Annotated in this window: 34 protein-coding genes; 12 read left to right on the top strand and 22 right to left on the bottom strand. The window is 43.8% G+C overall.

Going from position 1 to position 45291, the window contains the following annotated elements; all coding sequences use genetic code 11:
- Positions 1-379: 379 nt before the first annotated feature.
- A complete protein-coding gene (locus V7K67_RS17660; RefSeq protein ID WP_335167734.1) occupies positions 380-718 on the bottom strand; it encodes a winged helix-turn-helix transcriptional regulator in 339 nt (112 codons plus the stop codon).
- Between the two features lie 147 nt (positions 719-865).
- Between V7K67_RS17660 and V7K67_RS17655 the strand changes: the two genes are divergently transcribed.
- The gene (locus V7K67_RS17655; protein WP_334732143.1) at positions 866-1483 is read left to right on the top strand and encodes an FMN-dependent NADH-azoreductase; all 618 of its coding nucleotides are present in this window, start codon (positions 866-868) and stop codon (positions 1481-1483) included.
- 136 nt (positions 1484-1619) lie between these two features.
- Here the strand turns inward: V7K67_RS17655 and pdxH are convergent, their stop codons facing one another.
- Positions 1620-2264: a pyridoxamine 5'-phosphate oxidase gene (pdxH, locus tag V7K67_RS17650; protein WP_334732142.1), complete on the bottom strand. Its 645-nt coding sequence runs from the start codon at positions 2262-2264 to the stop codon at positions 1620-1622.
- A gap of 130 nt (positions 2265-2394) precedes the next feature.
- Between pdxH and V7K67_RS17645 the strand changes: the two genes are divergently transcribed.
- Positions 2395-3480, top strand: a complete 1086-nt coding sequence (locus tag V7K67_RS17645; RefSeq protein ID WP_334732141.1) for an AI-2E family transporter — start codon at positions 2395-2397, stop codon at positions 3478-3480.
- Positions 3481-3987: 507 nt separating this feature from the next.
- On the opposite strand, the gene V7K67_RS17640 is transcribed toward V7K67_RS17645, so the two are convergent.
- From V7K67_RS17640 to V7K67_RS17610, 7 genes are all read right to left on the bottom strand, one after another.
- Positions 3988-4653 carry an O-methyltransferase gene (locus V7K67_RS17640; protein WP_335167731.1) on the bottom strand — a complete coding sequence of 222 codons (666 nt, stop codon included), beginning with the start codon at positions 4651-4653 and terminating at the stop codon, positions 3988-3990.
- A gap of 39 nt (positions 4654-4692) precedes the next feature.
- On the bottom strand, positions 4693-5580 hold the full coding sequence (locus V7K67_RS17635) for an NAD(P)-dependent oxidoreductase (RefSeq protein ID WP_335167729.1): 888 nt from the start codon (positions 5578-5580) through the stop codon (positions 4693-4695).
- Positions 5581-5964: 384 nt separating this feature from the next.
- On the bottom strand, positions 5965-7185 hold the full coding sequence (locus V7K67_RS17630; protein ID WP_335167727.1) for an RNA-guided endonuclease InsQ/TnpB family protein: 1221 nt from the start codon (positions 7183-7185) through the stop codon (positions 5965-5967).
- Between the two features lie 268 nt (positions 7186-7453).
- On the bottom strand, positions 7454-8509 hold the full coding sequence (locus V7K67_RS17625) for an isopenicillin N synthase family dioxygenase (protein ID WP_334731031.1): 1056 nt from the start codon (positions 8507-8509) through the stop codon (positions 7454-7456).
- Between the two features lie 61 nt (positions 8510-8570).
- Complete coding sequence (locus V7K67_RS17620; RefSeq protein WP_334731030.1) at positions 8571-10064, bottom strand: BamA/TamA family outer membrane protein; 1494 nt, start codon at positions 10062-10064, stop codon at positions 8571-8573.
- 13 nt (positions 10065-10077) lie between these two features.
- On the bottom strand, positions 10078-10890 hold the full coding sequence (locus tag V7K67_RS17615) for a DUF3598 family protein (RefSeq protein ID WP_334731029.1): 813 nt from the start codon (positions 10888-10890) through the stop codon (positions 10078-10080).
- A gap of 166 nt (positions 10891-11056) precedes the next feature.
- Positions 11057-11959, bottom strand: coding sequence for a cell division protein FtsX (locus V7K67_RS17610; protein ID WP_334731028.1), 903 nt, complete (start codon positions 11957-11959; stop codon positions 11057-11059).
- A gap of 227 nt (positions 11960-12186) precedes the next feature.
- Here V7K67_RS17610 and def point away from each other — a divergent pair, with 227 nt between their 5' ends.
- Positions 12187-12750 (top strand): peptide deformylase, encoded by a 564-nt coding sequence (gene def, locus V7K67_RS17605; RefSeq protein WP_334707145.1) that lies wholly within the window; start codon positions 12187-12189, stop codon positions 12748-12750.
- Between the two features lie 11 nt (positions 12751-12761).
- The gene (locus tag V7K67_RS17600) at positions 12762-12965 is read left to right on the top strand and encodes a hypothetical protein (protein WP_179065267.1); all 204 of its coding nucleotides are present in this window, start codon (positions 12762-12764) and stop codon (positions 12963-12965) included.
- Positions 12966-13028: 63 nt separating this feature from the next.
- On the opposite strand, the gene V7K67_RS17595 is transcribed toward V7K67_RS17600, so the two are convergent.
- The 4 genes from V7K67_RS17595 to V7K67_RS17580 form a co-directional block, all read right to left on the bottom strand.
- Positions 13029-16556: an NB-ARC domain-containing protein gene (locus V7K67_RS17595; RefSeq protein WP_334731027.1), complete on the bottom strand. Its 3528-nt coding sequence runs from the start codon at positions 16554-16556 to the stop codon at positions 13029-13031.
- A gap of 348 nt (positions 16557-16904) precedes the next feature.
- Positions 16905-18269 (bottom strand): efflux RND transporter periplasmic adaptor subunit, encoded by a 1365-nt coding sequence (locus V7K67_RS17590; RefSeq protein ID WP_334731026.1) that lies wholly within the window; start codon positions 18267-18269, stop codon positions 16905-16907.
- Between the two features lie 326 nt (positions 18270-18595).
- Complete coding sequence (locus tag V7K67_RS17585; RefSeq protein ID WP_335167722.1) at positions 18596-21973, bottom strand: efflux RND transporter permease subunit; 3378 nt, start codon at positions 21971-21973, stop codon at positions 18596-18598.
- A gap of 43 nt (positions 21974-22016) precedes the next feature.
- Positions 22017-22565: a helix-turn-helix transcriptional regulator gene (locus V7K67_RS17580; RefSeq protein ID WP_334707148.1), complete on the bottom strand. Its 549-nt coding sequence runs from the start codon at positions 22563-22565 to the stop codon at positions 22017-22019.
- A gap of 741 nt (positions 22566-23306) precedes the next feature.
- Between V7K67_RS17580 and V7K67_RS17575 the strand changes: the two genes are divergently transcribed.
- From V7K67_RS17575 to V7K67_RS17555, 5 genes are all read left to right on the top strand, one after another.
- Positions 23307-23546, top strand: coding sequence for a hypothetical protein (locus tag V7K67_RS17575; RefSeq protein WP_334707149.1), 240 nt, complete (start codon positions 23307-23309; stop codon positions 23544-23546).
- 81 nt (positions 23547-23627) lie between these two features.
- Positions 23628-23852, top strand: a complete 225-nt coding sequence (locus V7K67_RS17570; RefSeq protein ID WP_334731024.1) for a hypothetical protein — start codon at positions 23628-23630, stop codon at positions 23850-23852.
- A gap of 184 nt (positions 23853-24036) precedes the next feature.
- Positions 24037-24849, top strand: coding sequence for a PD-(D/E)XK nuclease family protein (locus tag V7K67_RS17565; RefSeq protein WP_335167720.1), 813 nt, complete (start codon positions 24037-24039; stop codon positions 24847-24849).
- Between the two features lie 63 nt (positions 24850-24912).
- Positions 24913-25569, top strand: a complete 657-nt coding sequence (locus V7K67_RS17560) for a GNAT family N-acetyltransferase (RefSeq protein WP_335167718.1) — start codon at positions 24913-24915, stop codon at positions 25567-25569.
- A 153-nt stretch (positions 25570-25722) separates the two neighbouring features.
- Positions 25723-27708, top strand: a complete 1986-nt coding sequence (locus V7K67_RS17555; RefSeq protein WP_334731022.1) for an amylo-alpha-1,6-glucosidase — start codon at positions 25723-25725, stop codon at positions 27706-27708.
- Between the two features lie 335 nt (positions 27709-28043).
- Here V7K67_RS17555 and V7K67_RS17550 read toward each other — a convergent pair whose 3' ends face one another.
- The 5 genes from V7K67_RS17550 to V7K67_RS17530 form a co-directional block, all read right to left on the bottom strand.
- Positions 28044-29714, bottom strand: coding sequence for a fasciclin domain-containing protein (locus V7K67_RS17550; RefSeq protein ID WP_334731021.1), 1671 nt, complete (start codon positions 29712-29714; stop codon positions 28044-28046).
- Between the two features lie 867 nt (positions 29715-30581).
- The gene (locus tag V7K67_RS17545) at positions 30582-31043 is read right to left on the bottom strand and encodes a GNAT family N-acetyltransferase (RefSeq protein ID WP_334731020.1); all 462 of its coding nucleotides are present in this window, start codon (positions 31041-31043) and stop codon (positions 30582-30584) included.
- Between the two features lie 107 nt (positions 31044-31150).
- Positions 31151-31471, bottom strand: coding sequence for a hypothetical protein (locus tag V7K67_RS17540; protein ID WP_334731019.1), 321 nt, complete (start codon positions 31469-31471; stop codon positions 31151-31153).
- Positions 31472-31792: 321 nt separating this feature from the next.
- The gene (locus tag V7K67_RS17535; protein ID WP_334731018.1) at positions 31793-35650 is read right to left on the bottom strand and encodes a CHAT domain-containing protein; all 3858 of its coding nucleotides are present in this window, start codon (positions 35648-35650) and stop codon (positions 31793-31795) included.
- A 377-nt stretch (positions 35651-36027) separates the two neighbouring features.
- Positions 36028-36726 carry a hypothetical protein gene (locus V7K67_RS17530; protein WP_335167714.1) on the bottom strand — a complete coding sequence of 233 codons (699 nt, stop codon included), beginning with the start codon at positions 36724-36726 and terminating at the stop codon, positions 36028-36030.
- Between the two features lie 361 nt (positions 36727-37087).
- Here V7K67_RS17530 and dnaX point away from each other — a divergent pair, with 361 nt between their 5' ends.
- Entirely contained in the window at positions 37088-39913 is a 2826-nt protein-coding gene (dnaX, locus tag V7K67_RS17525) for a DNA polymerase III subunit gamma/tau (protein ID WP_335167712.1), read from the top strand.
- A gap of 36 nt (positions 39914-39949) precedes the next feature.
- Here the strand turns inward: dnaX and V7K67_RS17520 are convergent, their stop codons facing one another.
- Together V7K67_RS17520 and V7K67_RS17515 are read right to left on the bottom strand one after the other, a co-directional pair.
- Complete coding sequence (locus V7K67_RS17520) at positions 39950-41200, bottom strand: RNA-guided endonuclease InsQ/TnpB family protein (RefSeq protein ID WP_335167710.1); 1251 nt, start codon at positions 41198-41200, stop codon at positions 39950-39952.
- Between the two features lie 212 nt (positions 41201-41412).
- Positions 41413-42819 carry a glycosyltransferase gene (locus V7K67_RS17515; RefSeq protein WP_334732257.1) on the bottom strand — a complete coding sequence of 469 codons (1407 nt, stop codon included), beginning with the start codon at positions 42817-42819 and terminating at the stop codon, positions 41413-41415.
- Between the two features lie 470 nt (positions 42820-43289).
- On the opposite strand from V7K67_RS17515, the gene V7K67_RS17510 reads away from it, so the two are divergent.
- Together V7K67_RS17510 and ebsA are read left to right on the top strand one after the other, a co-directional pair.
- Complete coding sequence (locus V7K67_RS17510) at positions 43290-43424, top strand: hypothetical protein (protein WP_334732256.1); 135 nt, start codon at positions 43290-43292, stop codon at positions 43422-43424.
- Between the two features lie 48 nt (positions 43425-43472).
- Positions 43473-43847 (top strand): type IV pilus biogenesis protein EbsA, encoded by a 375-nt coding sequence (gene ebsA / locus V7K67_RS17505; protein WP_289797664.1) that lies wholly within the window; start codon positions 43473-43475, stop codon positions 43845-43847.
- Positions 43848-43893: 46 nt separating this feature from the next.
- Here ebsA and V7K67_RS17500 read toward each other — a convergent pair whose 3' ends face one another.
- Positions 43894-44040 carry a hypothetical protein gene (locus V7K67_RS17500; RefSeq protein ID WP_335167708.1) on the bottom strand — a complete coding sequence of 49 codons (147 nt, stop codon included), beginning with the start codon at positions 44038-44040 and terminating at the stop codon, positions 43894-43896.
- A gap of 125 nt (positions 44041-44165) precedes the next feature.
- Positions 44166-44969 (bottom strand): PEP-CTERM sorting domain-containing protein, encoded by an 804-nt coding sequence (locus V7K67_RS17495; RefSeq protein ID WP_335167706.1) that lies wholly within the window; start codon positions 44967-44969, stop codon positions 44166-44168.
- Between the last annotated feature and the right edge of the window lie 322 nt (positions 44970-45291).

The raw sequence follows: 45291 nt of genomic DNA, 5'->3' as shown, positions 1-45291 counted from the left end.
TATGGTTTTTAAAGACGTGACGGCGAATAAATTCGCCTGCCCCTTGCCCCCACGGATGAATCCGGGGGCTTCCACGGGGCGAGGTGTTTGGTGAGTGCGTCTCCAAGAGTTGCCCCTAAATTTATTTATGGAACGAAATAAAAACATTTATTTCGATAGCGCAGCGTAAAGCCTTCTCTTCGAGAGGCTTCGCCAACGGCATGGCTTCGCTTAGAGCGAGTCTTCTCCCTTGGCGTTAGCCTCTCCCAATGTGATTCGGGGAGACGCTAAGAGCGAACGAGCGTCGTGGAAAGTGCTGCGTTCGCATGATTGCGTCTCGTAGAGAGAAAGAATACATCCTTAATCATTTCCCCTCAATTTATTTATGGGAATTATCTTTTTACTTTTTACTTTTTTCGCCGCCATACCAGCGTTCGGCAAGTGCATTGAGTTGATTAAGAATTTCAATGAGTTCCTGACCACGTTCTGTCAGTCCGTAAGTGACTTGGGGCGGAACAGTTGGTTCATAATGGCGATAAATAATCTCTGCTGTCTCTAGCATCCTCAGTCTTTCTGTTAGAACTTTGGTAGAAATACCCTCGACTAAGTGCTTCAATGCACCAAAGCGATTAGGCCCACTATTACATAACACCCACAGTATATACATTGTCCAGGGGCCTGATAGTAAGGACATCAGAATACTAATTGGGCAAGCATCAGGATTTTTAGAGACAGACATCGATAAGTTAGCTAAAATTTTCTACAGTTACTTTATGGTAACTACTTTACTTTAGTAACTAGTTACTTTTAGTATCTGATGTAATGCTTTGAAATTTAGACTCAAAAACAGTCAAAGCAGAAATCCTAGCTAATCAGGAGATATTTGGTGGTAAACATTCTACATATTGATTCCAGCCCCCGTGCTGAACGATCGCACTCCAGAGAACTATCTAAGGAATTTATCAGTGCTTGGAAAGCCGCGCATCCTGAAGATGCGATCGCCTACCGAGATTTAGGGCATCATCCAGTTCCTCACGTTGATGAAGCTTGGATTGCAGCGTCGTTCTCCCCACCAGAAACCCATACCCCAGAATTAACAGAGGCCATCAGGATTTCTGATGAGTTAGTAGATGAGTTTTTGGCAGCCGATCGCTACGTCTTTGGAGTGCCAATGTATAACTTCAATATACCTTCCACCTTCAAGGCTTACATTGACCAAATTGTTCGCATTAACCGGACTGTTGCAATAGAAGCTCAAGGTTTTAAAGGGTTAGTCCAGGGTAAAAAGGCAGTTATCATCACAGCACGCGGCGGTGACTTTAGTCCGACATCTCCTGCCGCTCCCTATGACTTCCAAGAACCCTACCTGCGAACAATTTTTGGTTTTATTGGGATTACAGACATTCAATTTATTAACGCTAATAGTCTAAACGAAGGTGATGCCCGTACCAAATCTCTATCAGAAGCACGGGCAGCAATTCAAGATGCGATCGCTCAGTGGTAAGAAAAATGTGGGGAATGGGCAGGGGGAGATGAGGGAGCAGGGGGAGATGAGGGGGCAGGGGGAGATGAGGGAGCAGGGGGAGATGAGGAAGAAAATTTATCTTGTCCCCCTCATCCCCCTCATCCCCCTCATCCCCTCACGGTGACAACCGCTCAATTTTCCAAGTGCCATTATCTAAACGGCTATAAAGCAAGCGATCGTGGAGACGGCTAGGGCGTCCTTGCCAAAACTCGATTTCTGTGGGGATCACTCGTAAGCCTCCCCAATGAGGCGGTCGTGGAATCTCCTGATTTTCATATTTACTGTGGAACTTCTGTAAACGTCGCTCCAGGATTTCTCGGCTTGCTATCACCTCACTTTGATTCGATACCCACGCACCCAGGCGACTTTTGGCAGGGCGACTTTCAAAATACTGGTCAGACTCAGTTTCGGAAACTTTCTCCACATACCCCGAAATTCTGACTTGACGTTCCAGTTCTGCCCACCAAAAGACTAAAGCCGCCTGGGGATTTTCTGCTAGTTGTTGTCCTTTGTGACTGTTGTAGTTGGTAAAGAAGGCGAAGCCTCGTTCATCAAAATCCTTGAGTAACACCATTCTGGCTGAAGGCTTACCATCTGGTGTGACAGTAGCAATGGTCATGGCATTGGGTTCGGGGAGTTGTGCTGCTAGTGCCTGATCGAACCATTTTTTAAATTGGATCAAAGGATTGAGGTCTACTTCTAGTTCGCTCAAACCTTCCAAGGTGTAGTCTTTGCGAAGATCGGCTATGGTTTTGTCCATTGTGATTTGTTTCCTTGATATCAGATACGCTTATACATGTATTTGTTAAAAATATCTATGATGATGATAATCAGCGCCATCAAGAATTTTACAAATTCTCTCAAGAAATAACTAAAATAGGTTGCATAAGATGCGCCGTTCGGCCTCCCTTCAACGCCTGTTAATTTATGGTCTGAGCGGTCCGATTATCGCTCTCAATGTCTGGCTACTGTCCGTGCTTTTTCGCTATTTCCAGCATCCCATTACCGTCTTGAGTATTGCGGCGATTCTGGCTTTTCTTCTAAATTACCCGGTTAAGTTCTTTGAACGCGCTCGAATTACCCGCACTCAGGCGGTGATCATCGTTTTACTTGCAACCTTAACCCTGCTTGGGATTCTAGGCGTTACCCTAGTGCCGTTGATCATTGAGCAAACCATCCAACTGTTAAATAAGATTCCTGATTGGTTAACCGCTAGTCAAGCAAACCTAGAGCAGTTTGAAATGGTGGCCAAACAACGACGTTTGCCAATTGATTTGAGGATTGTGAGTAGTCAAATTAATGCCAATATTCAGAATTTGGTGCAACAGCTAGCTTCTGGTGCAGTAGGATTTGCTGGAACACTACTCTCAGGATTACTTGACGTAGTGTTAGTCATTGTGCTTGCATTTTATATGCTTTTGTATGGCGATCGTGTCTGGTATGGTCTAGTCAATCTTTTGCCCTCTAATATTGGAGATCCCCTGACTGCATCCTTGCGCCTAAATTTCCAGAACTTCTTTCTCAGCCAGTTGTTACTAGGACTATTCATGGTGCTAACCCTGACGCCAATTTTCTTAGTGATGAAGGTGCCTTTTGCTCTGTTATTTGCCATATTAATCGGTATTTCAGAACTTATTCCCTTCATTGGGGCGTCTCTAGGTATTGGTCTGGTGACGATTTTAGTACTGTTGCAAAATTGGTGGTTGGCAGTTCAGGTTGCGATCGCGGCGATTTTAATGCAGCAGCTTAAAGATAACCTGTTAGCTCCCAGGTTACTCGGCAACTTTATCGGGCTAAATCCTATCTGGATTTTTGTGGCTATTTTGATGGGATTTGAGATTGCTGGGTTGTTGGGGACGCTAGTTGCTGTTCCCATTGCTGGTACGATTAAAGGTACTTTTGATGCGATCAAGAGCGGCAAGCCGAGTGATTTTGTCTCAACTTTCACTATTACCCATGACCCACCGCCTGATTAAGACTTAAATTTGTTTTAGGAATAAGAATTAAATAACATACAATTTATGTCCCTGGTTTACCTCACCCTCAATCCCTCTCCTTTATAAAGCTACGGTGTACACACAAGTCTGAAATAGTGCATTAGACGTAGGTTGGGTGGAGCGGAGCGTAACCCAACATATATCAGGATGTTGGGTTACGCAAAGCCTCCACCCAACCTACAATTTTTTTGCAACATTTTAGCCTTGCCACGCTAGTAAGGTGCATTATGTACATGCCAAAATAACAAATGAGTTCGCCAAAATAACAAATGCGTAGGCGTAGCGCACCGTAGGCATCGCCATGATTGCAACAATTTAGCTTTGTCACACCAGCATAACGCACCGCAAATCTTTGGTGGATGAAGTTTTTCCGACTTGTGTGTACATCGTAGCCTTTATAAGGAGAGGGAAGCTAGAGACAGGATAAAGTTTTGCATCTTATTTAATCCACGTTCCTTAGCATATCGTTTTTCCGTATCGGCTCAATTAGATGACGATCGCGATCGCAAAACCATCGTATCCTTTGCTGCCCACAGTCTGGATTGCCGTAGCATTGACACGCGGCTCAGAGGCAAGCAGTTCATTGAAGCGGCGCACTCCCTGGACGCTAGGATCGCTGCTGGCAGCATCAATCACCGCTCCATTACGCACAACATTATCGGCGATGATCAGGCTGCCGCGACGAGAAAGTTTGAGTGCCCACGCGAAATATTCGGGATTGCTTGGCTTGTCAGCGTCAATGAAGATCAAGTCAAATGGGCCCTGATTCTCGGCGGCAATCTGTGGCAGTGTAGAGAGTGCCTGTCCGAGCCGGAGGTCAACCAGTTTGGACAAACCAGCGTGGGCGATATTGGCGCGGGCGACTTCGGCGTGTTTTGGGTCAGCTTCCAGCGTGATTAGGCGGCCGTCGCTGGGTAACGCCCGCGCCAGCCAGATTGTACTATAGCCGCCCAGCGTACCAATCTCCAGGATGCTTCGCACCCCTTGAATTTGTGCCAATAGTAGCAGCAGCTTGCCCTGGTTCGGTGAAACGTTGTGTGGCGGCAGTCCGGCGGCGGCGCTAGTCTGGAGGGCTGTATCTAGTGCGGGGTCTGACGGTACAAGCAAATCGGTAAAGTAACGATCTACCGCAGTCCATTGCTCTTGATTCATAGATTATCGCTTTTTACGCCATCTTTAAAATACTCAAGATTAGGAGTCAGAGCTTGCTTCATGGGAAAGGATGGTAATGATTTCATTCAACGGGCGATCGCGATTAGACTCCTCTGGTGTTTCCTTACCCAAGGAGGTTTCTTTTACCAAACGGTAAACGTCGGCTGCTCCATAAAAAATGCGCTCTGTTAAACCCAACTCTTTAAAGGTTTCTGCAATCTCTTCCATTTCTCCTATCCAACGATGGGCTTTCGGTGTCATCGATGGAATGGAACGGGTTAATATGCTAGCAAGTTCTGGTTGGCTACTAGATACTTCATCCCATAGTTCTTTATCCAAGCCTAAACGATGGGCTGCAATTAGTAATTCTGTGCCGATTGCTGTAAGTCCTTTTGTCAGGGCGGCGTAGGACATTTTCAACCCGGAAGCCTGACCAATTTCATCACCAATCACTCGCACATCTAAGCCATGATCCCGCAGTTGTAGGAGTTGATTTGCTTGTTTTCCTGAAGTGTAAATGCGGGTGCGGTTGGGAACTCGTGGTGGTGGGCCAATAATTGATCCATCTACGAATGTTCCCCCAACTGATTCAATGAGTTGGCCGATACTGATAACTTTCTGGGGTGCGATCGCATTACAGTCAACGTAGAGAATAGGTTTACCAACATTGCTAATCGCCTCAGCTACTTGCTGCGCTGCTTGGTTAGCCGCTGCGGGTACTAGAACTGACAGCACTACATCAGATTCAATTACCAGCTGTGTAAGGGAACCCACATCTTGAATGTTGGCTGCGGCTGCTAGTTGCCGAGTTCGTTCACTGCGATCGTCTAGGGCTGCAATAGTTTTCAATCCGTGTTGATTGAGAACAGCTGCGATCGCCTGTCCCATATCACCCGGACTTAAAATACCAATAGTTTGGATAGGCATGGAAAGTTTTATATTTACTTTGTGGCTGACAAGTTAATTCAGATAATCGAGTCATCAATAAACCACACTAAGCTGATTCAGATGCCGTATTTTAATCAAACCACGGATCAGCTTTACAAGCAAGCCATCTGCTGAGATATAGGTAGGAGGTATATCAATACGGTTCGGTTAAGGCAAGAGACGCGATAAATCGCCGTCTCTACAATAGACATCTCCGAAAAACAATGTAGAGACGTAGCACTGCTACGTCTCTACAAGGGTTATGGGTAAAGCATATTTAATTTCTGGAGATGTCTAATAATCAGGCTTGTCATCAAAAAATCTTATCCGAACCGTATTGGGAGGTATCTTTGACATCCACCCCAGCCATAAATGGCGGGGATTCTAAGAAGTTGCCTTCTGAGGTTTTCTGCTTCTACGAGTCGGCTTGCTTGGAGGATTTGCATCACCCAAGTAGAGGTCGTTCTCATCCACAGACGTTAACGTTCCCGTGTGCCCCACGGTACGGAGTCCGATCTCAAGTATGTTCAGTGCTGCATTCTGGTCACGGTCTAACACCGTTCCGCAATGGAGACATGAATGAGTTCTAGTGCTAAGAGATTTTTTGACAACCTGACCACAATTAGAACAATTTTGACTCGTGTTATGGGGTGGAACCGCAACAGTTGCCACGCCAAACACTTTGCCAAAATATTCAACCCATTGCCGGAATTGAGTCCACGCGGCATCACTAATTGACTTGGCTAAGTGATGATTTTTTACCAGATTTCGCACCTTCAAGTCTTCATAGGCCACAATGTCGTTAGACATCACTACGCACCTTGCTAATTTCACAGCAAAGTCTTTACGTTGGCGACTTACCAAGAGGTGCTTACGGGCTAATTTATTTCTCAACTTAGCCCGGTTCTGAGAACCTTTTTTGGTTTTAGAGAAACGACGTTGCAATCGTTTAAGCGATTTTTCCGACTTTCTCAAAGCCAGAGGATTCTCAACTTGGTTTCCATCACTATCGGTCAGAAAGTAGTTTAAACCAACATCTAACCCAACTGTTTTATTAGTTGGAAATCGATTTTCTATTCGGTCAGAATCAATGCAAAACTGGCAATAATAACCATCTGCACGACGCACAATGCGAATGCGCTTAAACTGCTTCAACTGATAAAAATGCAGGTCACGAGTTCCCCAAAGTTTAAAAGTTCCTGCTTGAAAACCATCCGAAAAAGTGATGTATCTACGGTCTTCAGAGAGCCGCCACCCACTGGTCTTGTACTCAACAGATCCATGTGTTTGTTCTTTCTTGAAGCGTGGAAATCCCTTTAATCCTTGTTTGTTTTTCTTGCAGTTATCAAAAAATTTGGAGATGGCAGACCAAGCTCGTTCTGCGCTGGCTTGACGAGCCATAGAGTTGAGATTGGCAACCCAAGGAAACTCTGTTGTTCGCGCAAGTACAGCGCAATAAGCGCTTAACTCATATCTACCAATACCTTTGTTATCCATCCAGTACCTGACGCAACTGTTACGAACAAAACGAGCAGTTCTAATCGCCTTATCCAGCGATTGGTACTGCTCCTTTGTTCCTTCAAGTTTTGCCTCAAATACCAGCATAATTACGTTGCATACACTAACGTAATTATATCACAAGAGACAGCATCACGGCGATTAAAATCGCCCACACCTAGCCCCCATAAATAGAATTTAGGGGCTTTCTCGGCGCGGATAGCTCGGTAAGTGTTTCAGACGTTGCGCGGATGATACTTGGGCTATTAATGGGGTGAAATGCTTGCTGGGGTTGAGATAGAAGCACTTTTTTCGGGCTGTGGAATTTGTACACCTACCCTTCCGCGCATTGGACGTACAGAAATGGCTTCAAACCCTATAATAGTGATCGCTGCAATTCTGGAAAAACTTTAGACACTTTACTCAACACGTAATCACCATAGGTTCCGCGAAAATCATGGACATTAGCTTGATCCCAGCGATCGCTATGATCATTTGCCACGATATGATCTAATTCAATGGGCTTGACTTCAACATCGAAATTGGGATCGAAAAAGAAGGGGAACGAAAGGCGATGATTTCCCGACTGGTTTTGCACGCGATGAGGCGTAGAACGATATAAACCTGCTGTCATCTTCTCTAGCATATCGCCGATGTTGCATACAAAGGAACCGGGAACGGGAGGCGCAGCAACCCAATGTGACTTGGATTTAACTTGTAATCCGCCTGAGTTGTCTTGCTTGAGAATAGTCAGAACGCCATAATCAGTATGTTCGCCAACGCCCCATATTGGCTCAACATCTGACGGTGACAAGTTTGGAGGATAATTAAAGATGCGAAACAACACTAAGGGATCTGAGGTGTAACGGTCAGCAAAGTAGGATGCTTCCAATCCCAAACTTAGGGCAATACCAGTCATGAGAGTGTGTCCCAAGTTTGTCATTGCTTCTATGTATTCAAGGACTGTTTCGCCAAATTGGGGGATGTTGGCGGGAAAGAGATTGGAACCATGCATCTGAGTACCAGCTTGCACTAGTGGGTGTTCCTTTCCTAGTTCAGCACCAAAGTAAATACCTTCCTTCAAGTCGGGTTTACCGGATGTCAGTTCGCCACCAACGGGGAAATAACCTCGCCATGCAATACCTGCTAAAGCCATGCGGATTTTCAGTTTCGTTTCTAAATCCTGGGCGAAAAACTGGCGGCTGAGTTCTTCGAGTCGCTGCTGCAAATTTTCGTCCACGCCATGCCCAATAATATAGAAAAACCCTGATTCTTGGCACGCTTGGTTGATTTGTGATGCTACGGAATGGCGTAGACGCAAAGCGGCTTCTCGACAGAGATCGCCTTTTCCAGAAACCAAGGCGCTAATATCAATAATCGGGAGGTGTGAAAACTCTTTATCAGCAACTTGTAAATTAGTAGTCTGTCCCATTAAATTTGCGGTTCGTTCTCTTATCCCTCAAATTTAATGCGATACACCACTAGTTACACTATTAAAACCGCTGACCTGTAGTAACTTCAAATCTAACTTCTCCTTGGTCGCTAATTCCTAAGTCGCCTCGAATCAGCCCAAAGGATGACTTCACCCGCAATCCTAAGCCGTAACCAAAGCCACTTCCAGGTTTGTTTCGCAGCACTCCTGGTTCGCCTAGTACAGTGTCGCTAGACCCGAAATCTGAGGCGAGGTCAGTAAACAGAACTCCTCCGATTGACTGAAAGATTGGGAAACGATATTCCACCGAAGCTAAACCATAACTCCGACCACTGGCGACTTTTCCATAACCGTAACCCCTGACAGAATCTAGTCCACCAATATTAAAAGCATCAGCTGGTGGAAAGTCTCCAATAATCGTGCCAATTTGGAAATTAATCGCCAACATTTCAGGATTGTCGGTTGGTTTGCCGTTACCAATCCAACTGACTGGTAAATATTGAATATAATTTCCCTTTAGGCGATTGCTGGAAATATTGCCCAGTCCAATGGGAATCGCTTGTTCTGTGCTGAGTGTCAGGATTGATCCTTGAGTCGGATTGTTTCGGCGATCGCGTTGATCTCTGGATACAGCAAATGATACGGTAAATAAGTCATCAATGCCAGTACCGCTCACAGATAAAGGACTCCCTAATCTATCAACCTGTGCAACGTTATATTCGCGATCGCGTAGGCTAATTCTGGTATAATTAAGACTTAAAGCTGTATCCCACTCATCAAAAGACTTTAAAACTCCTACAGAACCGCCAAACCTTCCCTCGCGCACTCTGTCACCGTTAGACAATCTGATATCTTCGTTGAAGGTTCCCGATATATTACGACTACGAAAACCTCTAATGGTGTAGCCTAAACGGTTTGGTTCTTCAGGACGATAAGGACTAGTGAACTGGCCATGAAATTGGACATCTTTACCGCTGATTTGCAAGGTTGTATCTAATTTATCGTTAAGACCGCTGATATTTGCATCTCTATAACCCACTTGACCGTAGAGACCCACATCGTCGTTATTACCGCCTCCGAAAATTAGAGAAGGGAATTCACGCTCTTTGATTTCATAGATGAGATTAACGCTTGTGGTATCTTCTTGTCGATAAACGTTGACTTCATTAAATGACTCTAATCTTCTCAATCGTTGCAAGTCTGCTTCTAGTAAATCTTCGCGGAATACCTGACCAGGTTTGAGTTTCAGCAGACCAATGATAAACTCTCTTTGAGTACGTCCTTTGATTGGCTGACCTTTGTCATCAAGTAACTGATCTTTGTTATTAACAAAACGAATCTGAATATCTTTGACAATTCTCTGGGAAAACTCCACAGACTGAGTATCTACTGGAATTGAACCGATATAATCACCATATTTTGCATATCCTCCCTCTATCTTTAACGTAGATTCTACGCTATCTTCAGTAGAAGATTGCGAGTCTGCAATGGCTTCGAGATTTTGCCCACCTACTAACATTACTGCGATCGCAAATACAGCTATTTGAATATGCATAAATTCAGCTTTGTCATTGCACCCTTTCTTCGGTAACTAACGTTAGACTAACCCATTCGCCTTTATTGTTGTAACTGCGAATCATTCGCTGGCGCAGATTTGGCTGGATTAACCAACCCACTTCCAGAAAAAATGGTTGGCGTAACTGCACCTTGAGAGGAGAAGTTGCAGAAGCGCCATCTGGTAAAAATAATACTTGCACCTGCCTTTCTGGGTCTTGGTCAAAGAGAACAATGGGGCCTTTGATGCTAGCAGTTGAGGTAATTGTGCGTTCTGCAAACGAGGTACTTTGAATTAATCGCCCAGTATCATCAAGTTGTAATTTGAAGGTTGTAGAGTAAGTATCAGACGAACGCCAATCTGGATATATTGTAATTGCTTCGCCTTGCCATTCTCCCAACAAATCACTTATCTGCAAGGGTGGGCGTTCTGCTGCTGGCGTTCCAGCGAGATGTTCTCGAATTAAGATGAGTTCCTTTAGCTGACCGGTATTATCAAACAGTTGCACCAGACGCAAGCGGCGATTTTCATGAACAAAGGCGAGTTCTCCACCAAATTCGGAAAATGGCCCTAGCTGAATTAAACCTTCAGAAAATGAGCCATTTTCAAAAAACAGCAGACCCCCTCCCACAGAACTAAAATCTCTGATTACATCTTGTCCTGAACGACTCAGAGTTAGACGCACTTTCTGGCTATTGTTTAAATGTTCTAGGGAAAGACAACTAGGAGTATCGTTCAAAAGTATTCCTTGGGGAGAAAAATTGGTAAATGAACCTTCCCAAACACCGAGATTTTGCAAAAAACATTCCCATTGTGATTTTGTCATTTGTCATTTGTCATTTGTCATTGATCATTGGTCATTGGTCATTGGTCATTGGTCTTTGGTCATTGGTCATTGGTCGTTTGGTCTTTGAAATTTTCGAGTTCAGAGGTCGAGTTTCAAGTTCAAAGGACTAACTAATGACAAAGGACAAAGGACTAATGACCAATGACTATCCTTTAGCAAAACGTCGGACAGCAAATAAGCTTCCCATTAATCCTACAGCTGCACCGAAACTCAAAAGAATCAGGGGCAATAATAAAATTTCTCCTGGAGTGAGTTGCACCCTGTTGGTGATGACTTGGATAAACTCAGGTTGATTGACTAGCAACTTACCGAGAAACTGTTGAATCACAGAAATGAAACTCCAAGCGATCGCACCACCAACTAAACCAAAGGCAATTCCTTGTAAAATAAATGGCAGGTAAATCCAAACAGAAGTTGCTCCCACTAGCTGCATAATTTCAATTTCCTGGCGACGCGCCATGACAATTAGCCGAATTGTGGTGGTAGTGACTGCGATCGCTGTTAAAGTCAGAATAATCGTAATTGTGAAAGTAATCCAGTTCAAACCTCGGTGTAACTGGGCAATGCGTTTGACTGCTTCATCAACATACTGTACCGTTTCAACTCCTGGTAATTTAGCCAACTGGGTTGCTAAGTTTGGCACAACTTGAGAATTCCGGGCTTTCACCTTCATCTCATCAACCAGAGGATTTTCACCTAGTTGCTGGGTAGCACCTTCAATATCAGAAATTCTCATTTCCTTAACTAACTTAGTCCAAGCTTCTTCTTTGCTAATGGTTTGTATCCCAACCACCTCTGGCATTTTAGCGATTAGTGGCTCGATATTTTCCATCCGCGTATCTGGTTCGAGAAAAACTGATACTTCTAGCTGGCTACCAAACTGATAGAGGAGTTTTTCGACTTGCCAAGAGGTTTGCAGACTCAAGCCGAATAAAAACAGTAACACCGTCACAGTACTTACGGCGGCCCAGTTCATCCAACCTCCCCGCAGTAAACCGAGGAAAGTTTCTTTCAGTAGATAGTCAAGTTTCGTGAGAGATTTAAACACAAATCACCCCAGTCAATAATTCTTAATTCGTAATTCATAGTTCCCAATTCCCAATAGACATCTCCGAAAAAGAATGTAGAGACGTAGCACTGCTACGTCTCTACACGGGTTCTGGGTAACGCATATTTAATTTCTGGAGATGCCCAATGCCCAATGCCCAATTCCCCACTCCTCAACTTGATAGAATTAAAATAGTAAGAATTTTCACCATCTAGCCGTCAAGACTCATGCCCTCTGAAATTGCTGTAGAGAAAAAAAAGTTAAAAAATCCACCTTTGGAGCTTCATTATTTAGGCGATCGCGTGTTGCGTCAAGCTGCAAAGCGGATTTCTAAAGTTGATGACGAACTTCGCCAAATAGTGCGCGAAATGCTGCAAACTATGTACAGCAAAGATGGCATTGGTTTGGCTGCGCCCCAAGTGGGAATTCATAAACAACTAATTGTCATCGACCTGGAACCAGAAAACGCAGCGAATCAGCCTTTGGTGTTGATTAACCCCACCATTAAACAAGTCAGCCGCGACCTCTGTGTTGCCGAAGAAGGATGCTTGAGCATTCCTAATGTATTCCTACCAGTGAAGCGCCCCGAAGTCGTGGAAATCGCCTATAAAGACGAATACGGTCGTCCTCGAACATTAAAGGCTAATGATCTCTTGGGACGCTGCATTCAGCACGAGATGGATCACCTCAACGGTGTGGTATTTGTAGACCGTGTGGAAAACTCCTTGACTTTAGCCCAGGAGCTATCTAAGAATGGCTTCTCGTATCAAGCGGTGAAACCAATAGCATAAGGGGGCTAGTAGTGTATTTAACTCCAAAAAGCAGTTTATTTCTGGGTGGTTCTTGTGTAAGTGCGATCGCCGCCGTCGGTTCGATTTTTGAACTCGGTTACGGACAACCAGATTTTGGTGTCACAGCCACGGCGATTATCCTGGTATTGAGCATTCCACTCACAGGATTATTTTTCTTTGCCGCAGTTAAGGAAGCAAGGGCTAACATGAAATAAGCATCAGGTACATAAAAAAGGTAAAGGGATGAAGGAAAAAGGCAAAATTCATTCTTTTACCTTTTATTTTTGCTCTTTATTTTCCACTGCCCCTAAAGCTTTTAGCGTTACTAGCTGCGCTGCGGTTAGCCCTGTAACCCCGGTGATATCCATTTTTTCGTAGGGTCGTGGCGATCGCAGTGTTCTTACGCACTCGCCCGTCGATACATCCCAAAGCTTAATTGTCTCATCTTGGCTGCCACAAATCAGGGTTTGACCATCGGGACTAAAGGCCACTGACTTTACCCAATTAGCCCCTGACAAAGTTTTCAGACACTTGCCATTATGGACATCCCATAATTTTACTGTTTGGTCTTCACTAGCACTAGCTAAAATTTGTCCATCGGGACTAAAGGCAACTGACCAGACTCGATTTGTATGTTCTTGCAAGGTTGTCAAGCACTTGCCCATATAAACATCCCATAACTTCACTGTTTGGTCATCACTGCCACTAGCTAAAGTCTGACCATCGGGGCTAAAAGTCACTGACCTGATGCGATTGCTATGTCCCTCCAAAATTTGGATACATTTTCCTGTATAAATATCCCATAACCTGACTCTTTGGTTTTCACTGCCACTAGCTAAAGTTTGACCATCAGGACTAAAGGCAACCGATCTTACCCAACTGGTATGCCCTTTCAAGGTTTGGAGACATTTGCCGGTGTGGACATCCCATAATTTCACTGTTTGGTCGTCACTGCCGCTAGCTAAAATTTGACCATCGGGACTAAAAGCAACTGATCTAATTCGATTGGTATGTTCCTGCAATTTTTTGAGGCATTGTCCCGTCTGAACATCCCATAATTTAATTGTTTGTTTTTCGCTACCGCTAGCTAAAATTTGACCATCAGGACTGAAGGCAATTGACCGTACCCAACTGTTATGCCCCTCCAGAATTTTGATGAACTTATCTTTACGGACATCCCATAATTTTACTGTTTGCTTTTCACTGCCGCTAGCTAAAGTTTGACCATCGGGACTAAAAGCTACTGACCTGACCCGATTGCTATGCCCCTGCAAGGTTGTCAAAGATTTACCATTCTGGACATTCCATAACTTCACTGTTTGGTTTTCACTGCCGCTAGCTAAAGTTTGCCCATCGGGACTAAAAGCAACTGACCGTACCCGATTGCTATGCCCCTGCAAGGTTTTCAGACAGTTACCATTACGAATATCCCATAACTTCACTGTCGGGTCGTCACCACCGCTAGCTAAAGTTTGCCCATCGGGACTGAAGGCAACTGACCAGACCCGATTAGTATGTCCCTGTAAAGTTTTCAGGCATTTACCATCATGAACATCCCATAATTTCACGGTTTGATCATCACTGCCAGTAGCTAAAATTTCTCCATTGGGACTAAAAGCAACTGACCTTACCCAACTGCTATGTCCCTGTAAGGTTTTCAGGCATTTACCATCATGAACATCCCATAACTTCACGGTTTGCTTTTCACTACAACTAGCCAAAGTTTGACCATCGGGACTAAAAGCTACTGACATAATTCGATTGGTATTTCCCTGCAAAGTTATCAGACATTTGCCTGTGTGGACATTCCATAACTTCACTGTTTGGTCTTCACTGCCACTAGCCAAAGTTTGACCATCGGGACTAAAGGCAACTGACCTGACCCAATTGCTATGTCCCTGCAAAGTTTTCAGGCATTTACCATCATGAACATCCCATAACTTCACTGTTTGGTCATCGCTGCCACTAGCTAAAGTTTGACCATCGGGACTAAAAGCTACTGATTTTACCCAACTGCTATGTCCAGTGCAGCTAAAAAGTAGCTTGCCATCGTCAACTTGCCACAAGTAAGTTTTGCCATCAGCATCACCTGTAGCCAAAAGCTTTCCATTGGGGCTAAATGCTACTGACGAAATACTAACTAATGTTTCTGCAAAAACGGACTTAGCTAAATCAGCATTGGTAAAATTCACTCGATGCAAATTCACACTTTGTAAATATGCTTGCCAAATAATCAAGTTAGAAAAGTCATAGCCGCTAAAATCAGTTTGTAATTGACAAAGGATATTTAGCAGATTTCCACCTGCATAAGCTGCTGTTTGGGGAACCTGTCGCAGATACAATAAAATTTGATATAGATGATGTTCAATATTTTTAGCATATCTAAAAATATTTAATAATCTATCTATTATTGGTTTAATAATCAGGGTAATTTGAGTATTTCTAATATAATCTTTGGCCGTGGCTTCCATTAAAGCATGGCTCATAAATAGTCTCAAATCGCGAGTGTTAATTTCGTGACAAACCTGTTCAACCAGTCGGTCGGTCATGTATTCCATCACCACAGACTGGAGGGTGAAAATTGCTGTTCTTTGTTCAATTAGCGATCGCCGCCGCAGTGATTCTAGCGCTTCCATCATTTCCCTTTTGGGCAAGGGACGCACAATATCATTGAGCAATTCGTCTAGAGAAACTAACTCGCGCTTGATTGCTAGCCAATAAATTATTTCTTTTTCAATCTCTGATAACCGCTCAAATTGCTGGTCTAGTAAATTTCGGGTGTCGCCAAAAATTATCTCGCCTTCAGCCAGAAAGGCAGCAATATCACCACCAAATAACTCCCGAATTGGTTGAGAAACTAGCTTTAACGCTAAAGGATTACCAGAATACTTCTCAACTAGTTTGGCCCATTCTTGTTGTGAGCCAAATAACCCTTTATCTTGGAGAATTTCTTGCCCTTCTGTTTTTTCTAAACCGACTAATGATAATGTTCTAACTGGTGATTCTTGTCCTTCTAAAGGAGCAAATTCTTTTGGTTTTTCGCGAGATGTCAGCACCAAACAGCTTTGATGTAGTTCTTCTCCTACCCGTTGCAGTAGTTGACCATAATCTTCGTATTCTTGTCTATAGTGTCCGGCGCGATCGCCTTCTTGTAAAATTGTCTCTGTATTATCAAATACCACAAGACAACGATGCTCTCGTAAATAATTAATCAGCAGTGTTACTCTAGCATCTATGCTTTCTGGCAAATCTGTTTCCCTCTCATCAGATAAAAATCCGATCAGGTTCGCTAACATTTCGGCTATGGGTGGCGCATTGCGGAGACTTCGCCAAATCAAATACTCAAAGTTTTCCTGAACTTCCTTCGCCAGTTTCACCGATAAAGCAGTTTTGCCAATTCCGCCCATTCCCAATATTGCCACTAGTCGGCAATTATCTTCAATTAGCCACTGCTGTAGCTGAGATAATTCTGCTATGCGTCCCCGAAAAAAGCAGACGCCAGGCGCTTCACCCCAATCTTGGCAATTTTGGGTAATGGATTTCTCATTCAATAAAGATGCTTGATACTCAGATTCAATAACTTGCTGTAACTTAGTGAGCTTACCTGGGCCACTACCAATAACATTAAATTTCTTGTAAACTTCGCTTAATCTTTTGCGTACTGCTTCGGCACTGATTGCCAATTTTTTCGCGATTGCATTTGGCGATTGTCCCTCAACAGCATATAAAAATACTTCTATCTCGCTGCTAGACAAGCACCGTTTTTCGGCGAAAGCCAAAAGAACGTTTTCGGGAATGAAACTCATACTCACACAAAGACACACTACAAACCAATGTTACCTCACTATGTGAGATAACATTACAGACATTTGTTGCTGTGGGAATGCTTTCTTGGGCTTTGTCGTTCTTTTTCTGATGAGGTGTGCGATCGCGCCAATGAGTTTATTGTACCTCACTTAAAGAGTGCTGAGTAACGAGTTCCAAGTGCTGAGTTTAGGAGTTAGGAATTAGAAGTTAGGAGTTAAGAGTTAGGAGTTAGGAGTTAAAAATTTATTTAATTGCGAATTGCGAATTGCGAATTGCGAATTGGTTTCATTATTCTCTCCCTGCCCCCTGCCCCCTGCCTTATCCCAACGATAATTATTTACGCCGATCTACTTTGTTTGTGCAACTGGCTGCACGCGCAAGCCCTCTGTCTCATCAACCGTAGGAGTAGCAATGAGCGATTCTTTTCCTGTCAGACCTGATGTAATTTCTACTTCAGTACCATAATCTCGCCCAACAGCAACTTTTTGATAATGCACTGTTTTATCTTTAGTTACAGTTGCAACCTGCGTACCTCCGGCGTTAACGACTAAGGCACTATCTGGCAAAATAAAGGGAGGATCAGTGCGCTTAATGTCTAATTTGACATTGGCATACATCCCAGGTCGCAACGTAGCGTCGGAATTGTGTACTTCTAATTGTGTGAGCAAAGTGCGAGTAGTTGGATCTATAGCATTGCTAGTACGCACTACTTTACCTGCAAACACTCGTTGTGGTAACTCCTTGACTGTAACTTGTGTTGTTTGACCAATCTTCAGTGACCCTGATAAACTTTGTGGAACATTGATATTTACATCTAGCTTGTTATAATCAGCAATAGTGTAAAGGCTAGTGTTGCTAGTATTGGTGCTGGTGGTGCTGATGCTACTACTAGTAGTAGTGTTGCTAGTACCTGATGAAATTAAAACACCTGTATTGACGTTCCGTGCGGTGATTATTCCCGCGAAGGGAGCAGTGACTTTAGTGTAAGACTGCAAGAGGATATTACGCTGGTAGTTTGCTTGACTGGCGTAGAAGCTAGCTTGTGCTGCATTGAGGTTAGCAGAGTCAGAGTTAATCGTGTTTTGTGCTGATTCAACGCTGGCAAGATTAGCTTGATATGTAGCATATTTTGTATCTGCATCTTGTTGAGCTACAGCACCTTTCTTGACAAGAACTTGCCAGCGCTCCCAACTCTGACGCGCTATCAAGAGATTAGCGCGGGCTTGCTTCAAATCAGAAATACCTTTAGCCAAATTAGCACGAGCTTGAGACACATTGGCTTGTGCTTGCACTAACTCTGCCTTCGCTTGCAGAACTTGCTGATTGGTGTCTGGTGAGTCAATCTCAGCCAACAACTGGCCAGCTCGGACGCGATCGCCAATATCTGCATACCACCGCCGTAAATACCCAGTACTGCGAGCGTAGATGGTCGTTTGATTCAGGGCTACAACATTGCCAGGTAGTTCCACTTTCGTAGCACCAGTAGCGCGGCGGGGAGTGATTACGTTGACTGAGGGGACTATGCTTGCTTCCTTGACTGCTGCTTGTAATTCTGACTTTTGACCCAACCGGGGTAGAATGCCTATGGCCAGTAGGCTACCAAAAAAAACAACACCAAGTACAGCCCAACCAATTCCACCGATGCCGCGTTTTTGTTTTTTAGAAGTCTTTTGTTCTTCAGAATCAGGAGATGGACGATGTTGAGAATCCATAGATAAACTGTCCTGTATTTTCTAATTTGCAGAAATTTAGCATGGGGACTGGGGATTGGGGACGCAGAGACGAATGGCACTAAGAAAAGCTATAAGCTTTGCCCTAACTGGTTCCCAGCCTGGAGGCTGGGAACCTATTCTCGGAGGGCTGCCGCCTCCAGTGGCTTGACCAAAGGCAGCAGCCCCTTGGAATACATTCCCAGTCTGAAGACTGGGAACGAGGTGACACAAGCCTTTTGCCTTTTCTTAATGCCATTCGACGCAAAGACCAATGCCCAAGTCTCGTAGAGAAGTGAGAAAATCCTGAGCGCGACCTTTTGAATTGCTCATGACTTGCCTTGAGATGATGATAACGAGTAGGCTGTCTTGGGATCTGAGAAATTTAAATCGTCATGCTCTTCATCAATAGGACGAGGTGGTTGACGCCGCATAATGCTGTACACAACAGGCACAAAGATCAGAGTCGCGACTGTTGCCGCAGACAAGCCACCAATTACAGCGCGACCCAAGGGTGCATTCTGTTCACCACCTTCACCAAGACCGAGAGACATTGGCACCATCCCGATTAGCATAGCTAAGGCAGTCATTAACACCGGACGTAACCTTGTATAACCCGCCGCTAGGGATGCTTTATAGGCATTTTCCCCTTCTACACGTTGCTCGTTAGCAAAAGTGATCATTAAAATACTGTTTGATGTCGCCACACCAATACTCATAATTGCACCCATTAACGAAGGGACGCTTAGGGTGGTGCGGGTGACAAACAGCATCCAAATGATCCCTGCTAAGGCACTTGGCAGCGCCATCATAATAATCAGGGGATCGAGCCAAGATTGGAAGTTCACTACCATTAAGCAGTAAACCAACACAATTGCAAACACAAGTCCTAAACCAAGTCCCAAAAACGAAGAGTTCATCGTTTGCACTTGCCCACGGACATTAATCTGACTTCCCTTGGGCAATTTTTTCTGATAATCAGCGATGATTCGATTTACATCGCTGGCAACTCCCCCCAGATCGCGACCAGAGGAGTTAGCGTAGATATCGAAAACTGGCTGAATGTTGTAGTGATTCACAACTTGCATCACTGTATCGCGTTTGACAGTAGCCAAATTACCCAAAAGTTGGGGTGCAGTTTGACCGTTGCTAACTGGTGTATTTTTCAGGCTGTCAATAGAGTCAAGTTTATACTGGGGAACTTGTACAGCCAGGGTGTAACTCACGCCTTTTTTGGGATCGAGCCATTGGTTGATTGCAGCTTGACCGCTTGAACTTAAGGAAGTGAGGACGCTATTGGCAACATCACGCTGGGTCATCCCCAGTTGTTGAGCCTCGGTGCGATCGACATCAAGACGTAATTTTGGGGCATCGACAACTTGCTGGAGATGTACATCTACAGCCCCAGGAATACGCGTCATCCGCGCGGCGATTTGTTGGGCAATTTCAAAGTTGGCTTTTGAGTTTTTCAGAGGGCCAGATATTTGCACGTCAACAGCAGCAGGCAAACCGAAATTGAGAATTTGAGTCACAATATCAGCCGGTTCAAAAAAGAAGGTGTAGCTGGGAAATGTCGCTTTCAATTTCTGGCGGAGTTCCTTGATGTAAGAAGAAGTTGCACCAGATTCTTTTAGGGACACGAGAATATCAGCATCAGCAGACCCAATTGTGGCACCGTTGTAGCCATAAGTAAGGTTAATGCCACTGGTGGGTAAGCCGATGTTATCCAGAATTAGAGCAAGATTTTCTTTCGGTACAGTTTGACGGATAACGTCTTCTACTTGGCTGACAATTCTTTCTGTCTCTTCCAAACGAGTACCAGCTAAGGCTCGAACATGAAGGCTAAACTGACCACCATCGACTTCAGGGAAAAAGTCTTGACCGACGAATGGTAACAAAACTCCTGCACTGACGATAAAAGCACCAAATAGCACAAAGACTATGCGACGGTGATTTAATGCTGAGGTCAGGATACCATAGTACCAACTGCGAAATTTCTCAAATTGTCGGTTAAATTTTTCGTGTAGTTGCCAGATCCAATCTTTTTTCACAGGTTCGGCAGTGTTCGTTGCTGCATCTTCTGTTTGGTGGTGGTTATCGCTACCATTATTGTTTTGGACTGGCGAATCTAGATGATGGCTGTTGTTACCATTATTGTTTTGGACTGGCGAATCTAGATGATGGCTGTTGTTACCATTATGATGCTCGTTTTCTCTATGCCAGTCTACTTCGGATGGTAAAAGATAGCTTGCCATTGTCGGGACTACAGTCCGAGATAGCACGTAGGAAGCAAGCATCCCAAATACTACCGCCATCGCTAGGGGGACAAATAGATACTTTGCCACTCCACTGAGAAACACGACCGGCACAAAGACAATACAAATACATAATGTTGCTACAAGTGCTGGAGTGGCGATTTGCTGCGCCCCATCTAAAATTGCTCGCTTGATGGGTTTACCTTGGCCGAGATTTCGGTGGATATTTTCAATTTCTACTGTGGCATCATCTACCAGAATACCAACAGCTAAGGACAAACCACCTAAGGTCATGATGTTGAAAGTTTGTCCCAAACGACTCATCACAATAATCGAAACCAGCATTGAGAGGGGAATTGATACGGCTACAATTACGGTGCTGCGCCAACTTCCCAGGAAAATTAAAATCATTAGCGCAGTCAGACAGGCTGCAATCAATCCTTCTTTGAGAACGCCTTGAATAGAAGCTTTCACAAATATAGATTGATCGAACAAAAACGCTAAATTCAGTTCTGGGGGCAAGGTGGACTGGATGCGAGGCAAAGTTTTTTTGACTCGCTCAATCACATCAATCGTTGAGGCATTGCCACTCTTCAGGATACTAAGTAAGCTCGATCGCCTGCCATTCTGACGTACAATGTTCGTTTGCACACCAAAGCCATCTCTTACCTGGGCGACATCACGAATGGAAATGACAGTACCATTAACTTGCTTAATTGGCAAGTCATTAAGGGCTGCTACCACGTCTGGACTATTGTTGATTTGTACGGCGAAGTCGCGATCGCCTATTTTTATATCCCCTGCTGGTAAAACCAGGTTTTGGGCACTGACAGCATTAGTCACATCTTGGGCAGAAATGCCATTAGCCAACATCGCTTGGGGATCGATATCAACCATAATTTGCCGGGGTTTACCACCATAGGGTAGAGGTACACTCGCTCCTTGCACTGTTGCTAATTGGGTACGGACGAAGTTGGTAGCGTAGTCGAAGAGTGCTTCTTCTGGCAAGGTTTTGCTACTGACACTCATCTGGATAATCGGCACTGAGGAAGCGTTGTATTGAATGATGAATGGCGGTGTAATCCCCGGTGGCAAAGGGCGGAGAATGGTTTGGCTGACAGAGGTAATTTGAGCGACTGCTGAGGCAATATTAGCGTTGGGTTGGAAAAAAACCTTGACGACACTAACACCACTTAAAGATTGAGACTCAATGTGTTCGATGTCACCAACGGTTGTTGTCATGGCGCGTTCGCTAATGGTGACGATTCGCTGTGCCATTTCCTCAGATGTAGTACCAGTGTAAGTCCAAACTACGCTGACAACGGGAATGTTGATTGCGGGAAAAATATCAACTGGTGTACTAAATATCGTGACTACACCCAGGATCACAATCATCAAAGCGGCGATCGCGAATGTATACGGAAGACGTAAGGCAATTTTGACGATCCACATAGTTAGTTAGGATACTTCAAAAGTTTTTGGTGTTAAAACTGTTTTACTCAGCACTCTTGATTGAGGTTGGCGTTTGAGCTAGTTGCAGTTGTTCTATTTGGAGTTGCTCAACTAGCCACTCAATCTCCGATTTGATGACTTCAATCGCCCGCCCTCGCACTTTCCCTTGATATAAATCATCAGTGACTTCCAGTGCTTTTTTCTCTGCAAGGCGTAACTGACATGACATCAATCGATGTTCAATTAACCGCACTCGTTCTTCGGGTAATAAATGACCAAAGAAAAAAAATTTGATTAGGAATCGCGATCGCGCATTCACCCAGCTTTCATGAGGATATGCCAACATCTCTCGATACCAAGTGTTTTTGCCAAGGGGTGTAATCTCATATACTTTTCCACAATGTCCACCTTCTTCTATTTGTTCTGCACATAAGCTCACTTCACCTTGTTCTTCCATGCGCTTCAGAAGAGGATAAATCGCACCATAGTTGACACAAATACTGCCACTCATAAACATCTCTAGTTGCTGTTTGAGCCGATAACCGTTTAATGGCTCTCGCTGTAATAGACCTAATACTGCCAACTTCAGCATTTTGATATATCAATCTGATATGTTGATTAACCATATCAAATTGAGCCTTTTTAGCCAAGTACTTAAGGTTCAGTTGTCAGAATTCCTTGTGATGCCGCAGGATGCTTGGTAAAGGTGAAGCCGCATAAGTTACCTGTGGACTGGCTATGAGCAAGTGAGACAATTTAGTATTTTTAGCAAGAAAGGCAGGAGTCCTCCTGCCTTCTTCACTATTTGGAAGTCCCAAAAGTGAGGATTAATTTGGAGACTTCAGCCGAGTTTGTAGTATCTTATGCTATTTAAATAATTTTCTTTATAGTTTACCTTGACCTAACTCACTTAGTTATCTTATAGTGAGTTTAACAGCTGAAACAACGGTGACTTAGTAAGCTTACGGGTAAATAAAAGAAACTTAGTGAGTGATAGATAAAGGCAAAGGCTGTAACTGCAAATTCTGAAAAAGGCAAGTATACAAATTGCCTGTAGGAATTTCGAGGGTTCAATGCGCGTAGTGCGCTTCTGTGCGATTACGCGCATTGAACATCTAACCAGATTGCCCTGGTAATTCATCAAAGAGCTTAATTTTTCACGACCTGCAAATATTACGACCACCTTCGTTGGCATTCCCGCTCTACTCAGGAGTAGGACTGTTGTGTATTTTGACTTGGTGGGAGCAAAACTGTGGATATTCGCTGTTTCCTTAGTGTGGTCAGGGGAGTGCTAACTGCTGCCTAGATTCAACTTTCAAAACAGGAAAAAACTATGAAACCCAGTCTCAAAGATAACGATAATCTGCTGTTCAAGTGGTTTTTTACAGGACTCAAATATTTTCTGCTAGCGCTGCTGGGGCTGGGAATAGCCTTGGTTGTGTCTCACACTTTCGGGGCTAATACGATAGTTGGGATGCTTTTATCCGCAAGTCTACGGTTATGGGTTGCGAGGATAGCAATTTTCCTAATCTGTCTATTTGCGATCGCAATGATATTTGAGTCTTGGGGTTAAGTCCCATCTTGGCAATAAATAGCCTTTGGTTAACTTCCACTTAGCCAAAGGCTTCGTAACTTTCCATTTGGAGATTATATCATGCCTAACAACAACAACGGCTCTGAGTTAGAACCAGTTTCGCCACTTTTAGTTATCTTAGTGGCAGGATCTATTTCTTTAGCGATCGTTAACAAAGCTAATCACCCGGCATATTTTGACATCGTTAAAATAGCTATGGCCTACAGCTTTGGTTCAATCAAGTCTCAAGGAAAAACTAAACATTCCAATCACCAGGATGAGGTAGATCAAGACGAGTTGAAATAGCAAATATACCAGGCGATTAGAAATCGCGGCTACACAAACTTTCGTCCGCCTACACGGACTTAAAGAATTTGAAACCCACGGATATGGGTTTTGTCTGTATAGCTGCGAATTCCATTCGCCAGGGCAGGTATGCCTTTACTGCCAAAGGTGAGTTGAGATTATAATTTACTTCTAAAATAGAAGAATGCTATCAACTTCAACTCAAATATTGCGACTGTCTCAAGGACAACTTAACTTACTAGAAACTTGTCCGCGTAAATTTCAACATACCTACTTAGAAAAACTCAATTCGCCCTCAAATCCAGAACAAGAAGAACGACTAGCTTTGGGTAGTCGCTTTCACTTGCTAATGCAGCAGCGAGAAATGGGTTTGCCTATTGATAGTTTCCTGCAAGCAGATGCTCAATTGCAAAGCTGGATGCTAGGTTTTGCCGATGCAGCCCCAGAAATCTTAACGACTGCATCTGATAATCAAACTTTCCGTGAAAGTGAACACTATCGCACTCTGCAACTTCAAGATTATTTGCTGACAGTTGTCTATGATTTATTGATTGCAGATAACCAACAAGCGCAAATTCTCGACTGGAAAACTTATCCAAAACCACCCAATAAACGCAAGTTAGAATCCAACTGGCAAACACGGCTTTATCTGTATGTATTGGCAGAAACTAGCGACTATTTGCCAGAAAATATTTCCATGACTTATTGGTTTGTCCAATCTGAAGGAAAACCCCAAAATATTAAATTTAATTACAGTACTGCTCAACATACACAAACAGGAAAGAAACTTAATCAACTGTTAAGCCAGTTAACTAATTGGCTAGAAAATTACCAAAATAACCAACAGTTTCCGCAAGTTGTGGCGGGTAGTAAAAACTGTGATTATTGTCAATTTGCCAAAAGGTGCGACCGCATCCAAGCTACTGAAGAAGCAGTGAAAGAATCATTGCCAAATTTTGACAGGATTCAAGAAGTCTCACTCAACCCTATAGATTAGAGGATGTTTGTAAAATCCAATCAGGGTATAAAGAAGTTATAACTTTTAAAATTATGTAAATTTATGTCAATCTTTGATGAAACTGAAGCAATTTATGTACGCGAATTAGGAATTGACGACATTGCTCCCGTTTACCACTTGGGAGAAGGCTTATTTACTAGCGATTTATATCCTTATTTATACCGCACCTGGGACGAGTGGGAGGTAATTGGACTTTACAACACCGATCCAGAATACTGTCTTGTGGCCGAAACAGATGGGGAATTAGCCGGATTTATTTTGGGAACCATCATCACCAAAGCATCCTGGACTTACGGATATATTTTATGGCTGGGAGTTAGCCCAAAGTATCAGCGTCGAGGAGTAGCAGACAAATTGGTTGATAAAGTCGTCGCTCGGATGATTGAAGATGGCGCGCGGTTTATGCTAGTAGACACTGACCCCACCAATACTTCAGCATTAAAGTTTTTTAACCGCAAAGGTTTTGGTAATACCCGCCAGCATATTTTCTTGTCGATGAATTTAAGCAAGCACGAATATTATGGCAGATTAATTGATTACGAACACCAAAAAGCTGAAAGAGCCGGTTACAGGCGGTCGCGTCCAGCAATTCGTGCCCGGAAAGCTGATAGTGTAGCTAATGAAGTCATCCTCAATCCTCTAGTGAATGAATCTCAAACAACTGAGGATCAATCCCCAACCTCACAAAAGTTAGAGTAGCCCTTTCGTGGGTAAAATTTTTAGACAATAATTTCTCTTTTCTCCGTGTTCTCTGCGCCGCTGTGGTTAAATAAATTACTTTTAAATCGCAGACGCATAGAAAACGCAGAGAGAAAAGCTTAATTTTAAATTTAGAGCAAAGCGACGTGACTTATGTGTATAGAATTTGGGCGGGAAATCTGCGGCAATCTTGACATTGCAGAATCGCGGGAGTGGTTAGTTACTAACGGTATTGGTGGTTACGCCTCTGGGACTGTGGCTGGTTTATTGACTCGCCGCTATCACGGACTACTAGTAGCAGCATTGAAACCACCTTTGGGTCGCACTTTAATGCTGACAAAACTAGATGAAACTGTATTGTATGATACCCGCTCTTATCCTCTAGACACGAATCGTTGGGCAAATGGTACTGTCAGTCCCCACGGTTATCAACATATTGAGCGTTTTTCTCTGGAAGGTACAATTCCTGTATGGCGTTTTGGTGTTGCCGATGCCTTGCTAGAAAAACGGGTGTGGATGCAACAAGGCGCGAATACAACTTATGTCCAATATATTCTGCGTCGTGCCACTCAACCCCTGAAGTTGACACTGAAAGCAATGGTCAACTACCGCGATTATCACAGCGACACTCAAAGCAATGGTTGGCAGATGTCTGTTGAGGAGGTGGAACAGGGAATTTGTGTAACTGCTTATCCGGGTGCTGTACCACTTTATCTAGTGAGCGATTCACGCGCTAGTGTATCTGTTGTCAACAATTGGTATTATGACTTTGACTTAGCAGTTGAACGCTATCGGGGATTGAGCGATAAAGAAGACCACCTCCACGCCGCCACCTTTGAAGTTACACTGAATCCTGGAGAAGCGATTGCCTTTGTAGCCAGCACAGAAAAACAACCAAATCTCAATGGTGAAGCTGCACTGAAGTTACGTCGCACTCAAGAGCAGAAATTAACAGGATTTTGGAAAACTAATCGACCCCTCAAGACTAAGGAATCACCTAGCTGGATCAACCATTTAGTATTAGCTGCTGACCAGTTTATTGTCGATCGCCCAGCGCCAGAAGACCCCTACGGCAAAACCATCATCGCTGGTTATCACTGGTTTAGCGACTGGGGACGCGACACCATGATTAGTCTACCTGGTTTGACAATTTCCACTGGTCGTCCAGAGATAGCGCGCTCAATTCTTCGCACCTTTGCCAGACACGTAGACCAGGGAATGCTACCTAATCGCTTTCCCGATGCGGGTGAGCAACCAGAATATAATACTGTCGATGCCACTCTCTGGTACTTTGAAGCAGTCCGCGCCTACTACAGCGCTACAGACGATGATATTTTACTTAGTGAACTCTTTCCCATACTTGCAGATATCATTGATTGGCACTGTCGTGGTACACGCTACAATATCCACCTTGATGCAGCCGATGGCTTACTTTATGCTGGCGTTGCTGGTGTACAACTGACCTGGATGGATGCCAAGGTTGATGATTGGGTAGTTACGCCCCGAATTGGCAAACCGATTGAAGTTAACGCTCTCTGGTATAATGCTTTACGGACAATGGCAAAGTTTGCCCGTCATCTTGGTAAACCACACCAAGAATATGAGGCAATGGCCGATCGGGTAAAGTATAGATTTTCTCGCTTCTGGAATGAAGGGACAGGTTATTGCTATGACGTTTTAGACAGTCCTGATGGTGATGATGCGTTGTTGCGTCCTAACCAAATATTTGCTGTGTCATTACCAGAAAGTCCGTTGACAGCGGCCCAGCAAAAGGGAGTGGTAGAAGCTTGTGGGCGAATGCTGCTGACTTCTCATGGATTGCGATCGCTAGCTCCCGACCATCTTCAGTACCAGGGAAAATACGGTGGAAATCGGTATCAACGTGATGGAGCTTACCACCAGGGAAGCGTCTGGGGTTGGTTGTTGGGGCCATTTGTCTTAGCACACCTGCGCGTCTACAAAAACCCTGAACAGGCTCGTCAATTTTTGGAACCAATGGCTAATCATCTCACTGCCCACGGTCTTGGTAGTCTCAGCGAAATTTTTGATGGTGATGCGCCAATGACTCCACGGGGATGTATTGCCCAAGCGTGGACAGTAGGTGAAGTTTTGCGTGCTTGGTTGGCGACGGAGATTTGATGCGGGGAATAAAGGAGGCAGGAGGTTTTTTTCAGAAGTGGATTCAAACCCCTCCTGAAAAAGAGCCACCAAATTGAAAATTTGGAGTTCTTATCTTAAACCCAAGACCCTAGCCAATACTGCTCGGATAAGCAGGGGAGGCAAAACTCAACGCCAGCCTCCATTTCTACCCCTGCTTCCCCTGCTTGCCTCAACCAAGAAATTCCAAAACCTACGCAGTCTTGAGACCCTAGCGATCGCGGCAGTTCTTGCTGAGGGCAGTTTTCCTCAAGCAAGAACTGCCTTCTTTTTACTTTTGCCTTCTTGTACTAGTGTATTGTTGTGATTCTATTTACTTAGAAGTTGTAGCCAACTCCTAATAGTATTCCTACATCAGTATTATCGACAAAAGCAGCATTTGCACTACCCGTTAGCGTAAATTTAGAACCGAGAGGAATATCTACACCACCAGTTAGCAGTAATCCAAAATCAGTATTATTATTAGCGGCAATAGCTACACCAGCACCCACATAAGGAGATATAGAGAACGTTTCCTTACCCACTGAACCTGCTGTGCTAGGAGACCAATCCAAAGTAACGGGAACCAGAAACAGTGTATTATCCCCAAATATTACCGATGGTCGCACTGATATATTACGTGTCAGACCAACTTTGCTAATCACTGCAAAGTTACCCTGGCCTAAAGCTGTACTGTCTCCGGTCAAACCAATATTACCAGCAACTCCGATATAGCTTCTGCCACCACGAGTAGCTCTACCTACTGTCACGTCAGGCGTACCATTATTTCCTGTTGGCGGTTGATTTAACTTACTGATGTTAACATCAGGCGGGATCAGGACTTGGTTAATTGCATGGATAATACCATTGCTAGCTTTAACGTCCGCCTGGAGAACTCTGGCATTATTCACCAAGACTTGATTGTTAGCGCGATCGATTTGAATATTTACAGGTTTTTCTTCAACTGTTTCCAGTTTCCCAGACGAGAGTTGACTAGCAGTTACCGCACCGGGAACCACATGATATCTCAAAATCTTAATCAATGCTTCTCTGTTCTCTGGTTGCTGTAACTCTTGTAAAGTAGCAGCAGGCAAAGCAGCAAATGCTTGATCGGTGGGAGCAAAAACTGTATAAGGTCCAGCCTGTTGAAGAACATCTGCTAAACCTGATGTCTTTAATAAAGAAGTCAGAGTTGTAAAAGAACTACTGGATGCAGCAAGAGAAACAATATCGGTACTGGTTGGAGTTCCAGCGACAACATACTGACTAGCTGGAAGATTGCTAGCAATGGGTTGCAGCTTTCCTTGCTTAACTAAAGCTTGATATAATAGTGCCGCAGCTTCAGCACGAGTTAAAGATTGTTGCGGATTGAGTTGTTTCACATCCGGGTAATTCACAACAAGATTACCTAGTGTCGCTGCTGCCACACTATTAACAGCATAGTTGGGGATAGCTGAAGCGTCGTTGTAGTAACTACTGAGAGTATTAGCATCGCCACCAGACAAACCCAAGCCACTACTTAAAGAAACAATCCCCTGCACTCTAGGAATTTCTTGATTTGGTTTAAACACGTTGCCAGGATAGCCTGCCAAAAATCCAGTTTCGTAGGCGTTTTGAATTGCAGAAGCAGCCCAGTAGTTAGCAGGAACATCACTAAACCCACCTGGACTTAATTGCCGAACTCGATTTTGGTTACTGAAAGCTTTTTGAATCAAGGCGGCAAATTCAGCACGAGTCACAGGTTGATTTGGTCTAAAAGTACCATCAGGAAAGCCAGCAATTACGTTATTGTCGGCTAGGGCTTGAATGAAGGGACGCGCCCAATAATCTGAGGAGACATCAGACAAGTTAACTGTTGAAGTTGGTGCTGGTGTACCCGATGGTGTAGATGGAACAGTAGTTTGAGATAAAGCTGGTGTAGAAATTACGATGGGAGCTATTGTCGCAGCTGTCATTCCCAGAACTAGCAAAGCAATCTTTGTTGATGACCAACGAAACAAACTAGACATGGAAATATCCTCTTTTCAATTTCTTGGGTTGACTATTGGAAAATACACGATGCAGGGTTAAGTGAATACAAATATCCAGATGACTGGTTGGTTCACCTCGATATGAAAACCAGAAATGAAACCCGTTAACTCTGGAAAATTAAAATGTGGGGCATTATGAGTGGCTGCTCTGACATCTCATAAAATCAGGATTTACGCAAACAATAGCCGAAAAGAAGGATTTTCATAGGGGGCAATTCATGTAGACGCGGAGCGGCTTCCCGCAGGGTATTGCCCCTGAGTGCGTGTAGTTTTGCGTAAGTCCTAAACATTTATCCCAATGTTTCCCACACGGTATAGGATTCCGGTTTTTTTAAGAACCGCAGATCACACTAAATATAAGCAGCTAGACGGTGGCGATCTGAATATGTTGCAACAATAAAGATAATTAATGCAAGTAGGCGATTTTATCAATTATAAAATTGCAGTCAAGCACTAAAACAATTGGCCTTTCATAGCCATCTCTTTATAATTGCCGAGGAGGTTTAATGCCGTCAAACTTAATGTATCATGATCTTTAGTAACATTTAAGAAATAAAGTTTTTCTTTGCGATCTGATATATTCTTAATCTTTGATTGAGATAATACAACTAACTCAGGGCTAGATTTCGAGGAAAAACTTTCACTCTTTAGATAGTTGTCAATGATAGGGAATTTGAAAATACTAGACTGAGAATTAGCGATCGCAATCAAAAATTTCGAGCCTGATCGTGCTAAATTCTTTGGCTAAGAATTAAGTTGTTTGCAAAAGACGATTTTATGGAAAGGAATCCAAAGATAAACTAGGATTTGGAAAAGGTGTCTCATCTGTATCAATCTGGCTCACAACTACTCTGGAGCTAGGGCAACAAATCCGATTTTGACTCCACGCTTGAACCCTGCTTTTTCATAGAAGTGCAAAGTCTCCTCGCGTTTTGAGCCACTCAGAAGCATCACTTTATAACACTGCTGCTGCCATGCCAAAGCTAAAGCATAATGCAGCACTTGCGTACCAAATCCCTGTCGTCGATAATCGGCGTGAGTGACAACATTTTCAATAATGCCGTATGAACGTGCGCCACGGGTCAAGTTGGGAACAATAGTTAAGTTACACATTGCGACTAACTGGTTATCAACATCAGCCACAATGTAATACAAACGGGGATCGTGCAAAATCGCATCCCAGATGGATTGTAAAACATCGTTAGCAGGTAGAGGGGCATCGATGGGGTTTAGGTGCTGATACAACGCCAGAAGTTGAGGAAGTTCGTCACGCGTAATCAGGCGAACGGTAATTATAGGTTTAGACAAAACTGTATTAAGGTAATTACGCCAGGAAGTATGTTTGAAAATTTCAAATCAGGACTTATGCAAAATAATGAAAAACGAACCGCAAAGTACGCAAAGGAATAAGAGTTTTAGAGTGTTAATTCAGTGCGAACAACTCCAGCACGTTCATGACGGGCTAGCAGTTTAACTGTGCTACCTTGGGGCACACGCACCACCCATTCCACCTTCGCCCGATCCTTGGTAGGATCGCTGTGCCGTCTAATGGGAGTTGAAGGTTTGTAGGCTCGTCCCTCTAATTGACAGCGCTTACTAGCTTCCCTAGCTTGTTGTCTGAACTGTTTAGCTTGTTCCCGATCTGTCAAACACACTTCAGTTGCTTTTTTACTAAATTCTACAGCTTGACTACTGAGTTCTTTGATCCGAGTCTTTAATTCTTCAATTGTTTTCATTTCTAGCCCTGTTAACCCGGATTTCTCACCAGATTTATCAAACCGAAGTGCAGAGGTCGTAGGGGCGGGTTAAGGAATAAGAATTAAATAACATACAATTTATGTCCCTGGTTTACCTCACCCTCAATCCCTCTCCTTAAAAAGGAGAGGGAAGCTAGAGATAGGATGAAGTTTTGCATCTTATTTAATCCACGTTCCTAAGTGTCCAGAATATCAACATGAGTTCAAGCCACCGGAATAAACGGCGAAATACTCCACAATGGTGCTTCCAAAATCGGGTACAATCCCCACCCAACATAGAACTAGTGTAAGTGTGGGGTTTTAATTCGGCTTACCCATAATCGTAAAGGCTGCCCAATAATAAGGATGATTATAAAGATTTTTATCTGATGCCATTTTACTATTTCTATATAGTTGTGTTGCTAAATAAGTTTGAATCCGTACTTCCTCTGGATGCAGATTATTCAAAATATCTTCATACCATTTTGTCAATTCTCCAGCAGTTAGTTCTTTCAGCCATCGTGTTGCTTCGGCTAAGGCAGTAACGGCTGATTTATTGGGCTGTAATCGTCGATAAAACTCGATCATCACCAAGGCACTAGCCGAAGATTCTACACTCCAAAGAGTACTCACTACATGAGGTACACCCTGACTGACAAAACCACTAACTAAACTCACATATTCGCTGCTGATAGTGTGGTTGCTAGTAATCAAATTTTCACAGGCAGAGAGGGTAATCAGGTTGTAACTTGCGAGATTTTGTTGGTAGATTTCATCTAGTGTAAGTCTATCTTCACCTGCTAATGCTAATTCTGACTTTTTAGGTTCAACTAAATTATTAGTGACATGACCCGTAAAATGTAAGATGTTGTAATTCTCAGATAAAGCATTTACGACAAGGTTTTTTGTAGCTTCCGCTCCCTGAATTCGTTGGATATTATTGAACATCTGACTAACAATTTCAGATTCCAGTTTGGCAAATTTAAGCGGCGGATAACCTGTACTTTCAGGATGTTCAACACTGAGCAATAACTTATTTTGCCACTGCCAAATATCCTCATTTCTGATTGATAAACCTATTTGGGCACTGGGTAAATAGGTGACGGTGAAATTTGATTCCACATTCGGTAATTCTTCGCCATTTTCAGAAGAGAGATGGAAAAGTGTATGAATGGGCAATCTGTATAAGTCACGGTGAGGAATTAAAACCAGTTGGGTGATGCCTTCGAGTTCCTGTGCAATTGTGGAAATATTCAGGATTTCATACAGTTGCAACAACTTCTCTTCCATCTCAACTCGCCAAGCATGGTGGCTTTTACTTTCTTTGTCTTGGGCTATGCTGCGATATTCTTGGTATTGTTGATGCCAATCTTCTAGCCAAGTTTCAAATTCAATTAGGCGTTGTACTGCTTCGGGTAGGGGCAATTCATTTAGACGAATAGCATCTTCTCCTAAAGATAGCCCCCCAACGTCTTGCATCGGTGTAAAGAGCAGAATCGGTGATGGTGCTTGATCTTTGAGGATAAAAGTCTGTAGAGCAACTGGACTAATATGCCAGTAAATAATTGCTGTTGTGGGATTAAATAGTTGTTGAATTGCGTCATAATAAGGCGAATAAATATGATCATTCCAGCCAGAAAGTAGCCAGTTTAAACAAGTATTTTTGCCTTGTTCGGCAATTTCCCAAGCTTCTACTAAATCACCAGACTCGACGGCTAAATCTACTGCCAATTGATCGAAGCCTGCAAATTTCAAAGCTAGTTGTTTTTTACTTTCGTCTGAGCGAGTTTCTTCACTCAGTAATTGTCGCAATAAGTCTGTACCGCGTTGCAGTAATTCTTGAATTTGTGTGGTTTGTCCCAAGCCCATCAGCACTTTGCTGAGAGATTGCAAAACCTCTAGATGCAGCTGGGGAAAATACTCTAGTGTGAGGGTTAATAGCGCCTGATGGTATTCAGACGCGGCTTTGCGCCAAGAATCGCGGGGATTGGGATGTTTTTTGCCTTGGTCGTAGTAAGTATTAGCGATCGCAAAATGCAATCTACCCCAACCTTCTGGATGGGTATCTGTCCGCAGATGCTTTAAACCTTCTTCGTAGCTGGCTAATTTTCCTTCGTAGCCGCCCTGTTGTAAGGCAGGATTGATCGCTGTGATACTACTCGATAAATTCCGCAATTCGTCAGAGTTCACTAAATTACCGATCGCAGTTCCCCGACCAATCCAAGCTTCCCAATAATCTTGTTTAATTTGCAAAGCGTTGTCATAACAAGCGATCGCTTCGGCAAATTGTTCTAAATAAAACAGTGCTACTGCCTGATTATACCAAGCTAGGTGGAAGTCGGGTTTAATGGCGATCGCTTGCCCATAGGAGGCGATCGCTTCTTCTCTACGTCCTAAGTTGTCTAATGCTATACCCCGGTTGTACCAAGCTAAGTAGAAATCGGCTTGAACTGAAAGGGCTTTATCCCAGGAAGCGATCGCTTCTGACCATCTTCCCAAATTAAACAGCACTACACCCCTGTCTATCCAAACTTCGTGGTACTCTGGGTTAATTTCTATAGCTCTGTCGTAAGATATAATCGCCTCGGCAAATTGTTCGCTGACAGCTAGGGCGATGCCTCGGTGATACCAGTTTTCCTGGTCTTCTGGTTCGAGTTGCAGGGCTTGGTCATAACTAGCAATAGCTTCTGGTAGCCAACCTAATTTCAGCAGTGCCAAACCCTTGCTAGACCAAGCTTCTTGGTAGTCTGGTTTGATTTCTATAGCTTTGTCAAAAGAAGCGATCGCTTCTTCAAAATATCCTAATTCTCCGAGAGTTCCACCCCGGTTGTACCAAGCTTTGTAGAAGTCGGGTTTCAATTCTATAGCGGTTTCATAAGAAGCGATCGCTTCATCAAAACGTTCTAAATGGAACAGCGTTAAGCCTCGGTTAAACCAATATTCGGAAAATTCGGGTTGCATTTCAATGGCTTGGTCATAGGATGCGATCGCGCCTAACAAATCACCTGTTTTCGCTTGTTGAAGACCTTGGTAAAACCACCCTTGAGCGTGGGTAATCGGATTATCGCTATGTCGCTCAATACTAGCAGAGGAATTACTACTTTGAACTGCCAAATCCGAAGCAAGTTGCTGGACTAAATTGGTACTTTGATCCAACCTTACCCACAACTCATCTAAGGTATTAGCTACATTTGGCTCTAAATTCGTCAAAGTGTTATCCCAAGTTTCCACCGAGGAAGACGTTGCTAATTCAGTCCTTTGCCTAGTGGAAAGGAGATTTGCTGGTGTTGTAATTTGAACAACTTCTTCATCGCCGAACCTCAGTTGGGCTAAGGAAGTGATTGAATCTTCCAGTGGGGGGAGAGGAACATTTTCAGGTATTGCGGTTTGGACGTTTTCCCCTTCATACTCCGATACCAGTTCCTCTAAATTTTCGGGTAATCTTTCCTCAAAAGAGACATTTTGAGGTGCTGACGTGATTGGTTCAACATCTGGCACATCATATTCCCATAACTGTTCGCCTAAGCTACGGATTAGCTCTTGTCCAGGGGAACTTGGGATAATAATTTCTTCATTTGTCGCGATCTCTACAAATTCTGGCTCATCATACTCCCATAACTGCTCGCCTAAATCGCGGATCAGTTCTTGCCCAGGAGTTATTTCTACAAATTCTGGCTCATCATACTCCCATAACTGCTCGCCCAAATCGCCGATCAGTTCTTGCCCAGGAGTTATTTCTCCGTCATCTTGCGGCTGATTGTCCTGATACTCTATTTCTGTGGGTAAATTTTGCATTAGCCGAATGCCAATGTCATAAGCAACATCTCCAATTCTGCCAACACCAAGTTCCCCTAATTGCACCATCTGTGTTGCTAAAAGAGGATTTGGTGTAGGTGAAGCTAGTAAGCTTTCACCAAACATCACCAACCAATCTATCCAGCGTTCAGCCGGAATGCGATTTTCAATCCGTTGCAGATACCTCAATGCCCACTGTCGTCCTCGTGCTTGATGCACGCCTTCTAACAATTGGATAAACAATTGTTCCAGATCCGCATTGGTTAGTTCTGGTAATATTCCCACCAGATTGCGTCCTCTCACACCCTTGAGAGAAGTAGTCTGTTTACTTGCAATGAGGCGCTTTAAAAACCTTTTAAGCGACTGCGATATCCGCCTGAGCATCTGCCACACTCTTGGATTTTGTTTTTCTAGATTGTAGCCATCGTTGTGTTAAAAAAATCATCAATTACGTAAAAATCCATTAGATTCGGACAGCGCTTCCGTAGCAGGTTAGCAAAAAATATACAAATCTTCAAGAGCATAGCATTACAACGTTACAATTCCCAGATTTAACTCTTGAGTTTTGACCCTGCCAATTTTAGATTTTAGATTTTAGATTCTTTATGTTTCATACCTAACTAACGTCCTGCTATGCGCTTTCAACCTTCGGAGGTGAAACAAATCCAGAATCCAAAATATTCGAGATGCATCTGTTTATCGATGGGGTCAATCCAAAATTTAAAATCCAAAATCCAAAATCTCTTGACTCTGGGAAGCCATTAATTTTCTGTTTGCTCTGTAGTCGATTCACCACCAGGATATAATTGGCTAATCAATGCCTGGACAAGCACTTGTGGGTCATCTGTTTCAACGGCAAGCTGTTGAGCAATCTGCTGGCGTAAGTTTTCATCCTCCTGTAACATCACAAACAACTCTTCTAGGGTGACAGTTTGGTATTCTCCCTCCGGGGGGTTCTCTGGCGTATCTGCTAACTCTGATACTGGGGTAGTTGGCTCAGGGGGCAAATTTATGCTAACGGTATCTGGCCCTGCATATTCCCAAATGGGTTCGCCTGGATTGCGTGTCAACAACTGCATCCCAATACTATAGGCAACATCTCCGATTTCTGGGATGTCCAACTCACCCAGTTGCACTAACCGCGCAGCCATTTCATTATTGGGTGTAGGTGATGCAAGCAATCTGTCACCAAAGCGCCCTAACCACTCAACCCAGTCTTGAGTTGGGATACGATGTTCAATATTATACAGCCACTTTCGTGCCCATGCTTCGCCTCGTGCTTGATGAACTCCTTGCAACAGTTCGTTAAAAAGAAATTCCAGATCCGTATCGCTTAGGGGTGGCGCTGGTTCCTTTTCCACATTTCTCCTAGATTTGGAGGCAGTCTGTTTTCCACCAAACAAGCTCTGAAAAAGCTTTTTGAACCATTGAAATAGCCGCTTGAGCATCTGCTGCACCATCGAATATTGCTTATCCTAAGATTGTAGCGATCGCACTGGACTAACGTATAGTCATTAGTCATTTGTCAAGAGTTTTTCTCTCCGGTTCGCTTATCCCCCAGTCCCCAATCCCCAATCCCTCAAATAGAACAAATGTACTAAGTGATATGCTATAATTCCCATACATTGATGTTGAAATCATAGTAGAGGATCAGCTGTAGTTTCTTGCTTTCCTGAGTGCCAAAATATACGGCATTAGTTGAGTACAAGGGCTATGGCAACATCGATAAATAAAGCAGGTACGAGAGTTTAAAATAATTGAATCCTAAACTCGACTCGGTGCTACTAATTAACGTTGAAAGGCATTGAAGTCTATATTTCCATGTCTTATGAACCCCTGCACCACAAATATCGCCCCAAGAGTTTTGCTGAACTGGTGGGCCAAGAGGCGATCGCTACCACCCTCACGAATGCGATCGGCACATCCAAAATCGCCCCCGCCTACTTATTCACTGGGCCCAGAGGTACGGGGAAAACTTCTAGTGCCCGAATTCTGGCTAAATCCCTCAATTGTCTCAAAGGCGACAAGCCCACGGCTGAACCCTGCGGCGTGTGTGAGGTTTGTCAGGGAATCACCAAGGGCTACGCCTTAGACATAATTGAAATCGACGCGGCTAGCAATACTGGTGTCGATAATATCCGCGAGTTGATTGAAAAAGCCCAATTTGCTCCTGTACAGTGTCGCTACAAGGTTTATGTAATCGACGAATGCCTAACTGGAGATTCTCTGGTATTGACTGATAACGGACTTAACAGAATCGATGATCCCAAAATCAAAGGTAAGAGGGTTCTGAGTTACAACGACTCATCAGGTAAATGGGAATTCAAGAAAGTTGTCAGGTGGTTAGATCAAGGAGAACGTCAAACCTTCGTTATCAAGACAACTAACCGAGAAATTAGATGTACGGGTAATCATTTAATTAGGACAAACCAGGGATGGCTACCAGCAAAGGACGTAAGAGAAGGAGTGAAGATACTATCCCCTGTGAATGTGGATGACTTTTCACGGGATCTGGAAAACCTCTCTCCTTCTAGGCTACGGTGTACACACAAGTTATCGAATCACAACCAGTCTGCCGAATTACCCCACCCTAACCCTCCCCTTATAAAGGGGAGCCACTGCGTTGGGCGGCTTTGCCGATTTGTTCGCGCAGCGTCTCCGACAGGAGAAGCATGTGGCGTGAGGGAACTAGATTTCTTTTTCCCCCCGTTTATTGGGGGGATTAAGGGGGGTAATTCGACTTGTGTGTACACCGTAGTGCAAAGGGGAGAGGCTTTGAATTCTGCCCATTCCCTAGTAGAGAAGGGGGCTGGGGGGTTAGATTCACGCAACGTGAAAAGTCGGGTGAAAGTGGATACGGCATCCTCATGGATTACAAGTTTGGAGACAGTCGAATCTGTTCACCTCGCTGGGGTTGAGCGAGTTTATGATATTGAAGTAGCAGATAATCATAACTTTGTAGCAAATATGCTCTTGGTACATAATTGCCACATGCTCAGTACCCAGGCATTCAACGCGCTACTGAAGACCCTAGAAGAACCACCGAGACAAGTAGTTTTTATATTGGCGACAACAGACCCGCAACGGGTGTTACCAACGATTATTTCACGCTGTCAAAGGTTTGATTTTAGACGCATCCAGTTAGAAGCGATGGTGAAGCATTTAAGTGCGATCGCATCTTTTGAAAACATTCATATTTCACATGATGCTGTCACCCTGGTAGCCCAACTTGCTCAGGGAGGGTTACGGGATGCCGAAAGTCTACTTGACCAATTGGGTTTGTTAGCGGGTGAAGTGACACCAGAGCGAGTTTGGGATTTGGTGGGGACAGTGAGCGAACAGGACTTGCTGAGTCTTTTAAATGCGATCGCTCAAGATAAACCGGAAGCTGTTCTAGACTGTACTCACTACATCCTAGATCGTGGTCGAGAACCCCTGACTATTTTGCAAAATCTCGCCGCCTTCTACCGCGATTTACTCATAGCTAAAACAGCACCCAACCGCCACGATTTGGTTGCTTGTACTCAGCAAACCTGGACAGCGCTGATTGAGTTTGCTCAATACTTCGATATGAGCGGGATTTTGGCGGGACAGAAACACTTGCGAGAAGCTGAAGTGCAAATTAAAAATACCACCCAGCCGCGTTTGTGGTTGGAGGTAACATTACTAGGATTGTTACCCAGTGCGACGAATATTCAGCCACAAGCCCCAAGTGTCGCACCACGAGTTAATACACCTGCTGTATCTCCAAATTATCTTCCAGCAGTTGCCCAAAATCACCCAGTCTCTTCTGTACCTCTAGCTGAACCGCAAATAAATCATAATTCTGCAAACCATCATCAAGCAGCAGCCCAAAATCAGCCTGTTACTTCATCTCATCCTATTGAACAGCAAACAAATCACAATTCTGCTGCTAACTCAGTTTCACCACCAACCCCAGAACCGATATCCGTTACTGTGCCACCTGCAAACGTTGAACCAGTAACTTCAGAAGTTGTTGGGGAAGCAGAATATGACTTAACTCAGGTTTGGCAACAAGTGCGTGCTAATTTTCCGATGCCTTCTAGGCAAGCTTTACTGGGGCAAATGTGCCAGCTAATAGAGTTTAACGGCACTGTAGCGCGTATTGCTGTTAAAGGGTCTAAATGGTATGAAACACTTAAATCTGATCTCCCGATGATGAAGACAGCTTTCCAGCAGACTTTTCAACGTGAAGTTCAGGTAAATCTGGAACAAGTCAGTTCTACAACTCCGATCTCAGCCAAAAAAAAACCTCCGCTAAAAGACTCTACTCGCGTTCAGCAACCACCCACACCCAGTTATAACCAGCAAGTTCCGCCTCCAGCGCCAGTACCACAGTCAACCACTCCACCATCATCACCAACAGCAGCAAAAAATGGAAACGGCGTAAATGGAAATGGCGTAAATAGAAATAGCGTAAATGGAAATGGGGCGCAAACTTTGCCTCCACCCCCAAAACAAACACCCGCACCTGATTGGGAAGTTGATGAAGTAGCGATCGCAGCTCAACGTGTAGCAGAATTTTTCAACGGACAAATTATCCGTTTTGCAGATGATTTCCCAGAATTCTCTGATTCCATAACTACACCAGAATGGGTAGAAGAAGCAGACGTGGATGATGAGTGACATCACTCCGACCTAAAGGTACGGAGCTTCTAAGAATTACTTCTTAGATTTCTTGGTTTTTCCCTTACGGGGTTTCGACACTTGCCTAGACTGAGTTTCCCCAATCCCCGGTAGACCGTCTGCACAAGCACTTTCAATTCCGACGTGTCCCGCCGTACTAATCAGTTTTATCCCTCTGTTTCTAATTATTTGTCCGCTAGCTACATCCCTATCAGTCGTATATCCGCAACTCAGACAATGATGCACTCTAACACTCAAATCCTTTTTGACTTGAACACCACACTCAGGACACTCTTGAGAAGTCCCCCTGGCGCTAACTTCACCAAAGAATTTACCACGTTTCCAGCAAACATATTTGGTAATGATTCGGAACTGTCCAAGCCCAGCGTCAAGCATCTGTTTGCCAAGCATCCCAGAGCCAAGAGTCCGGTAATCCAAATCTTCCATGAAGACCAGATCACCAGCATCACAAAGGGCGTGAGCTTGCTTGAAGTGGAAGTCTTTACGGGTGTTATCAATAACGTGGTGAAGTCTGGCAACTTGAATGCGCTGTTTCTCGTAATTCTTGGAGCTATTCTTTTTTCTAGAAAGTCTGCGTTGCAGCAATTTCAGCTTGCTTTGCATCACTTTCAGAAACTTGGGCGACTTGATCAGAACACCATCACTAGTTGCCAAAAACTTTTCAAGTCCTACATCCACTCCAATTGGGTGTCCATGCGGCATTGGACTCGGAACACTAACATCACACTGGATATTAATGTCAGCGTACCAAATATCCGCTTTGTTAATTATCCGAACCTGTTTAACCACAAATCCATTAGGGATTGGTCGATGCAAGTTAATTGGAATCAACCCAAGTTTAGCCAAGGCAATATGCACTCCAGTCACCGGATTCTGTTGAAACTGGGGAAACAACAAAGATTTGAATTGCCCAAACTTTTTGAATCTTGGGAACCCATGCCCAATATCAAGAAATCCTTCCCATGCTCGATGCAATTGTTTAATCGCTTGCTGCAAAACTTGACTTGGTACTTCACCCAATCGTGGGAATACCTTTTTAGCGTTTGGCAGGGCATTAAGTTGCTTTACAACACTTGGGAAAGGGCTATCAGCAGTCATGATGTACTCATGACTAATCGAGCATCTGTCAACCAGACATTTCCGACTATTGCACCAATCCTTAATTTCTCGCAGCCCGTAGTTATAGGCAACGCGACAAATGTCCATCCACTCAAAAAGCGATTTCTCTTGAGTGATGTTTGGATAGATTCGGTAGCGGTAGTTCATAGTTAACATTCCACTATTTTAACACAACACATTTAGTGGAAATCGTGTCTCTGGTAAATATAAAGCCGTCCTACAAGGACGGGGTTTGAAACCCAAATTTCTGATAAAAGGGATTAGGGTACTGGGGACTGGGGATTGGGGAGTGGGGACTGGGGACTGGGGACTGGGTATTAAAAAAATTTCCCCTAGTCCCTACTCCCCAGTCCTATTCCCTATTCCCCATGCCCAGTATGCAAAGTTTTCACCCATTTTAGCCGCTTTGGTCTTACTGACATCCGGGCAGTAGTACTGCTCATGACGACTAACCAGTGCAACATATATAAACTGCCACGCAGGGTTTGCACCAGCATTATAAAATATGTAGAAAGTGGGAATTTTTGATCTTGACGTATTCGTTTCAGACCTGTAAACATCCCTACTATCGACATAGTAACGGACAAACCGGTGATGGGACTTAACATTGGTGGACGATGACGAGCGATCGCCATCAATAAATCTGGTATTGCTGCTGTCGGCAAGATATACATAATCAGCATAAAAATCAGCAAATCCCAGCTTTTGCGCGTTCCCATACGGTTTTTGAGAATTAAATCCCAATAATCCAGATAACGCTGATAACCACCTTCTGCCCAACGGTTGCGCTGATGCCAGAGTGCGATCGCACTTGTCACACCTTCTTCTTGTACCGCTGGATGGAAAACACACTCAATATCCCATTTATCCAAATGTAAGCGGATTGTCAAATCCAAATCATCGGTAATGGTTTCCTCATTCCAGCCACCGCAGCTTTCCAAGGCGGAACGCCGGACAAATTGACCATTACCCCGCAGTTCGCCAATGCCACCAAGGGCAGTCCGTTGTTGCTGAAACCAGGTATCAAGGGCCATTTCGGACATTTGACCCTTAGTCCAAAAGTTTTCTTTAGCGTTGGCGATCGCTTTTCGCACCTGCACCGCCCCCACATTTTCTCTTTGAAATAAAGGTACTACCTGTTGCAGCAAATCTGGTGTCACTTGAGCATCAGCATCAAATACTGCGATGATATCGCCCTTTGTCAGCGGCAATACCTGATTCAACGCCCCCGATTTGCCACCAGTAGATTCTGCTGAACGCCTTAGTACTTTCAGTTGGTCGTGTTTCTGTTCGAGTTCTGCTAGTAAAAGTGGCGTGCTATCACTGCTGTGATCGTCAATTATCCATACTTCGTATTGCCCACCTGGATATTCCAGATTACAAAGATTTTTGACTAATTTAGCAATTACCGCTTCCTCATTTTTTGCAGCCACTAGCACAGATACAGAAGGCAAATCTCCCTGTATTTCTTTTGGATAGCGGCGGGATTTAGTAAACACTACCACCAAAGCATGAAATCCTAGAATGGTGGTCAGTCCTAGAATAAAAATGGAAGCCCAAGAAACTAAATGTAGAGCGATCGTGCCACTCCAGACGATAGTCAAGACTAGAGCCGCTTTGCCTCTACGACCTTGAAACCGGGATGTTAGAGACACCGGATCTGTCTCTAACACCGACTCCTCATCTACTGATAGGTCAGACAACAAGGAGTTGAGCGGATCAAGCTCTTGATAAGAATCTTCTTCGGGCCAGGAATTCGCTGGCATAGGTTAGGTTGCTTGATTCAAAAACCAGTATTTGTCTACAGTTAGTAATTTTACGGACAAATATCCCTAAGCTACTTTTCCCGATATTAATCGGAATGGGCAAACTGCAATACCCGCTATCCCTAAGCCAAAAGCCACTGGGACTACCTTTGTTGTCACCGCCACTCTGCGTAATTACCTGACATTAACCACGTTTGCTACTCTTAGACAGAGGCTTGATTCCTTTGATAGCCACTTGGGCAGGAAGCTTGTAGAGTCCGACTTTCTCCAAAGAGAACTCCGGTTTGGGCAAAGTAATAGCAAGGTAGCAGCAGCTTTTTGTTGGGAGAAACTGCAATAACGTTATCCACCACTTTACAGTCGGGATTTTTAGTGTTACCGTTCCCAGATTCGATAACAGTTAATGCAGCATTATTGTAACCGAAATTTTAATATTTCTTAGCAGGAACTTCATTTATTGGGCATTGGGCATGGGGCATGGGGCATTGGGCATTAATTATTCTCCCTCATCCCCCTCATCTCCCTCATCCCCCTCATCCCCCTCATCCCCCTCATCTCCCACTCCCCTCATGTGCTTTAGATACATCTTTTGGGAATACTACTAACAGCCACTAATATCCCCAGTTGCAAACTAACTTGAGGAATATTTAATAATGTCTATTGAGCAACTTCAGCCTGCCACTCAACAACAAGCCAGTGTTTACTTACCTTACGTTCAGGGCGCTAGGCGCAATTTCTTACCCTATGCCATCAGTCTTTATCAAAAAGGGGTCTTGGAGGGACATCGGAAGATAGAAGCTAGTGAACATGTCCCTTTTGTCGCCTCCTGGAATGTTGCTACCCTACCTTCAGACTTAACTCGTTGCCGAATTCAGTTTGATGGCAACGCTGACCTGAGTTATGAACTGATGATGGCTAGTTTCGAGTTTATTAATTTTTTAATTGAACTTATGGACAACTATAAACGTTATCGCATAACCGATTTTTCACAACCGTTTTACCGCAAACTATTGCGTATAGATGATTGATTAAACTCAGCCGGACTTTTACAAGTTCGGCTTGTATTTAAAAATATTAGTTCACCACATCAACGGGTTGCGCCATTCCTCCCCGACTTGCTGCGCCGAAGTCGGAGAGGAATGACGCTCCGGGACTGGGGACTAGGAAGAGTTTTTTTTTAACTTGGTTGGGGTCTGAATCTAGGCTGTTGACTTTGTGCATTTTTCGGGAATTTTTGGGAAAATTATTCGTGTTATTTTTTGCATGAAGTCTTATTGGGTAAAGTGTTCAGAGTCAACACCCTAGTCTGAATCCCCGAACAATTTTCCCAGTCCCTAGTCCCTTTTTCAAAACATCTTCTTAGGTTCGATGTCTTTTCTTCTTTTCAAAATAATACCAAAACCAGCTACCATCAAGGTTCCGAGAAGGCTAGTGGGTTCTGGAATAGAAGTTTCATCTATAGGTACTTTAATTCTCAAATTTGCCAAGGTAGCGTTAGTTATGGTCAAGGATGTTATAGTTGGCAAACCTGGAATATCGGACTGGAAATCAAAGACTGTGGGAGTTAAACTACCATTGGGATTACTATATCGCTCCCCATATCCACTCACTTCAAAAGTGCCTTGGTACTGCTTTCCGGTGTCTGGGTCGGTGACAGTGCCAGTGTAGAAAGCCTTTGTGAGATTAAATTCATCCTGAACTACTCCTTGAAATGTAGTTCCTGCTAATTGTCCCTGGTAAAGGAAGGGTGTCAACTGACCACCAGAGAGAACTGGCGATGTGAGAACACCATCAAAGGAGACAATTGGAATACCTTTAAAATCAACAAAGTAATGCAGACTTCCATCAGAGCGTGTTTGTACCTTTAAATAGTCTGACTGGTATACAGGAACATAATTAGGATTATTATTAGTACCTAAGTTCCGGTAATAAGTTCCAGTGTCATCCGTATCAATACGAGTAATACTGTTATTGAAATTGGGATTATTTCTGGGAAGTTCGATTGTTCCTGATAACGTACCAGTGCTTTCAATTGTGATGAATTGGGCGGCAAAAGCACTTGCGCTACTGAAAGCGATCGCTACTGTTGCTAAACAACTGCTGCTAACAACTGCAAAACCTAGCTTAATCCCTGATGATCTCACTTTCATTAACAAATTGTTCCTTTAATTGCCGATGGTAAATACACCTAATCTGCTGAGATTCATTGCAAATGTTTCTCCCGCACGATTTATTATTCCAAGCTTCTGATGGAAGTTTCATCGGCAACAAAAAACATTTTTATAGGAAGCTAGAACATTTGATCTAAATTATGCTTTAGCCGAAACCTAATTGATCGCAAGCATTTTTTAATTATTTATTTTTAGCTGAATTTCACTAGTAACCCAAGTTGCGGGTTATCGACTGATCTGTGCTTGTTACCACTCAATTGATGCGATCGCGTGCATCGGTACGTTGGCGCGTAGCGCCAAC

The sequence above is a fragment of the Nostoc sp. genome, assembly GCF_036917155.1.
GTDB lineage: Bacteria > Cyanobacteriota > Cyanobacteriia > Cyanobacteriales > Nostocaceae > Nostoc.
Note: the sequence above shows the minus strand (reverse complement) of the source record. Positions and strands in the feature narration are given on the sequence as shown.

Bases quoted from the DNA above. Each gene is read 5' to 3' on its own strand.
- pdxH (WP_334732142.1), bottom strand. From the start codon at position 2,264: ATGGACAAAACCATAGCCGATCTTCGCAAAGACTACACCTTGGAAGGT.
- V7K67_RS17540 (WP_334731019.1), bottom strand. From the start codon at position 31,471: ATGAAAACAATTGAAGAATTAAAGACTCGGATCAAAGAACTCAGTAGT.
- def (WP_334707145.1), top strand. From the start codon at position 12,187: ATGCCCTCTGAAATTGCTGTAGAGAAAAAAAAGTTAAAAAATCCACCT.
- V7K67_RS17550 (WP_334731021.1), bottom strand. From the start codon at position 29,714: ATGTCTAGTTTGTTTCGTTGGTCATCAACAAAGATTGCTTTGCTAGTT.
- V7K67_RS17660 (WP_335167734.1), bottom strand. From the start codon at position 718: ATGTCTGTCTCTAAAAATCCTGATGCTTGCCCAATTAGTATTCTGATG.
- V7K67_RS17625 (WP_334731031.1), bottom strand. From the start codon at position 8,509: ATGGGACAGACTACTAATTTACAAGTTGCTGATAAAGAGTTTTCACAC.
- V7K67_RS17575 (WP_334707149.1), top strand. From the start codon at position 23,307: ATGAAACCCAGTCTCAAAGATAACGATAATCTGCTGTTCAAGTGGTTT.
- V7K67_RS17635 (WP_335167729.1), bottom strand. From the start codon at position 5,580: ATGCCTATCCAAACTATTGGTATTTTAAGTCCGGGTGATATGGGACAG.
- V7K67_RS17500 (WP_335167708.1), bottom strand. From the start codon at position 44,040: ATGCACAAAGTCAACAGCCTAGATTCAGACCCCAACCAAGTTAAAAAA.
- V7K67_RS17510 (WP_334732256.1), top strand. From the start codon at position 43,290: ATGGGGCATGGGGCATTGGGCATTAATTATTCTCCCTCATCCCCCTCA.
- V7K67_RS17555 (WP_334731022.1), top strand. From the start codon at position 25,723: ATGTGTATAGAATTTGGGCGGGAAATCTGCGGCAATCTTGACATTGCA.
- V7K67_RS17570 (WP_334731024.1), top strand. From the start codon at position 23,628: ATGCCTAACAACAACAACGGCTCTGAGTTAGAACCAGTTTCGCCACTT.
- V7K67_RS17530 (WP_335167714.1), bottom strand. From the start codon at position 36,726: ATGGTGCAGCAGATGCTCAAGCGGCTATTTCAATGGTTCAAAAAGCTT.
- V7K67_RS17515 (WP_334732257.1), bottom strand. From the start codon at position 42,819: ATGCCAGCGAATTCCTGGCCCGAAGAAGATTCTTATCAAGAGCTTGAT.
- V7K67_RS17585 (WP_335167722.1), bottom strand. From the start codon at position 21,973: ATGTGGATCGTCAAAATTGCCTTACGTCTTCCGTATACATTCGCGATC.
- V7K67_RS17640 (WP_335167731.1), bottom strand. From the start codon at position 4,653: ATGAATCAAGAGCAATGGACTGCGGTAGATCGTTACTTTACCGATTTG.
- V7K67_RS17580 (WP_334707148.1), bottom strand. From the start codon at position 22,565: ATGCTGAAGTTGGCAGTATTAGGTCTATTACAGCGAGAGCCATTAAAC.
- V7K67_RS17645 (WP_334732141.1), top strand. From the start codon at position 2,395: ATGCGCCGTTCGGCCTCCCTTCAACGCCTGTTAATTTATGGTCTGAGC.
- V7K67_RS17620 (WP_334731030.1), bottom strand. From the start codon at position 10,064: ATGCATATTCAAATAGCTGTATTTGCGATCGCAGTAATGTTAGTAGGT.
- V7K67_RS17565 (WP_335167720.1), top strand. From the start codon at position 24,037: ATGCTATCAACTTCAACTCAAATATTGCGACTGTCTCAAGGACAACTT.
- V7K67_RS17535 (WP_334731018.1), bottom strand. From the start codon at position 35,650: ATGCTCAGGCGGATATCGCAGTCGCTTAAAAGGTTTTTAAAGCGCCTC.
- V7K67_RS17590 (WP_334731026.1), bottom strand. From the start codon at position 18,269: ATGGATTCTCAACATCGTCCATCTCCTGATTCTGAAGAACAAAAGACT.
- dnaX (WP_335167712.1), top strand. From the start codon at position 37,088: ATGTCTTATGAACCCCTGCACCACAAATATCGCCCCAAGAGTTTTGCT.
- V7K67_RS17560 (WP_335167718.1), top strand. From the start codon at position 24,913: ATGTCAATCTTTGATGAAACTGAAGCAATTTATGTACGCGAATTAGGA.
- V7K67_RS17495 (WP_335167706.1), bottom strand. From the start codon at position 44,969: ATGAAAGTGAGATCATCAGGGATTAAGCTAGGTTTTGCAGTTGTTAGC.
- V7K67_RS17520 (WP_335167710.1), bottom strand. From the start codon at position 41,200: ATGAACTACCGCTACCGAATCTATCCAAACATCACTCAAGAGAAATCG.
- ebsA (WP_289797664.1), top strand. From the start codon at position 43,473: ATGTCTATTGAGCAACTTCAGCCTGCCACTCAACAACAAGCCAGTGTT.
- V7K67_RS17630 (WP_335167727.1), bottom strand. From the start codon at position 7,185: ATGCTGGTATTTGAGGCAAAACTTGAAGGAACAAAGGAGCAGTACCAA.
- V7K67_RS17595 (WP_334731027.1), bottom strand. From the start codon at position 16,556: ATGAGTTTCATTCCCGAAAACGTTCTTTTGGCTTTCGCCGAAAAACGG.
- V7K67_RS17615 (WP_334731029.1), bottom strand. From the start codon at position 10,890: ATGACAAAATCACAATGGGAATGTTTTTTGCAAAATCTCGGTGTTTGG.